Source organism: Clostridium sp. AF12-41 (assembly GCF_003461685.1).
GTDB classification, from domain to species: domain Bacteria; phylum Bacillota; class Clostridia; order Lachnospirales; family Lachnospiraceae; genus Otoolea; species Otoolea fessa.
In genome coordinates, this window is the sequence record NZ_QTXO01000002.1 from 460958 (window position 1) to 518628 (window position 57671).

Annotated in this window: 56 protein-coding genes and 1 pseudogene (2 of these 57 running past the window's edge); 7 read left to right on the forward strand and 50 right to left on the reverse strand. The window is 47.4% G+C overall.

Annotated elements, in window-relative coordinates; translation table 11 throughout:
- From tsaD to DWV73_RS05650, 9 genes are all read right to left on the reverse strand, one after another.
- Window positions 1–350: the start of a tRNA (adenosine(37)-N6)-threonylcarbamoyltransferase complex transferase subunit TsaD gene (gene tsaD, locus DWV73_RS05610; RefSeq protein ID WP_242995749.1), read on the reverse strand. The gene continues 820 nt to the left of window position 1, outside the view; 350 of the gene's 1170 nt are visible here — the first part of the coding sequence; it begins with the start codon at window positions 348–350; the stop codon falls past the left edge of the window.
- 5 nt (window positions 351–355) lie between these two features.
- Window positions 356–1267, reverse strand: coding sequence for a ribonuclease Z (locus DWV73_RS05615; protein WP_107001381.1), 912 nt, complete (start codon window positions 1265–1267; stop codon window positions 356–358).
- A gap of 221 nt (window positions 1268–1488) precedes the next feature.
- The gene (locus tag DWV73_RS05620) at window positions 1489–1731 is read right to left on the reverse strand and encodes a hypothetical protein (RefSeq protein ID WP_181357235.1); all 243 of its coding nucleotides are present in this window, start codon (window positions 1729–1731) and stop codon (window positions 1489–1491) included.
- Between the two features lie 116 nt (window positions 1732–1847).
- Complete coding sequence (locus DWV73_RS05625; protein WP_022360619.1) at window positions 1848–2252, reverse strand: ACT domain protein; 405 nt, start codon at window positions 2250–2252, stop codon at window positions 1848–1850.
- Between the two features lie 85 nt (window positions 2253–2337).
- Window positions 2338–2826 (reverse strand): ribosomal protein S18-alanine N-acetyltransferase, encoded by a 489-nt coding sequence (gene rimI / locus DWV73_RS05630; protein ID WP_117796083.1) that lies wholly within the window; start codon window positions 2824–2826, stop codon window positions 2338–2340.
- Entirely contained in the window at window positions 2826–3575 is a 750-nt protein-coding gene (gene tsaB / locus DWV73_RS05635; protein WP_117796084.1) for a tRNA (adenosine(37)-N6)-threonylcarbamoyltransferase complex dimerization subunit type 1 TsaB, read from the reverse strand. The genes rimI and tsaB overlap by 1 nt, the downstream gene beginning before the upstream one ends.
- 23 nt (window positions 3576–3598) lie before the next feature.
- Window positions 3599–4024 (reverse strand): tRNA (adenosine(37)-N6)-threonylcarbamoyltransferase complex ATPase subunit type 1 TsaE, encoded by a 426-nt coding sequence (gene tsaE / locus DWV73_RS05640; protein WP_022360622.1) that lies wholly within the window; start codon window positions 4022–4024, stop codon window positions 3599–3601.
- Window positions 4021–4518: a YcxB family protein gene (locus tag DWV73_RS05645; protein WP_117796085.1), complete on the reverse strand. Its 498-nt coding sequence runs from the start codon at window positions 4516–4518 to the stop codon at window positions 4021–4023. The genes tsaE and DWV73_RS05645 overlap by 4 nt, the downstream gene beginning before the upstream one ends.
- Window positions 4519–4611: 93 nt before the next feature.
- Window positions 4612–6765 carry a Tex family protein gene (locus tag DWV73_RS05650; RefSeq protein ID WP_117796086.1) on the reverse strand — a complete coding sequence of 718 codons (2154 nt, stop codon included), beginning with the start codon at window positions 6763–6765 and terminating at the stop codon, window positions 4612–4614.
- A gap of 232 nt (window positions 6766–6997) precedes the next feature.
- Between DWV73_RS05650 and DWV73_RS05655 the strand changes: the two genes are divergently transcribed.
- A complete protein-coding gene (locus tag DWV73_RS05655; protein WP_117796087.1) occupies window positions 6998–7378 on the forward strand; it encodes a hypothetical protein in 381 nt (126 codons plus the stop codon).
- 93 nt (window positions 7379–7471) lie between these two features.
- On the opposite strand, the gene DWV73_RS05660 is transcribed toward DWV73_RS05655, so the two are convergent.
- From DWV73_RS05660 to DWV73_RS05700, 9 genes are all read right to left on the reverse strand, one after another.
- The gene (locus DWV73_RS05660) at window positions 7472–8689 is read right to left on the reverse strand and encodes a homoserine dehydrogenase (RefSeq protein ID WP_117796088.1); all 1218 of its coding nucleotides are present in this window, start codon (window positions 8687–8689) and stop codon (window positions 7472–7474) included.
- 5 nt (window positions 8690–8694) lie between these two features.
- On the reverse strand, window positions 8695–9138 hold the full coding sequence (locus DWV73_RS05665; protein ID WP_107001373.1) for an ACT domain-containing protein: 444 nt from the start codon (window positions 9136–9138) through the stop codon (window positions 8695–8697).
- Window positions 9139–9342: 204 nt separating this feature from the next.
- Window positions 9343–10470: a peptide chain release factor 2 gene (gene prfB / locus DWV73_RS05670; protein ID WP_117796089.1), complete on the reverse strand. Its 1128-nt coding sequence runs from the start codon at window positions 10468–10470 to the stop codon at window positions 9343–9345.
- A 212-nt stretch (window positions 10471–10682) separates the two neighbouring features.
- The gene (secA, locus tag DWV73_RS05675; protein ID WP_117796090.1) at window positions 10683–13265 is read right to left on the reverse strand and encodes a preprotein translocase subunit SecA; all 2583 of its coding nucleotides are present in this window, start codon (window positions 13263–13265) and stop codon (window positions 10683–10685) included.
- Window positions 13266–13600: 335 nt separating this feature from the next.
- Complete coding sequence (locus tag DWV73_RS05680; RefSeq protein ID WP_207661054.1) at window positions 13601–14386, reverse strand: RraA family protein; 786 nt, start codon at window positions 14384–14386, stop codon at window positions 13601–13603.
- A 173-nt stretch (window positions 14387–14559) separates the two neighbouring features.
- Window positions 14560–16830 (reverse strand): hydratase, encoded by a 2271-nt coding sequence (locus DWV73_RS05685; protein ID WP_117796091.1) that lies wholly within the window; start codon window positions 16828–16830, stop codon window positions 14560–14562.
- 98 nt (window positions 16831–16928) lie between these two features.
- Window positions 16929–17978: a lactonase family protein gene (locus DWV73_RS05690; protein ID WP_117796092.1), complete on the reverse strand. Its 1050-nt coding sequence runs from the start codon at window positions 17976–17978 to the stop codon at window positions 16929–16931.
- A gap of 139 nt (window positions 17979–18117) precedes the next feature.
- Window positions 18118–19371, reverse strand: coding sequence for an SLC13 family permease (locus DWV73_RS05695; RefSeq protein WP_117796093.1), 1254 nt, complete (start codon window positions 19369–19371; stop codon window positions 18118–18120).
- A gap of 126 nt (window positions 19372–19497) precedes the next feature.
- Window positions 19498–20616: a PrpF domain-containing protein gene (locus DWV73_RS05700; RefSeq protein WP_207661056.1), complete on the reverse strand. Its 1119-nt coding sequence runs from the start codon at window positions 20614–20616 to the stop codon at window positions 19498–19500.
- Window positions 20617–20971: 355 nt separating this feature from the next.
- Here DWV73_RS05700 and DWV73_RS05710 point away from each other — a divergent pair, with 355 nt between their 5' ends.
- Together DWV73_RS05710 and raiA are read left to right on the forward strand one after the other, a co-directional pair.
- Window positions 20972–21814 carry a LysR family transcriptional regulator gene (locus DWV73_RS05710; protein ID WP_117796095.1) on the forward strand — a complete coding sequence of 281 codons (843 nt, stop codon included), beginning with the start codon at window positions 20972–20974 and terminating at the stop codon, window positions 21812–21814.
- A 674-nt stretch (window positions 21815–22488) separates the two neighbouring features.
- Complete coding sequence (gene raiA / locus DWV73_RS05715; RefSeq protein ID WP_022360630.1) at window positions 22489–23016, forward strand: ribosome-associated translation inhibitor RaiA; 528 nt, start codon at window positions 22489–22491, stop codon at window positions 23014–23016.
- Between the two features lie 112 nt (window positions 23017–23128).
- Here raiA and DWV73_RS05720 read toward each other — a convergent pair whose 3' ends face one another.
- The 4 genes from DWV73_RS05720 to trxB all read right to left on the reverse strand — a co-directional run bounded on the left by DWV73_RS05720 (window position 23129) and on the right by trxB (window position 28500).
- Window positions 23129–24796, reverse strand: a complete 1668-nt coding sequence (locus tag DWV73_RS05720; protein WP_117796096.1) for a formate--tetrahydrofolate ligase — start codon at window positions 24794–24796, stop codon at window positions 23129–23131.
- A gap of 127 nt (window positions 24797–24923) precedes the next feature.
- The gene (locus DWV73_RS05725; protein ID WP_117796097.1) at window positions 24924–25568 is read right to left on the reverse strand and encodes a cyclodeaminase/cyclohydrolase family protein; all 645 of its coding nucleotides are present in this window, start codon (window positions 25566–25568) and stop codon (window positions 24924–24926) included.
- 255 nt (window positions 25569–25823) lie between these two features.
- Window positions 25824–27371 carry an SH3 domain-containing C40 family peptidase gene (locus DWV73_RS05730; RefSeq protein WP_117796098.1) on the reverse strand — a complete coding sequence of 516 codons (1548 nt, stop codon included), beginning with the start codon at window positions 27369–27371 and terminating at the stop codon, window positions 25824–25826.
- Between the two features lie 211 nt (window positions 27372–27582).
- Window positions 27583–28500, reverse strand: coding sequence for a thioredoxin-disulfide reductase (trxB, locus tag DWV73_RS05735; protein ID WP_117796099.1), 918 nt, complete (start codon window positions 28498–28500; stop codon window positions 27583–27585).
- Between the two features lie 316 nt (window positions 28501–28816).
- Between trxB and DWV73_RS05740 the strand changes: the two genes are divergently transcribed.
- Window positions 28817–29548 (forward strand): SDR family oxidoreductase, encoded by a 732-nt coding sequence (locus DWV73_RS05740; RefSeq protein WP_107001365.1) that lies wholly within the window; start codon window positions 28817–28819, stop codon window positions 29546–29548.
- On the opposite strand, the gene DWV73_RS05745 is transcribed toward DWV73_RS05740, so the two are convergent.
- From DWV73_RS05745 to DWV73_RS05775, 7 genes are all read right to left on the reverse strand, one after another.
- Window positions 29545–30918, reverse strand: coding sequence for an MBOAT family protein (locus DWV73_RS05745; protein WP_347472208.1), 1374 nt, complete (start codon window positions 30916–30918; stop codon window positions 29545–29547). The two genes, DWV73_RS05740 and DWV73_RS05745, sit on opposite strands and share 4 nt — an antisense overlap.
- 554 nt (window positions 30919–31472) lie before the next feature.
- On the reverse strand, window positions 31473–32528 hold the full coding sequence (locus DWV73_RS05750; RefSeq protein WP_117796101.1) for an electron transfer flavoprotein subunit alpha/FixB family protein: 1056 nt from the start codon (window positions 32526–32528) through the stop codon (window positions 31473–31475).
- Between the two features lie 29 nt (window positions 32529–32557).
- Entirely contained in the window at window positions 32558–33349 is a 792-nt protein-coding gene (locus DWV73_RS05755; protein ID WP_107001363.1) for an electron transfer flavoprotein subunit beta/FixA family protein, read from the reverse strand.
- A 71-nt stretch (window positions 33350–33420) separates the two neighbouring features.
- Window positions 33421–34572, reverse strand: a complete 1152-nt coding sequence (locus DWV73_RS05760) for an acyl-CoA dehydrogenase (RefSeq protein WP_107001362.1) — start codon at window positions 34570–34572, stop codon at window positions 33421–33423.
- Between the two features lie 130 nt (window positions 34573–34702).
- Window positions 34703–35539 carry a 3-hydroxyacyl-CoA dehydrogenase NAD-binding domain-containing protein gene (locus DWV73_RS05765; RefSeq protein WP_117796102.1) on the reverse strand — a complete coding sequence of 279 codons (837 nt, stop codon included), beginning with the start codon at window positions 35537–35539 and terminating at the stop codon, window positions 34703–34705.
- Between the two features lie 40 nt (window positions 35540–35579).
- Entirely contained in the window at window positions 35580–36356 is a 777-nt protein-coding gene (locus DWV73_RS05770) for an enoyl-CoA hydratase-related protein (protein WP_117796103.1), read from the reverse strand.
- 101 nt (window positions 36357–36457) lie between these two features.
- Entirely contained in the window at window positions 36458–37639 is a 1182-nt protein-coding gene (locus DWV73_RS05775) for an acetyl-CoA C-acetyltransferase (RefSeq protein ID WP_107001360.1), read from the reverse strand.
- 505 nt (window positions 37640–38144) lie between these two features.
- On the opposite strand from DWV73_RS05775, the gene DWV73_RS05780 reads away from it, so the two are divergent.
- Window positions 38145–39488: a butyryl-CoA:acetate CoA-transferase gene (locus DWV73_RS05780; protein ID WP_107001359.1), complete on the forward strand. Its 1344-nt coding sequence runs from the start codon at window positions 38145–38147 to the stop codon at window positions 39486–39488.
- Between the two features lie 219 nt (window positions 39489–39707).
- Here the strand turns inward: DWV73_RS05780 and DWV73_RS05785 are convergent, their stop codons facing one another.
- From DWV73_RS05785 to DWV73_RS05810, 6 genes are all read right to left on the reverse strand, one after another.
- The gene (locus DWV73_RS05785; protein ID WP_117796104.1) at window positions 39708–41387 is read right to left on the reverse strand and encodes a DUF5722 domain-containing protein; all 1680 of its coding nucleotides are present in this window, start codon (window positions 41385–41387) and stop codon (window positions 39708–39710) included.
- Between the two features lie 286 nt (window positions 41388–41673).
- The gene (locus tag DWV73_RS05790) at window positions 41674–43677 is read right to left on the reverse strand and encodes a heavy metal translocating P-type ATPase (protein WP_117796105.1); all 2004 of its coding nucleotides are present in this window, start codon (window positions 43675–43677) and stop codon (window positions 41674–41676) included.
- 168 nt (window positions 43678–43845) lie between these two features.
- Window positions 43846–44064 (reverse strand): cation transporter, encoded by a 219-nt coding sequence (locus DWV73_RS05795; protein WP_117796106.1) that lies wholly within the window; start codon window positions 44062–44064, stop codon window positions 43846–43848.
- Between the two features lie 127 nt (window positions 44065–44191).
- On the reverse strand, window positions 44192–44551 hold the full coding sequence (locus DWV73_RS05800) for a metalloregulator ArsR/SmtB family transcription factor (protein WP_022358591.1): 360 nt from the start codon (window positions 44549–44551) through the stop codon (window positions 44192–44194).
- A 503-nt stretch (window positions 44552–45054) separates the two neighbouring features.
- On the reverse strand, window positions 45055–45252 hold the full coding sequence (locus DWV73_RS05805) for a tautomerase family protein (RefSeq protein WP_117796107.1): 198 nt from the start codon (window positions 45250–45252) through the stop codon (window positions 45055–45057).
- A gap of 17 nt (window positions 45253–45269) precedes the next feature.
- Window positions 45270–46439: an iron-containing alcohol dehydrogenase gene (locus tag DWV73_RS05810; RefSeq protein ID WP_107001505.1), complete on the reverse strand. Its 1170-nt coding sequence runs from the start codon at window positions 46437–46439 to the stop codon at window positions 45270–45272.
- A gap of 716 nt (window positions 46440–47155) precedes the next feature.
- Between DWV73_RS05810 and DWV73_RS05815 the strand changes: the two genes are divergently transcribed.
- Window positions 47156–47422, forward strand: coding sequence for a phosphopantetheine-binding protein (locus DWV73_RS05815; protein WP_107001355.1), 267 nt, complete (start codon window positions 47156–47158; stop codon window positions 47420–47422).
- Here the strand turns inward: DWV73_RS05815 and DWV73_RS05820 are convergent.
- The 15 genes and pseudogenes from DWV73_RS05820 to DWV73_RS05885 all read right to left on the reverse strand — a co-directional run.
- Window positions 47419–47643 (reverse strand): annotated as a pseudogene (locus tag DWV73_RS05820) (SAM-dependent methyltransferase); the annotation flags it as partial. The gene DWV73_RS05815 and the pseudogene DWV73_RS05820 overlap by 4 nt on opposite strands.
- A 45-nt stretch (window positions 47644–47688) precedes the next feature.
- On the reverse strand, window positions 47689–48153 hold the full coding sequence (locus DWV73_RS05825) for a low molecular weight protein-tyrosine-phosphatase (protein ID WP_117796108.1): 465 nt from the start codon (window positions 48151–48153) through the stop codon (window positions 47689–47691).
- Window positions 48154–48320: 167 nt separating this feature from the next.
- Entirely contained in the window at window positions 48321–48797 is a 477-nt protein-coding gene (locus tag DWV73_RS05830) for a hypothetical protein (protein ID WP_117796109.1), read from the reverse strand.
- 6 nt (window positions 48798–48803) lie between these two features.
- Window positions 48804–49358, reverse strand: a complete 555-nt coding sequence (locus DWV73_RS05835; RefSeq protein ID WP_117796110.1) for an SLATT domain-containing protein — start codon at window positions 49356–49358, stop codon at window positions 48804–48806.
- 21 nt (window positions 49359–49379) lie between these two features.
- A complete protein-coding gene (locus DWV73_RS05840; protein ID WP_117796111.1) occupies window positions 49380–50198 on the reverse strand; it encodes a nucleotidyltransferase domain-containing protein in 819 nt (272 codons plus the stop codon).
- A gap of 125 nt (window positions 50199–50323) precedes the next feature.
- Window positions 50324–51604: a site-specific integrase gene (locus DWV73_RS05845; protein ID WP_117796112.1), complete on the reverse strand. Its 1281-nt coding sequence runs from the start codon at window positions 51602–51604 to the stop codon at window positions 50324–50326.
- Window positions 51604–51813 carry an excisionase gene (locus DWV73_RS05850; RefSeq protein WP_117796113.1) on the reverse strand — a complete coding sequence of 70 codons (210 nt, stop codon included), beginning with the start codon at window positions 51811–51813 and terminating at the stop codon, window positions 51604–51606. The genes DWV73_RS05845 and DWV73_RS05850 overlap by 1 nt, the downstream gene beginning before the upstream one ends.
- 108 nt (window positions 51814–51921) lie before the next feature.
- A complete protein-coding gene (locus DWV73_RS05855; protein WP_117449272.1) occupies window positions 51922–52131 on the reverse strand; it encodes an excisionase in 210 nt (69 codons plus the stop codon).
- A 266-nt stretch (window positions 52132–52397) separates the two neighbouring features.
- Entirely contained in the window at window positions 52398–53336 is a 939-nt protein-coding gene (locus DWV73_RS05860) for a phage major capsid protein (RefSeq protein WP_117796114.1), read from the reverse strand.
- Between the two features lie 11 nt (window positions 53337–53347).
- Window positions 53348–53653, reverse strand: coding sequence for a hypothetical protein (locus DWV73_RS05865; protein ID WP_117796115.1), 306 nt, complete (start codon window positions 53651–53653; stop codon window positions 53348–53350).
- A gap of 19 nt (window positions 53654–53672) precedes the next feature.
- On the reverse strand, window positions 53673–53963 hold the full coding sequence (locus tag DWV73_RS05870; RefSeq protein ID WP_117796116.1) for a hypothetical protein: 291 nt from the start codon (window positions 53961–53963) through the stop codon (window positions 53673–53675).
- Window positions 53964–53966: 3 nt separating this feature from the next.
- Window positions 53967–54227 carry a hypothetical protein gene (locus DWV73_RS05875; RefSeq protein WP_147341929.1) on the reverse strand — a complete coding sequence of 87 codons (261 nt, stop codon included), beginning with the start codon at window positions 54225–54227 and terminating at the stop codon, window positions 53967–53969.
- 332 nt (window positions 54228–54559) lie between these two features.
- On the reverse strand, window positions 54560–56305 hold the full coding sequence (locus DWV73_RS05880; protein WP_207661058.1) for a phage/plasmid primase, P4 family: 1746 nt from the start codon (window positions 56303–56305) through the stop codon (window positions 54560–54562).
- A gap of 41 nt (window positions 56306–56346) precedes the next feature.
- Window positions 56347–56862 carry a hypothetical protein gene (locus DWV73_RS12865; protein WP_207661060.1) on the reverse strand — a complete coding sequence of 172 codons (516 nt, stop codon included), beginning with the start codon at window positions 56860–56862 and terminating at the stop codon, window positions 56347–56349.
- A 32-nt stretch (window positions 56863–56894) separates the two neighbouring features.
- A complete protein-coding gene (locus tag DWV73_RS05885; protein WP_072523206.1) occupies window positions 56895–57071 on the reverse strand; it encodes an excisionase family DNA-binding protein in 177 nt (58 codons plus the stop codon).
- 447 nt (window positions 57072–57518) lie between these two features.
- On the opposite strand from DWV73_RS05885, the gene DWV73_RS05890 reads away from it, so the two are divergent.
- Window positions 57519–57671: the 5' portion of a helix-turn-helix transcriptional regulator gene (locus DWV73_RS05890; protein WP_117796118.1), read on the forward strand. It continues 264 nt past the right edge of the window; 153 of the gene's 417 nt are visible here — the first part of the coding sequence; the start codon lies at window positions 57519–57521; its stop codon lies beyond the right edge, outside the window.

Genomic DNA, 57671 nt, shown 5'->3' on the forward strand with positions numbered 1-57671 from the left:
GTCAGCGCCTCTTCAATAACCTGGTTGATCTTCTCGATATGCTTTCTCGACGCAATCTCCGGCACAACGCCGCCAAACAGCGTGTGAAGATCGATCTGGGAAGATATGATATTGGAAAGAACGGTACGTCCGTTTTTCACGACTGAAGCTGCCGTCTCATCACAGGAACTCTCGATTGCAAGAATGTAAACATCTTCTGATGGGTGTCCGTTTTCTGTATCATGCACGGAAATCTCTGCCCCCGATACCGGAGCTTTCCCTGGTCCCTGTTCCAATGCTCCTGAAACTGGCATTTCCATCCGTTCTTCCTTCTTTTCTTCTATATTCTCTCTCTTTTCTTCCGTCTGCATCGCCCTTACTCCTCATCAAATCCCAGCTCTGCCGTCCAGCCATCGCGGGCGGCTTTCGCTCTCGGGAATATCTCACGCACTTTATCCATATAATCATCCGGACGGATGAGCGACGGGCTGTAATGAGTCAGCCACATTTCCTTCGGCTGGGCCTCCTTCGCCAGGTGCGCCGCCTCCTGGAATGTCATATGCTTGTATTCTCTCGCCTTGGCTTCTTTCCCGTCCTCGCCGTACATGCCTTCACAGATAAACAGATCCGCATCCTTCGCGTACTCCGCAATTACCGGAAGCGGTCTCGTATCGGTACAGTATGACACCTTGATTCCCTTCCGGTCACCTCCGAGCACCATATCCGGTGTCAGCGTTCTGCCTTCCTCCTCGATCGTCTCCCCCTTCTGCAGGCGGCTCCAGAACTTCTGCGGAATCTCCTGCGCCCGCGCGCGTTCCACATCGAACCGTCCCTTTCTCGGAATCGAAATCGAGTACCCATAACAGGTCACATTATGGTTGACCCGGTACGCATCGATCACATACGGTCCAATCTGAAGCTGCTGTCTCGGCTCCGTCAGCTCGATAAACTCAAGCTGAAACGGCAATTCCGGCGCGATCGTCCGCAGTGCCGTCACCACGCGTTCCAGTCCCTTCGGTCCAATCATCGTGATCGGCTCCGTCCGCTCCGCATTTCCCATCGTCAACAAAAGTCCCGGCAGACCGCTGATATGATCCGCGTGATAATGTGTAAAACAAATCACATCCACCGGCTTCGGACTCCAGCCCTTTTCTTTCAACGCAATCTGCGTGCCTTCCCCGCAGTCTATCAGCAAATTGCTGCCCGAGCAGCGGACCATCAAAGCCGTCAGCCACCGATACGGCAGCGGCATCATCCCGCCCGTTCCCAGCAAACATACATCTAACATGGAACATCCTCTTTTCTATTAAATAAATGATTCATAATAAATCTTTTTAATTAAAAGTCATGCAAAAAGCTGTCAAAACAGCTTTTCTCCTAACTCCCATATCATTTAATAATATCATAAAGAAATACTATGTTGCAAGCCAGAAATTCAGCAATCCAATTCACTGGCGAGACGCAGATGGCGCACCGCCTGTCCCGCGTTTCTCCGTTCCCCTCACGACTCTACAATAGTTCCGTCCTCTCCTCCTTATCTGCCTCAATCAGAAATTCCCGCGTCACTCCATCATAGCACTCCTCGCACAGATCAAAATGATGCACCTCCCCATCTTTCTCCGAAAAATAGTCCCATGCCACATCAAAATGCGCCGCTCCTTCGCGCAGAATGCCTTCTTTCACCGCCAGCTTCTTCCCGCACCGGTTGCAGACAACCGACAGAAGAATGCCGCTCTCTCCATATTTTCTCATGCTCTCCTCGCCTTTCTCTTCTATATACGCAAAATGGAGAAGCCATGTCCTCCACAGCTTCTCCATCATTATACTGTTTTTTATACCGGTTTTTAAGCGGAAAGTGCTGGAAATACTTACAGTACCTTATATCCCTTCGATGTCAGGCAGATGCTGACCTCCCTCACATCGTCCGTGTGAAGCACCATAACCGGCTTGCCAGAATCACGATTGAAGGAGAGATACAGGTAATCTACATTGATATTGCTCTCTTCGAGGGAAATTAACAGACGGTTGAGTGCTCCGACCTCGTCATCCAGTTCGACGCCAAGCACCTCTGTCAGACGACAGAGATAACCAGCTTCCGCCAGCACTTTCTCCGCGTGCTCTGGATTAGAAACAACCATACGGATAATACCGTACTCCGCACTGTCATTCGTGATCGAACCCCAGATGTTAATATTCTCCTTCTGAAGAAGGGATGTAATATTCTGTAAACGTCCTTTCTTATTCTCTGCAAAAATAGATACCTGACTCAGCATATGAACCTCCTACCGTTCTTTTCTTTTAATTTAACACTGTAAAGTGTTACGCTTTTATCTGTTAAACAGTATACTCATTTCCATTTCATCTGTCAATGCTTTTTCCGCTTCTTTTCCAATAAATCAGCGCATCTTCCGTCGGCCCGCTGTAATAATTCTTCCGAATCGCCTCTTTCTGAAAGCCATACGCCTCATACAGCGCAATCGCCGGGGCATTGGATGCACGCACCTCCAAGGTGATATCCTCGACGTTTTCTTCCTCTGCTTCCCTTAACAGCCGTTCCATCAGAAGCCGCCCATAGCCGCGCCCCCGGCACGCGTCGTGAACCGCGATCCGCATCAGCTCGCCTTCCCCGGCAATGACGCGGAAATTGCAGTAGCCACGGACGGTTTCATCCTCTTTCAGCACCCAGTTTTTATCCCAGCTGCTCGTCAGCAGATCCTGTAAAAGCTTCTCCGACCATGCATCCGAAAAGCATTCCAGTTCCAGTGCCCGGACCGCAGGAAGATCCCCCGGCTGAAAATCCACTATCTGAACACGAAGCTTTTTTTGCGTTCCCGTTCCTGCCGCCATTATTTCTTCTCCACAACCACAATACCGGCTGCCAGCTTATCCATCTCGCCCTGGCGCTCTGCGACCTCGCGCTCGCGCTCCGCCTGCGATTTCCGCAGATAATCCGGCTTGTGTTCGGCTGCCGTCTCAGTCTTTCCCTCTGCCAGATACACTGCACCAAGCGCTGCCACCGCCGAAGCTCGCTGACGGCTCGCCTGTGCCGGTGCAAACGAATACGGCACCTTCATCTCCTCCTCGATCACCGCCCGGTTGACCGGCACACCGTCCCCCAGGAAAATCACGCGCTCGCCGCGCTCATTTAACTCGGCAATCAACGCATGGATATCCGTAATGCACTGTTCTTTCACAATCTCGAACTTCTCTTCATAGCGATAGAGTCCCGTGTACACCTGCTGCCGTCTCGCATCCAGCATCGGGCAGATGAGCGCCGAAGCCCCGTACAGACAATATCCCATCGCATCCATCGTCGGCACATGGATCAGCGGCTTCCCAAGCGCCAGTCCCAGTCCTTTCGCTGTCGCAGAGCCAATCCGAAGCCCCGTAAAAGAGCCCGGACCGCCGGATACTGCGATTGCATCGATGCTTTCCAACGGCACCTCCAGCATTTTCACAATCTCATCAATCATCGGAAGAAGTGTCTGCGAATGCGTTTTTTTCAGATTCACCGTATATTCCGCCGTGATCACATCATCCGTAACAATAGCAACCGATGCCACCAGGGATGCGCTTTCGATTCCCAAAATTCTCATTTTCTCTTTCCTCCTGTCGCCGGCTACTGCTCGTTTACTGAAATTTTCCGGTAATCAAAGCCCTTTTCCAGATCCTTTTCAATCGTGATCTGGATCGGATGTTCCGGCAGGATCTCGCGGATGCGCTCCGACCATTCGATCAGGCAGATGCCCTCGCCGTAGAAATAGTCCTCATAGCCAATCTCATCCATCTCGTCCACATCGCCGAGACGATATACATCAAAATGGTAGAGCGGCAGGCGCCCATCGTCGTACTCCTGCACGATCGTGAAAGTCGGGCTGTTGACCGGTTCCTGAATTCCAAGTCCCGCGGCAAACCCCTGCGTAAAAACCGTCTTTCCTACGCCCAGATCACCATTCAAACAATACACCTGCCCTGCCTGCGCTTCCATTCCAAGCTTTTTTCCAAACGCATACGTCTCTTCCGGGCTGTTTGTTTCTATCATCATGCTCGAATTCCTCTTCTCTTTTCCTGCGGCAGATTTCTTGTAAGCATACTGAGAAAAATCTGCTCCTCCGAACCTCTGAACACGCGCTTCGGCATCAGGTACGCCTTGTCCCGCCCCAGGTAAAGCACATATATTCCCGCGATCTTTTTCACTTTTACCAGCTTATCCCAGCTGATCTCGCCCTTGCTGTTCGCCTGGCGGGCACGGATGCCCTCGTCTCCAATGTGAAATACAATCTCAGCTCCCGTTTTCGCATCCCCGGCGGTGCGCTCTGCCTGTTTCCAGATTGCAAAAATCTGAAAGCCTGTCAAGGCAATCACTCCCAGAATCACCAGATTCGTCACCTGCGTTCCCAGACGTTCCTCGCTGGCTGCCGCTGCAATAATAACGAGCACCGTCAGTATGATGCATCCGATTCCACGCAGTCCCGCCCAGAAATTGTACATCGAATAAATAAAAATCTCTTTTGGCTGTATTTTTACACGTAAGTCCATTTTATCTTCTCCCTAATTTTCTATGCCTTATCCGCCGCCCCATTCCAGTCAGCGCTCCTGCATCCTATAACCAACGGCTGAATCTGCCGTGGTTTACTTCGTCTCCCGGATTTTCATCGTCAGCGAAATGCGCTTCTTCGCCACATCAACCGCCAGCACCTTGACCTCCACGATATCCCCGACGCTGACCGCCTCCAGCGGATGCTTGATATAGCGGTCTGTCATCTGGGACACGTGAACCAGACCATCCTGATGCACGCCGATATCCACAAACGCACCGAAATCAATGACATTCCGCACGGTTCCTTTTAAAATCATGCCCGGCTTCAAATCCTTCATTTCCAGCACATCCGTGCGGAGAATCGGCTTCGGCATCTCCTCACGCGGGTCGCGCGCCGGTTTTTCCAACTCGCTCACGATATCGAGTAAGGTCGGCTCGCCGATCGAAAGCTCTTTTGCCAGCTTTGCCGTATCCGCGATCTCCTTGCGGATATTGCGGATGCCGCCCGCCGCGATCTCCTTCGGATCATGTCCAAGCTGCTTTAAAAGTGCCTCCGCTGCTTTATAGCTCTCCGGGTGCACACTCGTCGCATCGAGCGGATTCCTGCCGCCCTGGATCCGCATAAATCCGGCGCACTGTTCATACGCCTTCGGTCCCAGCTTCGCCACCTTCAAAAGCTCACGGCGCGTTGAAAATGCGCCATTCTCCTCCCGATATGCCACGATATTTTTCGCAATCGTCTTGTTAATGCCGGAAATATAGGCGAGCAGCGGCGCCGATGCCGTATTCAGATCCACGCCGACCTTATTTACGCACGTTTCCACCACGCCCTGCAGCGCCTCGCTTAAATTTTTCTGGTTCATATCATGCTGGTACTGACCGACTCCAATGGATTTCGGATCAATTTTTACCAGCTCCGCCAGCGGATCCTGCAGGCGTCTCGCGATCGATGCCGCACTTCTCTGTCCGACGTCAAACTGCGGAAATTCCTCCGTCGCCAGCTTACTCGCCGAATAAACCGACGCGCCCGCCTCATTGACGATGACATACTGAACCTTCTCCGGAATTTCTTTTAAGAGTTCCACGATGATCTGCTCAGATTCTCGGCTTGCCGTACCATTCCCCACTGAGATCAGGGAAATGCCGTACTTGCGGATCAGCTTTTTCACGATCTCCTTCGACTCTTCCACGCGGTTCTGCGGCGCAGTCGGGTAAATGACCGTCGTATCGAGCACTTTTCCCGTCTCATCCACAACTGCCAGCTTGCAGCCCGTCCGGAATGCCGGATCCCAGCCGAGCACCACGCATCCTGCGATCGGCGGCTGCATCAGGAGCTGTTCCAGGTTCTTGCCAAATACCTGAATCGCGCCGTTCTCTGCCGTTTCTGTCAGCCCCGCGCGGATCTCGCGCTCGATCGCCGGTCCGATCAGGCGGCGGTAGCTGTCCAGAATCACTTCTTCCATCACGCGCGCCGCATCCCCATCCGGGCGGATAATCAGCTGTTTCTCCATATACCGGACAATCTGCTCCTCCGGCGCTATAAGCTTCACGCTCAGAATCTTCTCTTTCTCACCGCGGTTGATCGCCAGCACACGGTGTCCCGCCAGCTTTTTGACTGGTTCGGAGAAATGATAGTACATCTCGTACACCGACTGTATCTTCTCATCCTTTGCGGATGCCTCCAAAAGACCGTCCTGCATCGTCTTTTTACGTGCGTAGTTGCGGTATTTTGCCATCTCGCTGATCTGCTCAGCCAGAATATCACGCGCGCCGTCTATTGCCTCTGAAACATCTGCAACACCCTTTTCTTCCGACACGTACTTCGCCGCCTCCGCCTCCAGGCTGCCGCCCGCTTCCTGCTTGTAAATCCAGACTGCTAACGGTTCCAGCCCTTTCTCACGGGCAATTCCGGCACGGGTGCGCCGTTTCGGGCGGTACGGAAGATAAAGATCTTCCACCGCAACCAGCGTCGCCGCATCGCGGATCTGTTTCTCCAGCGCCGGAGTCAGCTTCTCCTGGGCGCGGATCGCACCGATCACCTGCTCCTTTTTATCCTCCAGATTCCGAAGATAGCGCAGTCGCTCATCTAGCTGGCGCAGCACCTCATCATTCAGGGAACCGGTCGCCTCCTTGCGGTAGCGCGCGATGAACGGAATCGTGTTTCCCTCATCGATCAGCTTTACCGCCGCTTCGACCTGATTTCTCCCTATCTGAAGCTCTTCTTTCAATGCCTGTATAATATCCATGCAAAAACTCTCCTTCAATATCAATACGCTGTTTAATCATACCATTCCAGCGCATATTTCGCAAGTCAATGCCTAACTGGACAAGCGGCTTTATTCATGATACACTTTTATCGGATTCAATCTGCCGGATTGGCATAGATTTTGTTTTGCCCTATTCAGCGGCTGTCTCTAATTTTCAGAAAAGGATGTAGCTGTTTTCTTTTTTCACAGTTATGAAAGGATTAAATATACGATGAGTTATTACGATGAAACACCTTCTCCGAAGGAACATTCAGATACAAATGAAACCCGGCGCAATCGTTCGCGCCGCTATGCTACGATGTCAATGATGTGCGGCATCTTCGCATTTTTCTCCCTGTTTTTGAGTTTTTCCGCCGCGATTCTGCTCGGAATGTCGGCGAATGTACTGTTTGTCCTATCCAAGGAGGAAGGACAGCCGCGGCGCGGCAGCGCAGTGGTCGGGCTGATACTGGGAGTTATGTCTACCATCTTTGGAGTAGTTGAGTTTTTCTGCCTGATCCAGGTGCACCATATGATTACGGATCCGCAATATGCGCCGTTTTTTGATCAGGCAATGGAGTTGTATGAGAGTTTGATTGGTCCGTTACAATAAAATGATTGGCAAGAGGACCTTTTTCTGTGTATTTCTTGCGTTAAAAAGCACACCGCGTCATGAATGACTTTGGCGTGCTTTTTACTTTATATCCTATTTTGTATAGCGAATCGTCTGGCGGATATCTTCCTCGAATGCCGCTGCCAGTTTCCGGAAGCGTGCTTCGGTCATTTCTCCGGTTATGACCGCAAATTCGTCCATCTCCGGGAGTTCGATGGTTTCTGCTTCACCGAAGGCTGCACGCACATCGGCAAGTTTGTCGGCTGATTTGCCTGCCAGTCGGAGGAAGTAGCTGAAGGTTACTTCGCCCATCGGTGCAACTGGCTGTTTTTCGTCGGTCCAGCCGGTCGGGATGTTGTCTTCCATGTGTCCGGCGATCTCTACGATGTCGCTGACGACTGCGCTGGCGGTCGGGAGTTTTCCGGCGCCGCTGCCGTAGAACATGACGGTTCCAAGTGTATTGCCGCGAACCATGACTGCATTGTATACGTCATTGACTGCAAAGAGCGGATGATCCGGTCCGATCATCATCGGGCATACATAGACGCTGGCTTTATTGCCTTCCATGCGGCTGGTTCCAAACAGTTTAATCGAAGTTCCCAGCTTTGCCGCATATTTGAAATCAGTATCGGTAATCTTTGTGATGCCCTCGGTCGGCACATCTTCGTAATTTACTTCTTTTCCAGTTGCCAGTGAGGTAAGAATCGTGATCTTGCGGCAGGTATCGTAGCCTTCTACGTCTGCCTCCGGGTTGCGCTCTGCATATCCGAGTTCCTGCGCTTTCTTCAGGGCTTCCTCAAAGGTCTGACCTTCTCTTGCCATCTTGGTAAGGATGTAGTTGGTTGTACCGTTTAAGATACCGCTGATTTCCTCGATCTTCTCGCCTGCAAGAGACTGGGTCAGCGGACGCAGAAGCGGGATGCCGCCGCCTACGCTGGCTTCGAAGAGGAAGTTTAAGTTCTTCTCGCGTGCAATCGCCAGAAGCTCGGTGCCGTGTGCCGCTACAAGTGCCTTGTTGGAGGTCACAACGTGCTTACCGGCTAACAGGCACGCTTTTGCAAACTTGTATGCCGGATTGACGCCGCCCATCGCCTCTACAACGATCTCTACGTCTTCGTCTTTTTCAATGATCTCAAAATCATGAACAATCTGCGCTTCGTGCGGATCACCCGGAAATTCACGCAAATCCAGAATATATTTTACTGCAATCTCTTTGCCGGTTTTTTCTGTGATTTTGTCTTTGTTGGTTTCTAATACTTCTACGACTCCGGAACCAATTGTTCCATAGCCCATCACTGCTACCTGAATCATAATCTTTACTCCCTGGCTATAATTTTTACGTTGTGTACTCCCGAATTTTCTTCCATCTCTTCGACCATATGCGATATATTTCCGGTATCCGAACGGACTTCCACGCTGAGTGTCAGCGTCGCCACATTGTTGACCGGAATACTCTGATGAATCGTCAGAATATTTGCCTTGTAAATCGCTACGATATGAAGAAGATCCGATAAAAGTCCCTGTTCATCATCCATCTGCAGCACCATGGTAATCGTTTTGCCCTTGGCGTTGTCGTAAAATGGAAAAATATCGTCCTTATACTTATAAAAGGAACTCCGGCTGATCCCAAGCTGGTCGGTCGCCTCCTGAATCGTCATCGCCTTTTCCGACGCAATGAGCTTCTTCGCTTCCGCCACCTTCAAAAGGACTTCCGGCACTGCTTTCTGCTTTAACAGATAATACTTTGTTTTTTCTTCCATTCCATCTCCGCTTGTGTACGCACCAGAAATACATTTGTGTTTACCAGAAAGATATTATCACATTTATTGACACTCTGCAATCTATTTCTTTCATTATAGTCGAATTGTATCTGTAAAAAAACAGCCCAAACTGACGGCACTCGACAGAGCGCTTTCTTCTCCGTCAAACTTTTGTGCCGCCAATCCAGGCTGTTTTATCTTCTTTTATGCTTCTTCTGTCTTCTGGTTTTTCAGGCTGATCCACTTTAAATACGCACTGATAAACAGATCAATATCACCGTCCATCACCGCGTTCACATTGCCGTTTTCCGCGTTTGTCCGGTGATCCTTGACGAGCGTGTACGGCTGCATAACGTAGGAACGAATCTGATTTCCGAAGTTGATGTCCTTGACATCGCCGCGGATGTCGGACAACTTCTCGGCATTTTCCTGTTGTTTGAGCAGGTACAGCTTTGCCTTTAACATCTGCATCGCCTTGTCCTTGTTCTGGAACTGGGAACGCTCATTCTGGCACTGTACGACGATACCGGTCGGCAGATGCGTGATACGGATCGCGGAGGACGTCTTGTTGATATGCTGTCCACCGGCACCACTCGAGCGATAGGTATCGATCCGCAGATCGTCCGGATTAATCTCCACATCCAGATCTTCTTCAATATCCGGCATGACATCACAGGAAACGAACGAGGTCTGACGCTTGCCAGCCGCGTTGAACGGGGAAATACGGACCAGACGATGGACACCTTTCTCCGATTTCAGGTAGCCGTAGGCATTTTCGCCGTTGACCTGCAGTGTGATGGACTTAAGTCCCGCCTCGTCGCCATCCAGGAAATCAAGCACCTCGGTCGTAAAGCCCTTTTTGTCCGCCCAGCGCTGGTACATACGATACAGCATACTGCACCAGTCCATCGCCTCGGTACCACCCGCGCCCGCGTTCAGCTTGAGGATCGCGTTGCAGCCGTCGTACTCGCCGGACAGGAGTGTCTTTGTGCGGAGTTCTTCCAGCTCTTTGACGAACTCATCTAACATCTCCTGAATCTCCGGAATCATCGCCGGGTCATTTTCCTCATAGCCCATCTCAATCATGACCTGGATATCCTCATACTGCTGTTCAAGGTGCTTGTAGCCATCCACGGTATCTTTGAGATTTTTCGCCTCACGGACCGTCTTGGTCGAGCGCTCCGGATCATCCCAGAAGCCCGGTTCTTCCATTGATTTGTCAAGCTCCGTGATGCGGCGCTCCTTATTTTCCAGATCCAGGGAATCCTTGACCTCTTTCAGCGTCTCATCGTAGGTTGATAATGTATACTTAAACTGATCTAATTCAACCATGCTCTCACCTTCTCCATTCTCATCTATCTGCTGCCATTTTCCTCAACGGTTCAGCATTCTTTCAGTTATATTTTGTTACGGATCACACACATATAGACCGTAACTCTTTTTTATATTTGGAAAAATTCCCGGAACCAGGTATTTCGCCATAGTTTCGGGAATTTTCTGCACAGACTGCTGTAAAATCACGGCAGCCTGCCTTCTTTCATCTATTAATTCTTCGCGTACAGCTTCCGTCCACAACACTGTTTGTACTTCTTGCCGGAACCGCATGGGCACGGATCGTTCGGGTAAATCTTCTTCTCCTCACGCTTCTTCGGTGCCTGCACGGTGCTGTCGTCACGGTTGGTTCCCGTTACCTTGGCAGCCGGTTCACGCTCGACCTTCTGCTCTGCACGGATGTGGAACAGAATACGGACGGTATCCTCACGGATCGCTGCCGTCATGCTGTCGAACATCTCATAGCCGCTCATCTTATACTCAACCAGCGGGTCTCTCTGACCATATGCCTGCAGACCGATGCCTTCGCGCAGCTGATCCATATCGTCGATATGAGCCATCCACTTTGCATCAACCACTTTCAGAAGGATCACGCGCTCCATCTCGCGTACCTGTTCCGCGCTTGTAAACTCTGCCTCGCGTGTCTCATAAAGCTTCGTTGCCGCCTCTTTGAGCATATGTTTCAGCTCATTTTTCTTCATATGCTGCTGATCTTCCGTCAGCTGAATCGGCTCTAACGGGATAACCGGAAGCAGCAGGGAATTTAACTCGGACAGATCCCACTCAGCCGGTTCCTGCTCATCAGAGATGGACATATCTACGGCGTTTTCTACGATATCCGTGATCATCTTCATGATAACGGAACGCATATTCTCGCCATCCAGTACACGGCGGCGCTCTGCGTAGATTGCCTCACGCTGCTCGTTCATAACCTCGTCGTATTTTAACAGGTTCTCGCGGATACCGTAGTTGTTGGTCTCAATCTTCATCTGTGCCTTCTCAATCGCCTTGGAAAGCATCTTGTGCTCGATCTGCTCATTCTCCGGTACGCCCATGGCGTTGAACATATTCATCAGACGCTCTGAACCGAAGAGACGCATCAGATCATCCTCCAGGGACAGGTAGAAACGTGATTCACCCGGATCGCCCTGACGTCCGGCACGACCGCGCAGCTGGTTATCAATACGTCTGGACTCATGACGCTCTGTACCGATAATCTTTAAGCCGCCCAGTTCTCTGGAAATCTCATCCAGCTTGATATCCGTACCACGGCCTGCCATATTAGTCGCGATCGTAACGGCACCGTGGATACCTGCATCTGCTACGATCTCAGCCTCCAGCTCATGGAACTTCGCATTTAATACCTTATGCGGAATGCCGCGTCTTGTCAGCATCTTGCTCAGAAGCTCGGAAGTCTCGATCGTAATGGTACCAACCAGAACCGGCTGTCCCTTTTCATGGGCTGCTGCCACTTCCTCGACAACCGCATGGAATTTCTCTTTTTTCGTCTTATAAACCGCATCCTCGTAATCAATACGCTGTACCGGGCGGTTCGTCGGGATGGAGATAACGTCCATCTGGTAAATGTTACGGAACTCCTTCTCCTCAGTCTGTGCCGTACCGGTCATACCAGCCTTCTTGTTGAACTTGTTGAAGAAGTTCTGGAAGGTAATGGTTGCCAGTGTGCGGCTCTCACGACGCACATGTACGTGTTCTTTTGCCTCAATCGCCTGATGGAGACCATCGGAATAACGGCGTCCCGGCATGATACGTCCGGTAAACTCATCGACAATCAGAACCTCGTCATCTTTTACCACGTAGTCTTTATCGCGGAACATCAGGTAGTTGGCACGCAGTGCCAGAATGATGTTGTGCTGGATCTCCAGGTTCTCCGGATCCGCCAGGTTTTCGATGTGGAAGAAATCTTCGACCTTCTTCACACCAGCCTCGGTCAGGTTGACTACTTTATCTTTCTCATTGACTACAAAATCGCCTGTCTCCTCGATCTCCTCGCCCATGATGGCTGCCATCTTGGAAAATTCCGCTGATTCCTCGCCCTTTTCCAGCTGACGTGCCAGAATATCGCACACCTCATAGAGCTTCGTGGACTTGCCGCTCTGTCCGGAAATGATAAGCGGAGTTCTCGCCTCATCGATCAGGACGGAATCGACCTCATCGATAATCGCATAGTCCAGATTCCGCATAACCATCTGCTCTTTGTAGATCGCCATGTTGTCACGCAGATAATCGAAACCAAGCTCATTGTTGGTAACGTAGGTAATATCACAGTTGTAAGCTTCCCGGCGCTCGTCGGAATTCATCGAGTTTAAAACCACGCCGACCGTCAGACCGAGGAATCTGTGAACCTCGCCCATCCACTCTGCATCTCGTTTTGCCAGATAGTCGTTGACGGTAACGATGAATACACCCTTTCCAGCCAGCGCATTTAAGTACGCCGGTGCGGTGGAAACCAGGGTTTTACCCTCACCAGTACGCATCTCTGCGATACGTCCCTGATGCAGGACGATACCACCGATCAGCTGAACCGGGTAATGCTCCATATTTAATACTCGTCTCGCCGCCTCACGCACGGTTGCAAATGCCTCCGGCAGAAGGTCGTCCAGCGTCTCGCCGTTCGCAAGGCGCTCTTTGAACTTGCGCGTATTGTCGCGCAGTTCATCATCCGATAAGGCAGTCATCTGCTCGCGCATACCTAGAATCTTATCCACGATCGGGCGGATCAGCTTCAGCTCGCGTTCGCTGTGGGTACCAAACACTTTCTCTATCAGATTCATGCTTTTCTCTCCTATTTCTTACATTCTAAATCTAGTTATTTTATTTCATTCCATCATAAATGATATGTTTTAATACATAAAGATCATATAGGCATAGTTATACAATCTTATTTATTCTAACACTAACGGGGATTTTATTCAATGATTTCATTATTTTTTTACATTTACGCTGCGCTCGCGCCCGGCTGAGATAACCCGAACCTGCCGTATCCGGAAAATCCCAGCCATAAAATAAGCCCCTCCATACACGAACAAAAGGACCTGCTTACCTCGCTTCCAGCATGGTAAACAAATCCCTGTTTCTATGAAATATATCCCCCGAAAATACCTATTTATTATTTTGCTTTTTTCAGTTCCTCAATCCCGCCGCCTGCTTCCAGAATCCGGGAAAATTCTTCTTCTTTTGCCGCGGACTTCTCCGCTTTTTCAAGCACTTCCTCGACAAGCTCATTCGGAACAATGCAGACACCCGAACCGTCTGCCACGATCAGGTCGCCCGGCATGACAAGGCAGCCGCAGAGGCTGACCGGTCCGTTCACTTCTGCACACTCCATGCGGTATTTTCCGGTCATCGGCGTCACGCCGCAGGAAAAGACCGGGAAATCCATCCGGCTGATCTCCTCCGTATCGCGGCAGCTTCCATAGGCGATGCAGCCAGCAAATCCCCGCACTTTTGCCAGATGGCAGCTCTGTCCGCCGATGTTGGAATATTCCAGATTTCCGCCGAAATCCGACACCAGCACATCGCCCGCCTCGCCCAGGTAGAAAATATCCTTCGTGGACATCAAAATCTTATCTTTGTCTCGCTGTCCCTGCGTCGCCGTCTTGCGGGACGGGATGCTGCGGACCGTGACAGCTGTTCCCACCAGGCGTGAGCCTGCCTTGACTGGCTTTAAGCAGGTGTTTGGAACAGCACCGTGAATGCCGTAAGTATCCAGAATGTCCGATACAGCCGTACTCATATCTTCCAGCGCATAGTAGCGGTCAATCACCTCTTTGCTGGTACGTGGAATCTGAATCTGCACAATCTTTTCGCGCGGAACTGTGCCCCAGATGCGCCCTTCTGCCTTATATTTTTCATAATCAGCGTCTCTCTGCGCCTGCATTTCTTCTATATTCATAGACTCTCTTTCCCTTTCTTTTAAACTATTTCTCACGTTTTGGCTGTTTCAATCTTTCGCGACTGATTATACGCCCGCAGTCCCCGCCCCATCGGGCATCCGGGATTCCGGGCGTACAGACAGGATTCAGCGTCTACTCACAATACTCACAAGCAACCGCCCGATTCCCATTTTTATTTTGTGTTTTTGTAAAAGTTAATCAAGCTTCCCGCCAGCAGAACTTCCTTCTCCGCCTCGGTCACATCCTTGAGAGCCAGCATAAGCTTCCGGCTGCTGCCGTCTGTTCCGATAACGGTTGCTTCAAATTCCTTTGCACCCTTTTCAACTGCTTCACGGATACCCGGCAGATATACATACTCGCCAGCTTCCAGATTAATTTCCGCCTCATCACAGGTAAATGGAAGGATACCCCAGTTGACGCAGTTGCTGCGGTAACGCTTGGTTGCGTACTCGATACAGATGTCAGCCAGACCGCCAAGCACCTTCTGACAGCTTGCTGCATACTCACGGGCAGAACCATCACCCGGACGTTTTGCATACAGTACGGAACCAATACCGGTTGTCTGCATCAGCTCCTCAAGCGATGTTGTAACGCCAGCTGCCTGCAGTACCTGATAAAATTCACCAGCCTTAGCGCTGTCACCAGCCAGACGAGCCTTCTCATACTCCTGTGCCGCTTTCGCACGGCCAACATACTTCGGATCCTTACGAATCAGGGTAAATTCTGAAATCTTGTACGGATTAGAACGATAGGAGGCTGTCTCACCGGACGGAATCAGTTCGTCTGTGGTTGTCACTTCGTCACGGATTACGCTGGCTACCTGTAATAACAGATTTTCTTTTAACGGCTCCATCTCCGGCCAGTCCTTGATGGACGGTCCATAAACGATCTCTGTCTCCGGTTTTGCTTTTCCAAATCCATTGTATACAATGTTCTCGTAAATGTGCTCATTGAATTCATAGGATGGTGTTTCAAATACAACCGGGCAGTTCTCTGCAGAGGTTAAATAGCCGCCATTAAATGCAGTTGCCGCGATTGACTTGGAATCCATCAGTGCAACCGATGCGATCTGACCGGTTGCCGGGTTGCTTCCCTCACGGTTCGGGAAGTTACGAGTGCTATGACGGATACAGAAATCATTGTTTCCAGGTGCATCCGATGCGCCGAAGCACGGTCCGCAGAATGCTGTCTTCACACGCACCCCATATCCCATCAGGTCATTTAAGACACCGATTTTGTTTAACTCATACATAATCGGCTGAGATGCCGGATAAATATTGAATGGGAAGGTTCCCAGTCCTTTGTCCATCTTCTTCGCGATCTGGTCAACCGCATAGATATTTTCGAAGGAACCGGCTGCACAGCCTGCGATCGCCGCCTGATCAACCTTGATCTTGCCGTCATGAATCTTGGAGCAGAGATCCAGATGAATATCCTTGTTATTCTCGAAAACACGCTCTGCCTCTTTTTCTACCATCTTTAAATATTTCTCCGGTTCAGCGATGACATCTGCCAGCGGATATGCATTGCTTGGATGGAACGGAAGCGCAATCATCGGAACGATCGTATCCAGATTTACCTCTACTACGCCGTCATAGAGTGCTACATTGCCCGGAACCATCTCCTTGAAGCCCTGCGGACGCTTGTGAATCTCAAAATACTCTTTTACCTTATCATCCGTCGCCCACACAGAAGACAGACAGGCAGACTCGGTTGTCATCGTATCAATACCGTTTCTGAAATCCATTGAGAGGCTGTGTACGCCCGGTCCAATGAACTCAAGGACTTTATTCTTCACAAAATTATTCTTAAATACCTTGCCGATGATGCTCAAAGCCACATCCATCGGACCAACCCACGGCTTCGGGGTACCGGTTAAAAGAACGGCAATCACACCCGGATAGTCGATCTCATAGTATTTTCCCAGCATTGCCTTTGCAAGCTCCGGACCGCCTTCGCCGATGGAGACAGAACCCTGTGTACCATAACGGGTGTGGGAATCGGATACAATCGACATATCGCCGGAGTTAACGATCATCTCACGCATATACTGATGGATGACTGCCTCATGAGGCGGAACGAAGATACCACCGGATTTACGGCAGGCAGATTCTGCATATTTGTGGACATCGGTGTTAATAGTACCGCCGACTGCACACAGACAGTTATGGCAGTTTGTAAATACACACGGCATCGGGAACTCTTTCAGACCGCTTGCGTAAGCTGTCTGGAGAATGCCGACGTAGGTATTGTCATACACACCCATAGAATCAAACTGGATTTCCAGATGTTCCATATTGTCTGAGTGATTGTGTTTTGAAAGCACCTGCCAGGTCAGTGTTTCTTTCTTTGCTGCTTCTTCAGAAAGCTTTGCAGCTTCCTCTGCACTTGCAATGTGATCGTTATTTATAATGAATTGTTTTCCCTCATGTAAGGTTACCATATATGTACTCCTTTCGTTACGATTCGTACCAATCGAATCATTCTCATTTTTCTGCCAGAAATCGGCTTTTCAATTCAAAAATATCTCGGCTTTTTTCTCTACCGGGTCTTAAATACTATGCAGACTGGGCTCTCCGTTTCTACTACCACCGGATTTTCCTGTAAACTTCCATTCTCATTTCTCTTGAAGCATACAATGGTGTCTGTTACCTCATTGGCTGCAACAACCCACTCTCCATCCGGACTGACGGTCAGAAATCTTGGCTGTTCACCGCCGGTCTTAATGTTCTGCATCCAGCTCATCCGGCCTGTCTCAGCGTCCAGATGGTACACGCTCACGCTGTCATGCTTGCGGTTCGATACGTACAGAGTCGTTCCCTCTGCATCCATATCGATAGCGCTCGCCCAGCCGTCTCCGGCATAGTCCTCCGGCAGACTCGTCAAAATCTGCATCGGCTCCAGAGTTCCCTCGTTCTCATCAAACCGGTACGCCGCTACCGTGCTGTCTTTCTCATTCACGCAATAGCAGAAACGGTTGCTAGGTGCAAATACGCAGTGTCTCGGCTCTGCCCCTGTGCGTCCCTTGATGGCAAAATGCTCTCTCAGTGTTCCTTCTGTTCCGTTTGTTTCAAATAATGTAATTTTTCCGACACCCTGAAGCCGTCCCTGGGATGGAACTGCCAGCCAGCGTCCGCTCCGGTCAAGCATCGTCTGATGCGGATGAGAAATATAACCCGGACCGCCGTTACCGGAAATGAAATACAATTCCTTGATTTTTCCAAGACTTCCATCCTTCAGCACCGGAATCAGTGAAACTGCACCGGTCTGTAAATTTGCCACATACAACCATTTTCCGCTTCTGTCAAGCACCAGATGCACCGGATTCGTTCCATGTGTGCCCACTGTATTGCAGTAGACAAGTTTTCCATCCGGCTGGATTCGATAAGCGCTTACTTCGCTGTAATCACCATGAATGGTATACAGCATGTCCTGTGCTTCATTCAGACAAAAATAGGACGGATTCACCGGACCTTCTAAAAGTCCAACCGGTTTCCAGGTTCCATTTTCTATTTCGAAAATACGGATGCCTTTGCCGCGGGCGTTGCGCTCCTTGGTGGTGCGGCATCCTACATATGCGAACTGTTTCATGGTAGATTCTCCCTATCCTTTCCTTAAACTTTCACTTAACGTTTGTTCAAAAACCTGCCTGTTCCATTTTCAACACCAAATCCATTCAAAATGGCATTCAAGTTTCTGAACTTCGGCTTTCTCCTCTTGACTCTGTCAATTATCCAACAAAACTTGTCACTCCAACGAAGGTCAGTACACACACAATCACAACGACCGTCGCAGACAGCGCAAACAGAGTACCGAACATCTTCTGCTGCTCTTTATCTCCGCAGTCCGTCTCCTGTGCATAGCTTGCCAGAATCAGGCTGCCGCCGGTTGAAAGCGGGCTGATACCTGCAACGGTTGCGCTGCACACGATTGCAGTGATAATCTGCATGACGGATGCACCGCCCACCTGGGATGCGATATCCGGAACCGTCGGAATCAGAGTCGGGAATACAACGCCGTTTGCACTGGAGAACCAGGACATTAAGCCTGCCGTAAAGCCCATGATCGGACCAGCCGTCCGCTTCGTCATAAAGGATGCCAGGATGGAGGAAAGCAGGTCGATGCCGCCCATTGTCTGGGTAATATTCATCAGAACATTGACACCTGCAATCAGAATCAGAACACTCCACGGAATCGCCTTGATCGCTTTTTTCTCATCTGCTGTTCCAAGTAAAATCAGAATCATTGCCAGTGTGAAGCAGAGAAGTCCTACATCATAGGAGAAGCCGACAACCAGCACAACCATGATTACCAGAGCAATCAGGCTGAGCCACTGATCCCGCGTAAATTTCTCTACCTTTTTCTCGCCGCTCTCTGCATTTCCGCTCAGCTTGTAGCCGCCTAAAAGGATATACATCGCAACTGCACAGACAAAGTTGCTGACGCTGACACCGATGAAAATATTGTTGATGGAACCTTCAATTCCCATCTCTGTCATCATATCACCTACGATAATACCTGTCAGGGCAATCGGGGAAGCCGTTCCGCCGACCGCACCGAGAATCGCCATGACGCCCATCAAAATCGGACTTACCTTCATCTGTACTGCCAATGCAACTGCAAAAAGGACGGTAACCGACTGCACGCTGATCGCGCCCGGTCCGGCTGCAGATAAACCAAAACTAACTACATAAATAATAATCGGTACTAAAAATAAATGTTTCCCGCAAAGTCCTATCAGACGATCCGATATTTTTTCCAGAGTTCCATTCTGCTGTAAGAGGCTGAAAAACAGCATCGTTCCGAGCAGGGTTGCAAACAGCTTAAATGGAAATCCTTTATAGATATCTGACGCACCTATGCCGCCAATTTTTCCCAGTATCAAAGCCAGACCGAAGCAGACCAGACCTACATTTGTTTTCTTCACAAATCCAAGTACAATCGCCCCAATCAGGCATCCAAGTGCTACTACCTGAAGTCCCATAATCATTCTCCCTCTTCTATCTTGTGTTTGTTGCCAGGTTACCTTTATTCTTTTACGACGTCCATTGCAATGTGGCAAAGCTTGCTTTTTTACTTTTCCAGCTATCTTCCATTTTCATTTCTTGCATTAGTCTCTCACATACACCCAGCCGTCCATGATACGTCTCGCCGTCCGTGTCACGCCGCCCTTGATGACTTTTTCGCCGTCCATCTTAACATCCACTTCGGTCACGCCACTCGCATGTCCCAGACGGATAATATCCTGATCCGGCGCCGGGTTGACAATCTCATTGACGATTGTGCCTGAAATCCGTGCTGCTGCGCCTGTTCCGACTGCTACAGTCATCGGGTACGCCTTGTGAAGTGCGCCGACCGAGATCGCCCGGCAGCAGAGATCCATCGTATCCGCTTTTACTTCATTTCCATCCATATTGATGTAGTCTTGCGGAGCAGAGACGATGGAAACCTTCGGAGCCGACGTCGATTTCGTCCGCGCGTCCTCCCAGTTCTCCACGAAACCGCATTTCACTGCCGCCATGCCGCGGATACGCTCGATGTGTTCCATCACATCTTTATTCTGATTCAGTTCCGTAAGCTCGGATCCCTTAATTCCCAGATCCGATGCTTTGATAAATACCATCGGGTTCGAACAATCAAGTACAGTCACTTCCGCCGGACCATATCCCGGTACATCGAATACCTCTTTTTTCTGCCCGGTCGGGAACAGCTTTCCGGTCTTGGAACCAGCCGGATCCTCAAAATACATATCGATGCGGGAACCTGTTCCCGGAACCCCCTGAATCACCTCGTCGCCGTGTACCATCGCATGGCCATCCTCAACGCGGACATGTTCCTCAATGATCTTATTGGTGTTCGTATTTAACACACGCACCACCGTGATCGGCTCAACCGCCGGAACCAGACCTTCATCAATCGCAAACGGACCAACCGCCGATGAGATGTTTCCGCAGTTTGCACTTCCGTCCACTCTCGGAATCACGATATCCACCTGACGGAATGTGTATTCCACATCCACGCCCGGCTTGTCGGACGGTGCAATGATCGCAATCTTGCTGGTCGAAGAAACCGTTCCTCCCATGCCGTCAATCTGCTTCACATCCGGGGTACCCATGACTTTCAGGAAAATATCATCCCAAAGACTCTTATCCTCCGGCAGATCCTTCTCGTGGAAAAATACCGCTTTGCTGGTACCTCCTCTCATGTAGACACATGGATATTTTTTCATGTACATAATTCTCCTCCTTCTCCTATAAATGTACTCTCGGAATCTTTCTGTGTTTGATTTTGCGAGATGATTTTTTGTCAGTTGTGCCCAAATTTCTGAGGCGTTGGCGTTGCGTCCGCCTCTGAATTTCGGGTGCGGCTGGCGGAAAATCAGCCACAAAATTTTAAACGAAGTTTTCCTTCGCCCCTGCCCTGTATCGTACGGAATTTTCAGTTCAAAAAAATCCCCACCTGTGAACAGTTACAACCTACTATTAATTTTTCCTTATACATACTATAACTCATTGCCCCATCCGCTGTAAAATGGTATGATCTTATCAAGATTCATAACAATTTGGAATGATAAGGAGTTCGATATGGATAAACGTGATTATGAACTGCTGCTGGCGCTCGACCAGCACAAAAATATAACAAAGGCGGCGCAGTCTCTCTATATGACACAGCCTGCCATCACCAAGCGGATTCAGAAGATGGAAGAAGAACTGCACTGTCCGCTGCTCATCCGTTCCAAGCGCGGCGTGCTCCTCACCCCGGCAGCCGAAAGCCTGCTGCCATGCGCCCGCACGATCCTAAAAAATATGGAGCAGATGGAAGAACTCGCTGCCGCCAGCCAGGACTATATCTGCGGCACGCTGCGACTCGGCTGTTCTCTGAACTATGCCCACTACCGCCTCCCGGCAATCCTCAAGGACTACACAGACCGCTATCCCAAAGTAGAGGTGCATATCACGACCGAGCAGAGCCGCCAGCTCTACAAGATGCTTTGCAAAGAAGAAATCTCCCTCGCCATCCTGCGCGGCGAATATAACTGGGACGGCAAAAAGATTCTTCTCGCCTCCGAACCCATGTGCCTGATCTGCAGCCGCGAGGACGCCGGGCGTCCTCTGACCGACTATCCGTACATCAGCCACAACACCGACTCCGGCTTAAATTCCCAGCTTTTCTCCTGGTTCGAAGCGCGTGGACTGACCGGCATCCGACGGAATTTCCAGATCGACAGCATCGATACCTGCAAGGAAATGGTGCGGTATGGGCTTGGCTGGAGTATCCTGCCGTCCATCTGCCTGAATAATTTTGACGGCTACACCGAGGCACTTTTCTGGCAGGATGGCACGCCCTTCGTCCGCAATACGTATCTGCTCTGCCAGCCCACCAGTGATCGGCTTCCGCAGGTCAAGAAGTTTCTGGAACTTCTCTAAATGCCACCCTGCTTCGCTCCCGTTCAGGGTGCCTGCTGTAAAACGCCGCCTCCCTGCCTACCCAGGTAAAACGTTTTTTCTTCTGCCATCCCGCCAACTTTATGGTAAACCAGACAAGTTGCACAAAATATATGTTCGACTTTCTTGTTGTCCACATTATCCACATTTTGTCCCCAGTTTTGTGGATAAGTTTTGCACACCCATTTTCTCCCTTTTTTAGGGAAAATGGAGTTTTACACCGACTTATCCACATTATCCACAATTTCCATCTGTTCACGAAGCCCCCGTTTTCCCCGGCGCATTTTGATTTCTTTTTTGTTCAGATCTCATAAACTTGCATATTTCTTCCAAAAATACAAGCAGATCTATTGACAAATGAAGAACCCTCGCATTGCCTCCAAACCCCCGTTTTTCCTAGCTTTTTCGACCTTTTTCTGTTGCAAAAACACACCCATTCCGCCCTATCCTGCAAGACTCTTTTTTAATATTTCATTGTCCGCCGCACAAACCGCGCGCAACTCCCTTATAAAACAACAGTAATTCGTGAAAAATCAAACGACACAGTATTTCGACCTGTTTTCCAATTAATTGTGTTGACAATTTTGCGAAAAAGGTTGAATTTAACATCCAAAAGTGGTATACTATAGCCATCCCAATAAAAAGGAGCGATGATTATGCGTTATAAGATTACTGGAAGAAATATCAATGTTACCCCGGGGTTAAAAGCAGCTGTAGAGGAGAAGATCGGAAAGTTAGAGCGATACTTTAATCAGGACACCGAAGTGAATATCACACTTACGGTTGAGAAAGATCGTCAGAAGATCGAGGTTACCATCCCTGTCAAAGGCACCATCATCCGTGCCGAGCAGGAAAGCAACGATATGTATGTATCGATTGATTTGGTAGAAGAAATCATCGAGCGTCAGCTCAAAAAATATAAGAATAAAATCGTAGACAAGAAACAGGCAGCCGTTGCATTCTCTGACCTCTTCATAAATGAAGAGTATGATTCCAACGACGAAGTAGATATCGTCAAAGTAAAGAAATTCGCTATGAAGCCGATGGATCCGGAAGAGGCTTGTGTACAAATGGAACTTTTAGGACATAGCTTCTATGTATTCCTGAATTCCGAAACCGAGCAGGTCAATGTTGTTTACAAACGTAAAGGCAACACCTACGGATTGATCGAACCAGAATTTTAATTCATCGCTTCGTACTATAAGTAGACAAGTTTCCTGGCAAAAAGGGGAGCTGCCATGTGGCAGTTCCCCTTTTTGCGTTGTGTTAAATTCCATTCATATCCTATTTCTTTTCTTAGAACAGACCCGTGATCCGTCCATTCTCATCGACATCGATCTTCTCTGCCGCCGGCACCTTCGGAAGTCCTGGCATTGTCATGATGTCGCCGGTCAGCGCAACGATGAAGCCTGCGCCCGCGGATACTTTCAGGTTGCGGACAGTTACTGTAAAGTTCTTCGGTGCGCCGAGCAGCTTCGCATTGTCCGAAAAGCTGTACTGCGTCTTCGCCATACAGATCGGATAGTTACCAAATCCAAGCTCAGTCAGGCGTTTTGCCTGTTTCTTTGCTGCATCCGTGAGTACAACGCCGTCGCCGTGGTAGATCTTCTTCACGATCGCATCCAGCTTCTCCTCGATGGTTGTATCGGTCTCGTAGCAGTAGTGGAAATTGCTCTCAGTCTCGCACAGGCGGATGACTTCTTTTGCCAGCTCCTCGCCGCCTTCGCCGCCTTTCGCCCATACTTCGGACAGAGCCACATTGACACCGACCTCATGGCACTTGTCCTCGATCAGCTTTAATTCTGCCTCGGTATCCATTGGGAAGCGGTTGATCGCTACGACACACGGAAGTCCATATACCTTGGTAATATTTTCTACATGCTGCATCAGGTTCGGAAGTCCCTTCTCCAGCGCTTCCAGATTCTCTGCGTTTAAGTCAGCCTTCGCCACGCCGCCGTGATGCTTCAGGGCACGTACCGTCGCTACTACAACGACCGCCGACGGTTTCAGCTCTGCCATCCGGCACTTGATATCCAGAAATTTCTCCGCACCCAGGTCGGCGCCGAAGCCAGCCTCTGTGATCGTGTAATCACCCAGCTTTAATGCCATCTTTGTCGCAATGACGGAGTTACATCCATGCGCGATGTTCGCGAACGGACCGCCGTGGATAAATGCCGGTGTATGCTCTAAGGTCTGTACCAGATTTGGTTTCAGGGCATCCTTTAAAAGAGCCGTCATCGCGCCCGCTGCTTTCAGATCACCGGCAGTGACCGGTTCCTCGTCATAGGTATAACCTACGATAATCTTGGAAAGGCGTTCTTTCAGATCCGTAATATTGCGTGCCAGGCACAGAACTGCCATGATCTCGCTGGCAACCGTGATGTCATATCCGTCCTCACGGGTCACGCCATCCACGCGGCGTCCCAGACCATCTACGATGTTGCGGAGCTGACGGTCATTCATATCGACAACACGCTTCCAGGTAATACGCTTCGGATCGATGCGGAGTGCATTGCCCTGATAGATATGATTGTCCAGCATCGCTGCCAGCAGGTTGTTTGCTGCGCCGATCGCGTGGAAATCACCGGTAAAATGGAGGTTGATATCCTCCATTGGAATGACCTGTGCATATCCGCCGCCAGCTGCACCACCTTTGACACCAAAGACCGGTCCCAACGACGGCTCACGAAGCGCTACGGTTACCTTTTTGCCAAGACGTTTCAATCCGTCTGCCAGACCGACCGTGGTCGTGGTCTTTCCTTCTCCGGCTGGAGTCGGGTTGATCGCGGTCACCAGAATCAGTTTTCCATCCTTGCCCTCGGTCTCCTTCAGAAGACTGTAGTCTACCTTTGCCTTATAATTTCCATACTGCTCCAGATACTTCTCGTCTACGCCTGCTGCCTGTGCAATCTCACCGATTTTCAGTGGATTCGCTGCCTGTGCAATCTCAATATCTGTCATCATTACTCCTGTACCTCCCTGTTTTTGCGGTTTTGCCTGTTCCGGTCAGTTTCCACACAGTGAATGTTATCTGCTTTATCTGCTGTAAAGATGATCCCCCCCTGTGAATTTCCCAGAAAGGCTGTGAATGTTATCTATTATATACTGTGTCTGACAATTTGGAAAGACACAAAATTGATTTTTCACAAAAAATTGCATCCGATTCCAGTTTTTCTACTCTTTTCTCAAGTTCTGATACATAACTTTCGTCCTTGATCGATGCCAGATTGATCTTCACATTAAAGAGGGCACCCACAACCGCTGTCCGGGCTAACATCGCCGCAATCAGACCGTCAGAAACGGCACCTTTATTGCCTCTCTTTACGACCGCTTCCGCCATCGGAAAAATCTTTGCCGCTGACTCCGCAATCGCAAGCGGCGCTTCGGTTGCCTCTTTTAACCCCTGCTGCAGGGCGGCAGTGCAGATTTTTTTCTCCTCTTCCGTCTCCTTCGGAAGCTTCAGCGCTCTCATATATCCATTGAACGATTCGCTGTCCTTTTTGATCCCCGCCAGCAGCTCCTCATGCAGCGCAGCGCCCTCAGCTGCCAGCGCCTGCATTTCCTCCTGCACCCCGGCATATTTTTCCTTTCCGATCGTCAGATTTGCCACCATTTCCATCAATGCCGCACCCAGCGCCCCCACCAGCGCCGACACGCTTCCGCCGCCCGGTACGGACGCCTTCGAAGCAGTTTCTTCTACGAACTGGTTTACGGAAAGTTCTCTTAATTCTGCCATGATTTTTCTCCTTTTTTATGAAAAAGAATGTGCCTTGGCACATTCTCGCGCCTCGCGCGGTCGCCTGCGACATAATTCTTCTTCGCGCGAGTGCACACATTTTCCTATGAAAATGAAAAAATACCGCAAAATTGCTTGTCTCACCGATCAGAAATCTTCTGCCCCGCTGGCAACGTAATTTTGCGGTATTCCCACCGCGCCCTACGGATATGAAATCGTTCCGTAAGAACCGATATACTCCTTTATCTGCGTTTACTAATTTAAGAATGAAACTGCCTTACACGGTGTTCGGTAGTTGGACGGCGAAATCTTGATGCCGCTCTTTGCCGTACTTGCGTGGATAACCTGTCCATTGCCTATGTAAAGTGCTACGTGATTGATATAATTGCCGCTCGCATAAAAAAGCAGATCGCCCGGCTGTACTGCGCTGACCGCAACCTCCTTGCCCTTTGCCGCCTGATCTCTCGAGCTTCGTCCGGTTGAAATACCGAAATGTGCAAATACACTCATTGTAAATCCGGAACAGTCCGCGCCGTTTGTCAGACTGGTTCCGCCGTATACATACGGATTTCCAAGGAACTGCTTTGCATATGCCACAACCGCAGAACGGGTAGCATTTGTTACTTCATTTCCAGAAGAGGACGTACCGCCTGTGCCTGGTCCGCCGCCCGGTCCAACGCCGCTTGCAGTGGTCGCTTTCGTCGCTGCCGCGGTAGTCGGCGCTTTCGTCTCAGCTGCCTTTGTCGTCTCCTTGGCTGCCGCTGTCGTCCCAGCTGCCTTGCTTTCGCTCGGATTCGCCTCTATTGTTCCGCTGTAGGAAGTCTCCGGTGCTTTGGTCGTCTCTTTGGCCGCTGCCGTGGTTTCCTTCGCCGCTGCCGTGGTTTCCGCTGCCCTCGACTCTTCCTCGGCTTTCTTCTTTACCTGTTCCAGGTTCTCGATCGCCGCATTCGCTTCCTGTTTCAGTTTTTCTTCTTCAGCTTTCTGCTGCTGTTCCTCAGCTACGGAAACTGCCTGCTTAAAGTCTACCTGTGTCGTAATATAATCTTTATACACATATCCGACCAGATCATTATCGACGGAAATCTTGGCAAAATCGCCCTCTTCTCCGATCACCTCATACTCTGCATCGGCAGAAAGAAGATCCAGCGTCTTGCCCTCTAAGCTCGGCGTCTCTCTCAGGCGAAGCGTAGAGGTATTTGTAACCTTCGCGTAGGTTGTGCCGACTTCCTTGGCAATCTTGGACGCCTCCTCACCGGTCACAAAATACTGTGCTTTAATATAACCGGTCACGGAACCCGACTGGATATGGTACCATTTGCCGCCCTCGCCGTCCACCGTGTCCAGAATTGTCGCCGCACAGTTATTGTAAATCTTTCCAACTACCTCGCTGCCTGTGCTCGCCTGTGCGCGAACATTGACATAATTGGTCACACGGGAAATCGCGATATTATCGTAGATCGACTTGGACATCGCGCGGACAACCGCCTCAGTCTCGCCAGTTGTCTCCTTTGGCTGGGCTTTCGTCTCTGCTGCCACCTGTGCCGGTTTGGCTGTCTGCGCGCCGCCTGTCACGCCCGTCTGACCGGCTCCCGCCACTGCCAGAACTTCTTTAGAAGCAAATGCCTCCGCCAGCTCTTTTTCCGGGTTCAAGCTGCTCGCATAGTAATTATTGATCGCCACTGACGCACCAGCGACCGGGGCATCCGTCTCCAGATTCATCGCCGCCTGGGCGCTCATCTGTCCCGTCCCTGCCATCACAAGGCACGCCCCTGATGCTATCAGAAATTTCAGCGTTTTTCTCATAAGGACCTCCTACTCTTCTGTCCGTTCTGTTCCGTCGTTTTATCTCAAACTGTAACTGTTCAGTACCTTCACAGTCACGCGCAAAAATCCATTAAAAATTGCCTACGGCAATGGGATTTTTGCCTGCTGACCCATGTTTTCGTACGGTCAGCGCAGTAAATGCGCAGACCTACTAAACAGTTACTCTGTTTTCTTCTATGTTAAAAATGAGTTATGCCTGAAGATATCGCTCTGCAGATGCCACGCAGTTTGCACCGTCCGATGCCGCTGTCAGAATCTGGCGTAGCGCCTTGGTCCGGACATCTCCGGCTGCAAATACGCCCGGAACGCTCGTCTGACCGCTCTCATCCGCCCGGATATAGCCCTGCTCATCAAGCTCTAACTGACCCGCATACAGTTCACTCTCCGGTGCGATTCCGACCGCAATAAAGACGCCATCCACGTCCAGCCGCTTCTCTTCTCCAGTTTTGGTCTGTCTCAGCCGCAACGCCTCCACCTGACCATTTCCTTCAATCGCAGCCGTCTCACTGTTCCAGACAAATTCGACGTTTTCAAGCGCCTGTAAGCGCTCCTGCAGCCGTTTTGCCCCGCGAAGCTTGTCTCTGCGGTGGACGATATATACTTTTTCACACATCCGTGCAAGAAAAATTGCATCTTCCAGCGCCGCGTCGCCGCCGCCCACAACGGCAACCGTCCTTCCCCGGAAAAATGCCCCGTCGCAGGTCGCGCAGTATGAAACGCCTGCCCCGCGAAGTTCCTCTTCTCCCGGCACCTCCAACGTCCTGTGATGTGCTCCGGATGCCAGAATCACACAGCGTGCCTCATACGTCTCTTCCTCGCAGACTACTTTCTTCACATTTCCTGAAAGCTCGACCTGCACGACCTCATCCTGTACAACTCTTGCTCCCAGCTTGTTTGCATGCTCCCGGAACTGTCTGGAAAGCTCAAAGCCGGTCACACCCGGAAATCCCGGATAATTGTCCACCTCCCAGGTATTCAGCACCTGTCCGCCGCTGATTCCATTCTTCTCTATCACAATCGTATCCAGACATGCCCGCTGTGCATAAATCGCCGCACTCAAGCCAGCTGGTCCGGAACCAATGATTATTATATCATACATGGTATACAGTTCCTTTCTTCCGAATCTGTTCGGTAATTGATCCGCTCTATCACTGTGTCAGATCCATTTGGTTTTAGTATAACACATTTTGGCACTTTCATACAATGCTGTAAAACACTCAGAAGAGCAAAAAATGGATGAAAATTTCTTACGATTTTATGACAGGCGGAAAAATGAAACTATTTCATGAATTTTAAATACATGCTATAATTCAATCAAATATGATGTTGGGGTCAAAAGCTTTTGACCCCTCTGATACCGAATTGCTCTGCACTGCGTGCTCCCGCAATTCTCAAAAACATTCGCATATAAGGAGTTTACTGCCATGAATCATAAAACTATCCTCGTAACCGGCGCTTCCCGCGGAATCGGGAAAGCGATTGCATTAACCTACGCTAAGAACGGCTGGGATGTCGTGATTACCTGCCTGAGGCGGGAAGAAGAATTAAAAAAGACCCAGCGCGAAATTGAAGCGCTGGGCGTTTCCTGCCTTGCCTGGATGGGCGATGCGGGCGATTTTGAGAGCTGTTCCCGCCTGTTTGACGCGATCCGGGAGCGCTTCGGTTCCCTGGATGTCCTCGTCAACAATGCAGGGATTTCCTACATCGGTCTGTTCCAGGATATGACGCCGGACGAATGGAACCACATTCTCAATACCAACCTGACCTCCGTCTTCAACTGCTGCCGCCTCGCCGTTCCGATGATGGTGTCACGCAAATCGGGACGCATTCTCAATATTTCCTCCGTCTGGGGCGTCTGCGGCGCTTCCTGCGAAGTCGCCTATTCTGCCACCAAAGGCGGCATCAACGCCATGACGCGCGCCCTCGCGAAGGAACTTGCGCCGAGCAGCATCCAGGTCAACGCGATCGCCTGCGGCGCTATTGACACCGAAATGAACCAGTTTCTCGATGAAGAAGAACGGAATGCCCTGCTGGAAGAAATTCCAGCAGGACGTATGGGGCGTGCCGAGGAAGTCGGAAAACTGGCATACCAGCTGGGGAGCGAGGACTCCTATTTAACGGGACAGATAATTCAACTGGACGGCGGCTGGATCTAAAACCTGAAATAAATAAACGGATTATACGTGCTGCTGACGAGATACATGGTACACAAAAACAGCAGCACAGCCATAATCACAATATCCACTGTCTTTGTCACTTCTTTCTCATACAAATGCTCCCGCAGCTTCGGGCATATACTCTGCGCGATGCCCGAAAGCAGCACGCCCAGCACCGCAAGAAAAATCACCTTCGGATTCACGAACAGCGATGCCGGATAGATGCCGTTCTCCCAGGTAAACATCTGATGCAGGATCACTTTCGCATCCGCCAGCGTATCGGCGCGGAAGAACACCCAGCCAACCACTACAACCAACGCCGTATAGATGTGATTCAGTCCCCGGAAGCAGTTCTTCTCCAATAGCTTCCCAAGTCCCATGCGTTCCACCACCAGAAACAGCCCATGGTACAATCCCCAGATGATAAAGGTTGCCCCAGCGCCATGCCAGAGCCCGGTCGCAAAAAAGACAATCAGCAGATTAACATACGTCCGCACCTGCCCTTTCCGGTTGCCGCCCAGCGGGATATAAAGATATTCCCTAAACCAGGTCGAGAGTGAAATATGCCAGCGTCTCCAGAACTCGCGGATCGAGGTAGAGATATACGGATAATTGAAGTTCTCCATAAAATCAAATCCAAACATTTTTCCCAATCCGATCGCCATATCCGAATATCCCGAAAAATCAAAATAAATCTGAAGTGTGTACAAAACCGCCAACATCCACGCATTGACCGTTCCCAGCTGTGCCAGCGGTTTCTCCATCATCCAGTCCACCGTCGCCGCAAAGGTATTAGCAAACAACATTTTTTTCGCCAGTCCGTAGGAAAAGCGCTTGATTCCATACGCCATCCCCTCCGCCGTACACTGCCGGTTCCCAATCTGTTCGCAGACATCGTGATATTTGACGATCGGTCCCGCGATGAGCTGCGGAAAGAAGGAAATATAGAGCGCCAGATGAAAGATATTTTTCTGCGCCTGAATCGTCCCCCGGTACACATCCACCACGTAGGAAAGCGCCTGAAACGTGTAGAAGGATATTCCGACCGGAAGAGCAATCTCGCGGAAAGAAAGGGTATGTGCGCCGCCCGCAAAGCGGCTTAACAGAGAATTTGCAATCTCGACTGCGAAGTTAAAATATTTGAAATAGCCCAGAAGAAGGAGGTTTAAAAACACGCAGGTTGTAACAGCAAGGCGCATTCTGTGTTTACTCTGCATCCTCCCAATCCACAATCCAAAGAAATAATTCAGCCCGATCGAAACAAGCATCAGAATCACATACTTCGGCTCGCCCCACGCATAAAAAAAGAGGCTGGCCGCCAGAAGGACGCCATTGCGGATATGCAGATTTTTCGTTATAAAATAAAGCAAAAATACCGCTGGCAAAAAATACCATAGGAACACAAGGGAACTAAATAACATAAATCATACCATCCTGTATTTGTTACTGTTCACACATACGTGCCCAGTAACGGAATTTGCCGTGGCTTCTCTTTTAAATCCGGCAAATTCCTGCCGCCACCACGTTTTCTTACGGCACTTTCGGTTCCAAAAGTGCCTACCCGTGAACAGTAACCTGTATTTTCTTATATAGCAGATAAATCATATCTATATTCCAGACACTCTATTATACGGGTAATCCCCCTTAATCTGTCAAGTGTTTTTGACCAGAATAAAGAATGTGCCTTGGCGCATCCTCGCGGAGCGTTTTTTGTTTCATAGGACGCAATTTCCTATGAAACAAAAAAACCCTGCCTCCCAGGTTCATCACCTCGGAAACAGGGTTCTCTTTACTCGCTGGCACGGGACTGCGGAGTACTGGGCGGAATAAATCCGTCCAGCCGGCGCTGTCTCATATATTTATCAGAGAAAAACATACAAAACTCTACTGCTATATGCTAAGAAGATTTTTCTTCCTATTTTAATTAGTTGTTCTTAGCTGCTGCTTTTGCTTCTTTGATCTTCTCAGTCAGCATCGGAACGATCTTGTTTAAGTCACCTACTACGCCGTAGTCAGCAACATCGAAGATCGGAGCAGACTCATCTTTGTTGATAGCAACGATGATGTCAGACTCTTCCATACCTGCCAGATGCTGGATAGCACCGGAGATACCGATTGCAAAGTATACGTTCGGACGAACAGTCTTACCTGTCTGACCTACCTGAAGATCCTTCGGTTTCCAGCCAGCATCTACAACTGCACGAGAGCAGCTTACGGTACCGCCGATAGCCTCTGCCAGATCATCCAGAATCTTGAAGTTCTCCGGGCTTCCTACGCCACGACCGCCGGATACAAGGATCTTAGCATCCATGATATCAACGGTGTTGGATACAGCCTTAACAACTTCCAGGATATCAACATATTTGTTGTTCTTTGTGAATCCCGGATTGAACTCAGTAACAACAGCTTTTTTGCCAGCTTCCTTCGGAGCCTTCTGCATAACACCCGGACGAACGGTTGCCATCTGCGGACGGAAATCCGGGCAAGCGATGGTAGCGATGGTGTTGCCGCCGAATGCCGGACGAGTCATAAGCAGCTGATTGTGCTTTGTCTCTCTACCCGGAACCGGATTCATCGGGAAATCACCGATATCAAGTTTTGTACAGTCTGCAGTCAGACCTGTATGGATTCTAGCGCAAACACGCGGACCAAGGTCACGACCGATTGCAGTAGCACCGATCAGGAAGATTTCCGGTTTGAACTCTTCAATAACAGATGCGATTGCATGTGTGTACGGCTCTGTACGGTACTCTTTTAACTCCGGATCGTCTACAACGATAACCTTGTCTGCACCGTACTCTGCTAACTGATCTGCAAGACCCTTAACGTCAGAACCAACTAAAACAGCGGTTACCTCTACTCCTAAATCTTTTGCTAATTCTTTACCTTTGCCAATCAGCTCAAAAGCGATATTGCTGATAACATTATCCACCTGCTGTGCAAAGACAAATACGCCCTTATATGCTTCTAAGTTGTTCATCTTATTCACCACTCTTTTCTATAAAATAATTAGATAATGTGTTTCTCTGCCAGTTTGCCAACGATATAATCTGCGGAAGCTGCCGGATCCAGTTCTACTTTCTCGCCAGCACCCTTTCTTACCTTATCGGAAGCTTTTGCGATCTGTGTCGGTGATCCCTTCAGACCAAGGTTGGAATCCTCAACCTCTTTCAGATCTTTTCTGCCCCAAACGGTGATCTCTTTTGCATATGCATCAAAGATTCCGCCCGGAGTCATATAACGCGGCTCGTTTAACTCTGCAAGAGCGGTTAAAAGACACGGAAGCTGTGCTTTTACTACATGATATCTATCATCATACTGACGCTCAACTACGATGTATTTCTCAGCTTCGTTTACTTCACGAATCTTCTGAGCGTAGCTGATTACCGGAAGGCCAAGGTGCTCGGAGATCTGCGGACCTACCTGAGCGGTATCGCCATCGATAGCCTGACGGCCAGTAATGATTAAGTCATAATCCAAGTTGCGAAGTGCGCCTGCGATTGTCTGGGAAGTAGCCCAGGTATCTGCACCACCAAGTACACGGTCAGTTACAAGAACACCATTGTCTGCGCCCATAGCCATAGCCTCGCGAAGAACCTCTTCAGCCTTCGGAAGACCCATAGTAACTACGGTAACTTCTGCACCATACTGATCTTTTAAGCGAAGCGCTGCCTCCAGACCTGCTTTATCATCTGGGTTCATGATTGCCAGCATTGCGCTTCTGTCAAGAGTACCATCCGGGTTAAATTTAACTCCGCCTTTGGTATCCGGAACCTGTTTTACACAAACTACAATTTTCACGGTATTTTCACTCCTTATTTTTTTCTTTTTTCTCTAGGACTGAGATTGTTCTGATTTCTCTGCAGACTGAATTATTTTAACAGATCAGCGGAGATAACCATTCTCTGAACCTCAGATGTACCCTCGTAGATCTCAGTGATCTTAGCATCACGCATCATACGCTCTACGTCGTACTCTCTCGTGTAGCCGTAACCACCGTGAAGCTGTACAGCCTTGGTTGTAACTTCCATAGCAACCTCTGCTGCATACAGTTTAGCCATAGCTGCTTCTACAGAATAGGTTTTCTGTGTCTTCTTAGCAACGGCTGCTCTGTAAACAAGGAGCTGAGCTGCTTTAACTTTGGTAGCCATATCTGCCAGCTGGAACTGAGTGTTCTGGAACTGACCGATAGCACGACCAAACTGTTTTCTCTCTTTTACATAATCAACAGTTCTCTCAAGAGCGCCCTCTGCAAGACCAAGTGCCTGGGAAGCGATACCGATACGTCCGCCATCCAGGGTATGCATAGCGATGTGGAAACCTTTGCCCTTCTGGCCAAGCAGGTTCTCTTTCGGGATACGGCAATCTGTGAAGATCAGCTCGTATGTAGCAGATCCACGGATACCCATCTTCTTCTCTTTGGTACCGAAGGTGAAGCCCGGAGTTCCTTTCTCTACGATAAATGCAGAGATCTCTTTTTTCTTTCTGCCCTTTACTTCAACAACGCCTGTTACAGCGATGATAACGTAAATGTCAGCCTCTTTACCATTAGTAATGAAAACTTTGGAGCCGTTTAATACCCACTCGTCGCCGTCTAATACAGCCTTGGTCTGCTGACCCTGAGCATCTGTACCAGCACCCGGCTCAGTAAGACCGAAAGCACCAAGCTTCTCGCCCTTAGCAAGCGGAACCAGGTATTTCTGTTTCTGCTCTTCAGTACCGAAGGTCTGGATCGGATCGCAGCACAGAGATGTGTGTGCAGATACGATAACGCCGGTAGTACCACAAACTTTGGAAAGCTCCTCAACGCACATAGCGTATGTTAACGGATCACAGCCCTGTCCACCATACTCCTTCGGAACCGGGATGCCCATGAAGCCAAGCTTCTGCATCTTTTTAACAGTTTCCTCCGGGAAGTGCTCTGTCTCGTCAACTTCCTGTGCCAAAGGTTTTACTTCGTTCTCGGCGAAGTCATGGAATAACTTTCTCGCCATTTCATGCTCTTTACTTAATGTAAAATCCATGTGTCTATTCCTCCATCATTTTCTTATATACGCTTAAGAGGCGGCTTTAAGCGCCGCCCCGTTGCGGTTCTTAAAAATCTGGTACTCTATTATGTTTTCATCTGGTCAAGCAGCCAGACTTATGTACATATTAGTTGTACTTGTAGAAGCCTTCGCCAGACTTACGGCCAAGCTTGCCGCCGCGAACCATCTTTCTAAGAAGCGGCTGCGGACGGTACTTCGGGTCACCAGTCTCAGACTGAAGTACTTCCATGATAGCCAGAACAACGTCCAGACCTACCAGGTCGCCCAGTTCAAGCGGTCCCATCGGATGGTTAGCACCCAGCTTCATAGCGGTATCAATACCCTCTACAGAAGCCTCGCCCTCAGCGTAGATACCGATAGCTTCGTTGATCATCGGGATGAGGATACGGTTTACTACGAAACCAGCGCCCTCTTCTACCTGTACCGGGATCTTGCCGATCTCTTCAGAGATCTTCTTAACTTTGTCAACAATCTCTACCGGAGTGTTTAAGCCTGCGATAACCTCAACCAGCTTCATAACCGGAGCCGGGTTGAAGAAGTGCATACCGATAACCGGGCGGTCAAGACCTGCACCGATCTCAGTAATGGACAGAGAAGAGGTGTTGGTAGCGAATATGCAGTCTGCCTTGCAGATAGCGCCCAGCTCTTTGAAGGTCTGTTTTTTGATCTCCATGTTCTCGATTGCTGCCTCAACTACGAGATCGCAGTCGCTGCAGATAGTCTTAACGCCGGTATGGATTCTGGCAAGGATCTTGTCTGCATCCTCTTTTGCCATCTTTCCTTTTGCTACTCTCTTCTCAAAGTTCTTGGAAATTTTCAGTTTGCCGTTGGAAGCAAACTCTTCGTTAATATCACACAGGCATACTTCATATCCATCTACCTGGGCAAATGCCTGAGCGATTCCGGAACCCATGGTTCCTGCACCAATAATACCAACTTTCATGACAAATCCTCCTGAAATTATACAACTATAATTTAACTAACTATCTATTGTTAAACTGCTCCACTTTCCGTTTCTCAAGGAATGCCTGCATACCGTTCTTCTGATCTTCTGTCTCGAAGCATCCGCCAAACAGTTTTTCCTCGATCACGATAGCCTGATCCATATCAGTCTGAAGTCCGTCGTTCATCGCCTTCTTGCTGTTTCTGACAGCGATCGGAGCCATCTTTGCGATAGTGCCTGCCAGCTTCTTCGCAGCCGGCATCAGCTCTTCCTGTGTATAAACAGCATTTACAAGTCCGACACGGTATGCCTCGTCCGCTTTGATGTTGCGGGACGCAAATACCATCTCTTTTGCCTTGCCCGGTCCGATGAGACGTGCGAGTCTCTGTGTACCGCCGAAGCCTGGTGTGATACCAAGACCTACTTCAGGCTGTCCGAATAATGCATTGTCCGAGCAGATACGGATATCACAGCTCATGGCAAGCTCGTTGCCGCCGCCGAGTGCGAAACCGTTTACTGCCGCGATAACCGGAACCGGGAAGGTTTCGATCTTGCGGAAAATATCGTTGCCGAATTTACCGAAGTGCTCGCCCTGCTCCTTGGTCATCACGCTCATGGCAGCAATGTCAGCACCAGCTACGAAAGATTTCTCTCCTGCGCCGGTCAGGATAATTGCACGAATTTCGGAAAGGTCTACTGCATCAAATGCAGCTTCAATATCCTTCAGCACATCCTCGTTTAACGCGTTCAGTGCCTTCGGACGATTAATAGTTATGACTGCGACGTGTCCGTCTACCTCATAGTCTACAAATCCCACTTCCAGTTCCTCCTAAAAAGCTCTTGAATTGAAATACGTAAAACCAGAAACAGCCGGAGCGCCGGGGATAAGCCCCGACGACTCCGGTTCTGCGTCAGAAATTAGTCTCTCTCAACGATCGTTGCGCAGCCCATGCCGCCACCGATACACAGAGTAGCCAGACCCTTCTTAGCGTCACGTTTCTGCATCTCGTATAACAGAGTTGTCAGGATACGGCAGCCAGATGCTCCTACCGGATGTCCGATAGCGATTGCACCGCCGTTTACGTTCAGGATGTCTTTGTTGAAGCCAAGGTCACGAGCTACAGCGATAGACTGAGCTGCGAATGCCTCGTTTGCCTCGATCAGATCGAAGTCTTCTACCTTCCAGCCTGTCTTCTTCAGCACCTTCTTGGTAGCTGCAACCGGTCCAATACCCATGATGCTCGGATCTACACCGCCCAGAGCGCCTGCTACCCATGTAGCCATCGGTTTGATACCCAGTTCTTTTGCTTTCTCTTCGCTCATAACAACTACAGCTGCTGCACCATCGTTGATGGAGGAAGCGTTACCAGCTGTTACACGTCCGTCTTTCTTGAATGCCGGACGAAGCTTGCCAAGAACCTCTACAGTGGAACCCGGACGCGGACCCTCATCGGTATCTACGATAACAGTCTCTTTTTTCTTCTTAACTTCGATCGGAACGATCTCGTCTTTGAAACGTCCAGCCTCGATAGCTGCGCAAGCCTTCTGCTGGCTAGCTGCTGCAAACTCATCGAGTTCTTCTCTTGTGATACCCCACTGATCGCAGATGTTCTCAGCGGTGATACCCATGTGGTAATCGTTGAATGCATCCCACAGAGCGTCATTTACCATGGTGTCGATCATGGTCGCATTGTTCATACGGTATCCGTAACGAGCCTTCATCAGAGCATACGGAGCTGCGGACATGTTCTCTGCACCACCAGCTACTACGATGTCAGCATCGCCTGCAAGGATCATATCTGCTGCTGCGTTTACAGCATTCAGACCAGAACCGCAAACCACGTTCAGGGTAACTGCCGGAACTTCTACCGGAAGACCAGCTTTCAGAGACATCTGACGTGCTACGTTCTGACCAAGGCCAGCCTGGATAACACATCCCATGTATACGTGATCAACCTGCTCCGGAGCAACGCCTGCTCTCTTCAGAGCCTCCTTGATAACTACGGCACCCATCTCAGCTGCTGGAACAGTACTGAGCTGGCCACCCATGGAACCTACTGCGGTACGGCATGCACTTGCAATTACGACTTTCTTAGACATTGAAAAAATCCTCCTTGAAAATGATCCACCACGTAAATAACACAACTGCAGTAAATAGTAAAATAGTGATAAATATGATAGTGTATTTGTATCTTAACACCCCGCGCGGCTCCTGTCAAATAATTATCAATGGATTTATAAAGATTTAAGATTCTCATTTTTCCGCGTACAATCCACTTATTTCTACATCGTTTTGATCTCCTTTAGGCGGAATGCACAATTTTTTTCTTCCGTTTTCTCAATAAAAGCGGTCTTCTCTGGCATTATAACCAACGTGGTATTTTGTTTGTGAATTAATAGACAAAGTCATTTCTTTTCCATTTACATACACTTATATCTGTAATTCATAAATATGAATATGTCGTCATTTTCCCCTATTTTGTCCTCCGCCTCTTTCGTTGACAAGGGGTAGTGGAGATGATACACTGATAAACAACGGGGGATGTCCGAATCACGCATTTGTACGGACTTCTTCATATTATTAAAAAGGACAAGGTGAATAAGTATGGATTACAAGAAACTGTATGCAGAAAAGCTGGTTTCCGCTGAAAAAGCTGCTTCCGTCGTTAAATCTGGCGACTGGGTTGACTATGGCTGGACCACCGGCACTCCGGTAGCAGTCGATGCTGCTATCGCAAAACGTCTTCCGGAACTGGAGAATGTAAACTTCCGCGGCGGTATCCTGATGTGGGTACCGGAGATCTTCAAGATCGAAAACCCGGCAGCTCATATGACCTGGAACTCCTGGCACATGAGCGGTATCGAGAGAAAGGCAATCGCACAGGGATTCAGCTTCTATGCTCCGATCCGTTATTCCGAGCTTCCGAGATACTATCGTGAGTCCGCAACCAAACCGGATGTAGCTGTATTCCAGGTCGCTCCGATGGACGAGCACGGTTATTTCAACTTCGGACCAAATGCTTCCCATATGGCAGCCTGCTGCGAGACTTCCAAGGTTGTCATCGTAGAGGTCAATGAAAATATGCCGGTCTGCCTCGGCGGATTTGAGAACGGCGTTCATATCTCCAACGTAGACATGATCGTAGAGGGCAGCAACCCGACCATCGCAGAGATGGGAGGCGCCGCAGCAGCGACTGATGTCGATGAAGCAGTTGCAAAACTGATCGTAGACGAGATCCCGGATGGTGCCTGCTTACAGTTAGGTATCGGCGGTATGCCGAACGCAGTTGGTTCCCTGATTGCGAAATCCGACTTAAAGGATCTGGGTGTTCACACCGAGATGTACGTTGACGCATTCGTTGATATTGCCGCAGCCGGCAAGATCACAGGCGCTCACAAAGCACTGGACAAAGGCCGTCAGGTATACGCATTCGGCGCTGGTACCAAGAAACTGTATGACTACTTAAACAACAACCCGGCCTGCATGAGTGCTCCGGTTGATTACACCAACGACGTCCGCACCATCGCAGCCCTGGACAACTTCATGTCCATCAACAACGCGGTTGACCTCGACCTCTTCGGTCAGGTAAATGCAGAGTCCGCAGGAATCAAGCACATCAGCGGTGCAGGCGGACAGCTTGACTTCGTTCTGGGCGCTTACCTGTCCAAGGGCGGAAAGAGCTTCATCTGCTGCTCCTCCACCTTCAAGAACAAGGCTGGCGAGCTGCAGTCCCGTATTCTCCCGACCTTAAATCAGGGTTCCATCGTAACCGATACACGTGCAAACCTGCACTACCTGGTAACTGAGTACGGTAAAGTAAACTTAAAGGGTCTTGCAACCTGGCAGAAATGCGAAGCTATCATCTCCGTTGCACATCCGCAGTTCCGCGATCAGCTGATTAAGGAAGCTGAGAAGATGCATATCTGGAGACAGAGCAATAAGATCTGATAAGAACTCAAGATCTGATAAAATCGGCAGGATTCGGAGACAAAATCCAGCAAACCATCCATGGTATCTGAGACTCCCGGTTCTCCGATACATCAGATACGTTTATTTTCTAAAAAAAGTGCTTTTCCTCTCAAGAAATTTTCTTCGAGAAGAAAGGCACTTTTTTATTTATACTTTTTTCTTATAGTTTTTGTTCTACAAATCTCTGTCTACCATCCGCTACTGTTCCAGAGACTTCCACCGGAAGTTCGGAATCACATCCGACCACTTATTAATTCCGATGATTGATTTTGCAAAATTCGAAGTTTCCAGCGTGTATCTCTTCTGATCAATGTCGTGGAAAACTCTCCAGAGCTTTCGATCCTTTACCGCTACAATCTCATTGCCCTGATTCATATCACAGGACCACAGACCGAAGCTTAAGCCTGCCCTTACCTCTGACGGCGCATCGACCTGACGACTCAGAATGTACGCGTCGATATACGGGTTGCTGTCTACGATATAGTAAGAATATGCAAATGCCGCCGCCTGGATATCCGACACATCGCCACGCGTCAGACTCTGTGCAGTAAATCCTTCCTCCGTCAGAATGACATGGCGCACCTCGCCAGATGCTGTCTTCATCGAATCCTGATTCAGATAATCGGTCAGTACATGCAGGTTTGCAAAGTTGACAATCGGTGAATCTGCACTCTCGGTTACCAGCCCCGTTGCCGGATCATCCCAGAATTCCGGTTCCGTCATCGGGTACGGATACGGATGGTAGGCAATGCCCCAGTCCATCTGGCCTTCCGTTACTGCCAAGGCGTTAAACGTATCAACAATGCCTTTGCCCGTATAATGCACCTGATCGTTCAGGTTCTCATACGGAGCTCCCCACCAGAAATCAAGTGAAAAATAAACCCGGTCATTCGCACTTGTGCTCTTGATCGCCGTGTAGAACGTGCGGAATGCCTGCTGATACGTGGATACATATGCATTCAAATCTGCCGGTCCCATGTAGTTCCAAATCTGGTTGTTGATCTCATTGCCCAGAATCCAGTTGGAAATCTTCGCATAATTTGAATTATGATTCTTGCCGCTGTAACGATCCGCCAAAAACGCGAAGATCGCACGCGTTGTCTCAAATCCTTCCTGTGTCTTCGTGTTAAACATATAATAATTGGCGCTCGAAGATTTCGCAGTTCCCGCATGAACCAGTTCCGGGTGCGCGTCATTCCAGTCATTTAAAACGATCGCCGTCACGGATATATCTTTTCCGATATATGCACTGATCACCTTGTCATAATTTTCAACCACCGACTTATTAAAATGATACGTTTTTCCATCGTACTCATAATCAATGCCACTTCCTAAAAACTGGGAAAATGCGATATTGACCGCCACATGTTTGACGCCCAGTGTAAATGCATCGTTGAGCATATTTAACTGGATATTCAAGCCCTTTTTCGTCAGCGGCGTCTTAAACGCATCCTGATTGGATGCAACCACCTCCGGATTTGTGATATAATGTGCCGCGCCAACTGCCGTAAATGCAGTTCCGTCAAACACTGCCGGAACAAACCGGCTGTAAAGGCGGTCCTGGGCAGTTCCCTTGTTTAAAGGAATCGAGACGGTCCTCGTTTCCCCTGCGCCTACGCTGCTGACATAATCAGTCCGGCTTCCAATCTCCGACTCATACGGCCGCAATTCAAACAGATAAATCTTTCCGTCCGTCCCCGTTGTATCACCGTTGCTTGAAAGTGAAATATCCACTGTATTCTGCCCCGAACCAATCAGACAGGAGCCGATCGAAGCGGTTATCTGAAACGTCTGCGCCGCCAGTGCTGTGAACGCAGCCGCCACACTCAGGCAGACCGCTGCAGCCAGGACAAGCGCCGTTTTCATCCATTTTTTCATCCTGTTCCTTCCTTTCCGTCTAATATCCTATGGTATTTGATCATACTTCATTCTTCCGTCAGATTCAATTACTATTTTATTAAGGATTATTACAACTATTTTGGAAATCCTGTATGATTCCCAGCATTTTATCTTTTCCAAGCCTTGATTTCTTTCTTATTCCTATTCTTTTACCACTTGCAAATATTGGTTTTATATATAAATCCCTTAGAGCCGCAAATTTAAAAAGCTACAGTTTCCGGAACCATCAAGTATTCCTTCCGCCATAGCTTTTTGATATTAGCGATTATTTAGTTCTTAATGCCCTCATCGCATTTAAAATTGCAATGACGGAAACACCGACGTCCGCAAACACGGCTTCCCACATATTCGCCACTCCAGCCGCGCCCATCAGAAGCACAACCGCCTTAACCGCCAGGGCAAACACGATATTCTGGTGCGCGATTGCCATTGTCTTGCGTCCGATTTTAACCACACCTGCAATCTTCGCCGGGTTATCATCCATCAGGACAATGTCCGCCGCCTCGATCGCCGCGTCACTTCCCATGCTTCCCATTGCAATACCGACATCTGCGCGGGAGAGAACCGGTGCATCGTTGATGCCGTCGCCGACAAATGCCAGCTTCCGCTTTCCGGTCATCTCCGCCAGCATCTCCTCGACCTTCTGCACCTTATCCGCCGGAAGCAGCTCCGTGTACGCCTGATCGATACCGACCTTCGCAGCCACCGCCTCGCCGACCGCTTTCCGGTCGCCCGTCAGCATAACAGTACGGCGGATTCCAGCCGCCTTCAGTCCACGGATCGCATCCTCCGTCTCCGGCTTGATCGTATCGGCAATCAGGATACTTCCGGCAAATTTTCCGTCCTTTGCCAGATAAATCACAGTGCCGATGCCGTCGCATTCCTGATACGGTATATTTTTACTCTTCATCAGGCGTCCATTACCCGCCAGAACTTTGTGACCGTCGATCGTTGTCTCGATACCATGACCGGAAATCTCGTTGGTTTCACCGATGCGGGTTAAGTCGATCAGGGGTTTGCGTACTACTCCCTGCACACCCTCTTTGGACTGCACCTCTTTTATTGTGTCATTGTCAGCATCCAGAACGATTTCTGCTGTTCCCGCATTCGCCTTTTGAGTTTCTGCTTCTGCCAAACTGCCTTTTCTCTCACGATACGCCTCCCGTATCGATTCCGCGATCGGATGCGTCGAATAATTCTCGGCATACGCCGCCAGCTCCAGAAGCTCATCCTCACTGATTCCCGCCGGATACAGCTCCGTCACTTTAAACTCGCCCTTCGTCAGGGTGCCTGTCTTATCAAATACAACCGTATCCAGCTCCGAAACTGCCTCCAGATAATTGCTTCCCTTGACTAACACACCGATGCGGGATGCAGCACCAATGCCGCCAAAGAAGCTAAGCGGAACCGAAATCACCAACGCACACGGGCAGGAAATTACCAGGAAAATACAAGCTCTCTGAATCCACTCGCCAAATTCTCCGCCCAGCACAATCGGCGGCACAAATGCCAAAGCAACCGCCGCGATCACGACCACCGGCGTATAATATCTGGCAAACCGGGTGATAAAGTTCTCCACCTTCGCCTTCTTGCTGCTGGCATTCTCCACCAGCTCCAGAATCCGCGCCACCGTCGAATCATCAAATTCTTTCGTCACGCGCACCCGCAGAAGCCCGCTGCCATTGACACATCCGCTGATGATTTCATCCCCGGCTGCCGCACGGCGCGGTACCGATTCACCAGTCAGCGCCGAGGTATCGATCATCGATTCACCCTCTACCACCACGCCATCCAGCGGAATCCGCTCTCCCGGCTGTACCACGATGATGTCATCTACTTCCACATCATCCGGATCGACCTGCTCTATCTGTCCATCTTTTTCAATATTGGCATATTCCGGGCAGATATTCATGAGATCGCTGATCGACTGGCGCGAACGGTTGACCGCATAACTCTGAAACAGCTCGCCAACCTGATAGAACAGCATAACCGCAACCGCCTCAGAAAACTCGCCCACACCGAACGCTCCGAACGTCGCTACTGTCATGAGGAAATTCTCATCAAACACCTGACCATTTTTAATCCCCCGGAACGCCTTGTATACAATATCCCATCCAATAATCAGATACGGAATTAAAAATACGACTAACTCTGTCCACGGCTGCGGCATTCCGGCAAATACATTCATTTTTTTCGCTGCTGCCGCCGCGATATATACGATTGCCGCCGCGACGATCCGCTTCAGCATCGTTTTCTGCTTCTGATTCATAAAGCCTCCCTTCATTCTGGAAACACATTCCTAGAAAAAAAGATATAGGAAAATGTGCCGGCACAGCTCATTTGCCTATATCTTTTTACTTTGCCCTTCTGTGCATTACACAATCTGATTTTATTCTTTTAAAAAGCAGCTTTTGATCCGATTATGCCTTTTCCAATTTTACATATTAATAACGCAGTCCGGTTCCACCTTCTTGCACACTTCTACAACCTCTTTCATGATCTCGTCGAAACGTGCGTCATCCGCATCGATCGTCATTTTCTGCATCATAAAGCTGACACTCGCATCATTGACTCCATCCAGCTTCTTGATCGCATCCTCCATCTTTGCTGCACAGTTTGCACAATCCAGATCAGTTAATTTAAATTTCTTCTTCATGATAATCCTCCTCTTTTTATTGAGTTATAAATTTTTAATGTTTGCTTTTCGAGACCTGCAATTTTTTCTTTACAGATAGCACCGCTTTCACATTCATTCAATCCATTATCATCATTCAAGGAACTTGCTATTCTTTAATATGCTCAAAGCCCTGGTTGATAATCCGGTAAACATGGTCGTCTGCCAGCGAATAGAACACCGACTTTCCGTCCCGTCGGCTCTTGACAAGCTGCGACTGCTTGAGAATCCGAAGCTGATGCGAAATCGCCGACTGCGTCATATTAAGCAGCTGTGCAATGTCGCAAACACACATCTCCGACTCAAACAGCACAAACAAAATCCGGATCCGCGTCGAATCACCAAATACTTTAAACAGCTCCGCCAGATCATACAAATCATCGTCATCCGGCAGCATTCCCCGGACCGACTGCACAACCTCATCGTGAACAGCACACTCCTCACAGCACTCTACATCATGAATTGCCATCCGATTTCTCCCTTCATGCTACGCGTTTCTGCCCTGCTTCACTGCTTCTTTCGTGAAAGCAGTGAAGCAGGATTTTATCAAGATTTCTTTGAAATATTTTTATTTATATGAATCATTGTTCATATGTTCATTATATGAATGTAACTGGGAAATGTCAAGAAATATTTGTGGGAATTTAAAAGGAGTAAATGAAATGTTTTCTCAATTATAAAATGCTGCAAAAAAGACTGTTCATACAGACAAAATCCACTAAGTAATGCGCGTAAATGTGCTTCTTTCTGCCCGGTTTACAGATGATACTCTGTAAGCCGGCACAGTTCAAATATCTATTTTCTACATCCTATGCTTTTTTGTCTATTTATGAACAGTCCGTTCTTTTTTATTCATTATTATATATCTTTTGCAGTTTATTTTTCCGACACTGCTTGAGCTATATTATCCATTGGTATATTATCCATCGTCTGATGATCTTTTGCCTCTTTCTGCAACCCCGACTTAGACTTCTAATAGAATCTCTCCTCGCCCGGAATCGCATCCAAATGTTCCTGCCATTTCTCAGCCGGTACATCATGAACCGATACCGTCACAACCTTCGGATCCTTCTTTAATTCTTCTGATACCAGCGTTCTGACCTTCTCGGCCAGCGCTGCCTTCTCTTCCCGGCTCCGTCCCGGGTACATAGATATTGCAATGTGTGGCATGATTTTCCTCCTTTGTACTAATAGCACTCTTCCAAAATATCCAAGATTTCCGCGTGCGTCAGCTGCCGATACCCGCCGTCATTGCGGATACATGAATCAGCAATCGTTTTCAGCAGGCTCTGATCTGTGATCCCCAGTTCCCGCAGCGTCCCCGGCAAACCAATCTCATGAATAAACGCCTGCAATGCGTCAATTCCGCCAAATGCCAGTTCTTCCTCATCGCCGCCATCTGGTGACATTCCCCAGACATTTACGGCAAATTTCACAAATTTCTTGATGCCGTCCCGGCAAATTCGACGATAATACGCCGGATGGATCACGCCAAGTCCCATGCCGTGGTTGCAGTCCGTGTAAGCCCCCATCTGATGTTCAATCATATGCGCCTCAAAATCACACTGTTTTCCTAATTTGATAATGCCAATCTCCGCCATCGTGGATGCCCACATCAGGTTGCTGCGCGCCTCATAATTTTCCGGTTCCCGGATCGCCACCGGCAGGTTCGCAATAATACTCCGCATCAACGCCTCCGAGATCGCATCCGAAAGATTATCCTCATCCGGTGCACTGAAATATGTCTCCATCACATGGCTGAGCATATCAAAACCGCCCGCTGCCGTCTGGAGTGGAGAAACCGTGTAGGTATATTTCGGATCCATCATCGCAAACACCGGATTGCAGCGCGGATAATTCCGGCTCGTCTTAATTTTCTGTTCCTCATGGGTGATTACACCCTCGCCGTTGACCTCGCTTCCAGTGCCGACCACGGTCACAATCACGCCCACCGGAACCGGCTCAAAATCAATCTCGCCCTTTTTGATCCAGTATTCCTCCCAGACGTCCTTGTCCGTCGCAGCCGCCATTGAGATCGCCTTGCTGCAGTCCATGACCGAACCGCCGCCCACTGCCAGAATCAGATCTACCTGATTTTCCTGTACGACTTTTTTCCCTTCCATCACCTTGCTGTAGGTCGGATTCGGCATGATGCCTGAAAATTCTATCACCTGTTTTCCAGCCAGCTTTAAGACATCCATCACTTCCTGATAAATGCCATTCGTCTTGATCGAGCCGCCGCCATATGCCAGCATCACCGTTTCCCCATACGGCTTCACCGCCTCCAGCAGGTGCTCTTTCACACAGCCTCCGCCAAAATAAATCTTTGTCGCATTTTCAAATGTAAACGCCCGCATCGTTCCCTGTCCTTTCTGAACCCGTTCCGGCAAATGTTTTTGCATCCGCCTGATGTTCTGCCTTCTTCTTTGTAGATATGTTTTTTTGAATCTTTATTTTGATTATTTTTCTCCTTTATTTCAGATTCATCAAATGTTCAGCTATAATTCACACTAGATTTGACAAGTTCTCTGTAAGTGTTCATATTATATCACGATTCGCATCTTCGATGCTTACCGCTGCTGACGCAGCTATCGTGATCGCCATTCGCCGTTCGCCATAAATCTGCAAGCAGCTCTCTGGCTCACTTGCGCTCATTATATCATATTACCTTTTTACATTCTATCTTTTTCAGAAATTTCACGCATATATTTTCATTTTTATGAATAAAATTGCACAAACTTATATCTGCGTGTCATTTTTATTCCCCCATCCACTTCCAAAATATTTTCCGAAATTTATGATTTCTTCACATTCCGAACATACTTTTATCACATTTTTTCGATATAGTAATACGCGTAAAGGCAAAAGACCTTTCATAATATACTTTTTCATACCTACGCCGACAGGAGTCCGTTCCTGTCGGCTCCTCCTATTTTAAGGGATATATCTACTCAAGCGGGCAGTTTCATGATAAAATAAACACACAGATAGAATCATCTCACAAACACAGATTCTATATTAAATTTACAATAAAAATAGCTGCATGAATCACATATATTAGGAGGAACTTCTCATGAAACACGAACTGACGCAGGAAGAAATCCTGGTTGAAATAAAAGACATTCTATCAGAATACGTAGAAATCACCCGCCCGCTGACATCAGCTGACCGCCTGATCGACGATCTGGGGCTGGATTCATTTTTGATCGTATACTTTATCACAGAAATCGAAGACTGCTTCGAGATCGATATTCCGGAAACGGATTTTATCGAGCTTGTCACGGTCAAGGATCTCTGCGAACGGATTCAGCTGGAAATAAAAAAGCACTCCACTTATTAATACCAGCGTGTCATCGGCAAGTCATTATCAATTCCTTTTGTAAATAAAATCTGGTGCAGACGTAGATTTTCTACATCCAGGATATAAAATCCATCTGCTGAACCACAAGAAATCATTTCCCAGAGACTTAGAACCATTACGCCCGGGAAAATATATTTTTTAATCCACGAATCGCCCGGATGTTCCTCCAGCACACTGATAAATTGCAACAGAAACAGTCCGTTCCTTCTATCTTAACCTAAAATGAATACTCATCAAACTTTGGGTTATATCTGTCCCTGTTCTTTCAGATATGCCAGAAAACCCACACAGCCCTCCAGAACATCTTCATACGTCGCGTCAAAATCACCCGTATACCACGGATCCGCGATGTCACGGTCTGAACCTGCAAATGTGAGGAATTTATATATTTTCCCCTCTGGATCGCCTTTCAGCATCCGGTTTAAATTTCGGATATTGGCACTGTCCATACCTATGATATAATCAAATTTCTCATAATCCGCCCACGTCACCTGCCGCGCCCGGTGCGGCACCAGAGGAATTCCAACCTTCCTCAGCTTATTCACCGTCCCCCGGTGCGGTGGATTGCCGATTTCTTCGGTGCTTGTGGCGGCGCTGTCGATAAGGAAGTGGGCGGAAAGCCCTTGGGATGCGACTTTGTGGGTGAAGACACTTTGGGCTAGGGTGGAACGGCAGATGTTGCCGTGACAAACAAATAGTATTTTTATCATTGTTTTGTTTCTCCTTGTTTTGCCCCGGAATGCCCTGTTTTGCAAGGGTTTCTGGGATTTACGTAGTTTGCTCTGAAATTACAGATTGTGGCAAATCAGAGCAAGATTGAGCAAGTTGTTACTACCTGTTAGTAGTAAAATTGGTAGTAAAAGGGAAAGGTTTACTACTAAGGATTTTGAATAAATTCTTTTGTTTCTTTTTCTACATCCTGCCATATATTAGAAGGCATCTCAGCAAAGTTATAATAAGTTCCAAAAGAACCATATGACGAATCTGCATTTTCTGGTTTTACAATTCCTCCCAAGCATCTTGAATCATTAAAATCTACTGCAAGTCTGTACATCGTCCTAATTGCTAACATATATTCATCAACATTTTTCAAAGAATTATCAGCAAAAAATGCTTTTGCACTACGCTTTGCCCTTTCAATATCTTTAAATTGAAAATATCCTTGGACATCACAAGTACCAGGCACCCTATACTTCGGTGCATTCAACGAAATATCAGCAAATTTTTCACACACATTATAAAAATCCATGTATTTTTCTTTTAATACATTGAAAATCTCCATATCCTTTAGTCTTTCATTTTCAATCAATGAATAATAAAATTGTTCTTTTGAATTGCTTATTCTTCTTCCCATTATGCGTCAACTCCTTTTCTTCCTGCTTGCTACAGGCAAAAAATTTTCTGCTTCTCCCTCATTAAAAGTCTGTTCCTCTTCATCTTTCAATGACTTTTGAGCCTCTTTGTATCCTTTTTTATCTGTTCCCGGATATTTTTTATTTATCTCTGACCATATGCACTGAATTTCATCTCTTCTTGACCTTATATCACTCAAAGGCAAATCACAAAAATCTGTTATCAACGACGAATATGCTTCTCGAACATCCCACAATTCATCTGCTGCATCCTTATGTTTTTTTATTCGATCATCCAAGTTACTATCTTTCATATATAAATTAAATCCTAATGACAATGCTGATGTAATCCCACCTATCCACGCCAACAGATACTGATTTGTTATAACAGTCGCCAAAAATCCTACCGTTGAAACTGCCGTAAGTATTATCTGACTAATCTTAACTCCTTTATTTATACGCTCTAATCTATTCTGTATTTTATGGTGAGTTGTGTATGTATAAACAACCTTCCCATGCAAATCTATTATCTGATTCAATAATAATTCCTGATTTTCCTCCATAGCACTTTCTACCTTTCTGCACTATACCATATATCTAAGCACTTTTCCCAATACATCCCAGCCTTTTGATGCATCCACCTTCATATTGCTTCCGGGTGCTTGCATCTGCGGTGTAATATATCCATTCAAAGAAATTTCATTATAATATTTCAACATTGCTTCCTCGAAAGTTTCTCTACATCCAGACGGTTGCTCTCCATCACGTAAAAAATGCCATCCCTTAATAGCATTGTGCATAAAAGAATCAATCAATATTCCTGACAAATGATAACTTTGGAAATTGTTGTCTCTAATATAACGAATATGTTTACACGCATCATACAGAAGTCCATTCGATTGTTCATTTTTTTCTTTTATCGCATCCTGCTCTGCTTTGGGATTGGTTGACATCCAATTTCCTCCCATATGGCTATCCGGATATTTATATGTTCCATCCCATCCCCAAATAGTATTATTTTTAAAAGCTGGTAATATTTCAAATTTCATACCATCCGAAAACTTTATAACAACAACTTGTCCATCTCCCCTAATATCTGTTCTAGGATATGTGTCCAATATTGCATTTTTAACAGACTGTAAAAGTCTTGATGGTCCATTTCCATATATATTCGAAAAGTGATTATATTCGGCATCTGGTAATTCAATTAACACATCCAAATCACTTGTATTGATTGCTGTTCCTCTTCCATATGACCCGACATAAAAACTATGTGCCGTATCACTTATACTATTCCAAAATGTCTGATTCACCGCTTTTGTAATTCTTTTATATCGCACTGATATCAATGATCGTGTATCTAAATCAATCACATGCTCATTTTTAGTAACTCTATAGCTCATATAATTTCACCCTTTCTGAATATAATTTCAATATTGTCTGTTTCAATTATTATATCGTCTTTTTCACTTCTTTTCCATAGAAAAAAACGCCCTAGCCTAAGCCAGAGCGTCATCCCATTTCCATATTATACAACTTTAAACATTTTCTGTGACATCGGTTTCTCCTTCTTCTGCTCAACCTCCGCCTGTGCTTTCCTAAACTCTTCCATCCGTTTCAATTCTTCCTCAGCATCATCGAATCCGATATGTGTGTACACATTCATTGTGACCGATATATCTGAATGCCCCATAAGGTACTGCAATGTCTTTGGATTCATTCCCGATTTTGCCATATTGGAGCAATAGGTATGTCGGCATACATGAGGCGTGATATTTGGCAACTGCACCCGGTAGATGTCATTGTATCTGCCGACCATATGATTGAAGCGGTGCTGCCAATGCATTGCAACAAGTGGCATTCCATTATCATCGTAAAACAGGAATCCGCTATATCCGTCTATGGATTTCTCCACTTTCGGTGCATTTCTGTCCTCGATGATTGCCTGAAACATCTGTGCCACATCCTCTGTGATTGGCAATACTCTTGTTCCGGCATCTGTCTTTGTGGTTTCTATAATGTATCGCATATCCGATGTCCTCTGTAACTGGTGGTCGATATTCACGGTTCTATTCTCAAAATCAATGTCTTTCAGCGTCAGTCCACAAAATTCCGATATTCGCATTCCCGTATGAAAGAGTATGTACACAACTTCATAGTATTTACAGTACACCACATCGTCATGCACAAACTTTAAGAACTTTCTCATCTGATCTTTTGTGATTGCCTCTCTTGTAACTGCATCATTTACCAATACTCCGGCAAGTTGAAATCCGAATGGATTCTTTACCAGAATGTCATCATCCACCGCCATCTGAAAGGCTGGTCGCAACACTCCACGGATGGTATGAATGGAACTGTAGCTTTTGCCATCTTCCTGCTGCAATTTGATAAGAAACAGCTTTGCATCGGAAGTTTTCACACTTCGTATCGTCTTTTTACCGAATGCTTCCTTTGCAAGTAATCTCTGTACTGTAACATATCCCTGTTTCGTGCTTTGCCTTACTCCAGTCTTTGTTTTCAAATATCGGTCTACCAGTTCACAGACTGTCATCTGTCCGTCTACGATATTCACAAGCAAATCTAAATCTGTGTTTACTTGTTTTTCCAACTCTCGAAGGGAAAGGCATGGTTTCTTGCCATTTAGAAGTTTGTCCGTAGGCTCCAATTTCCAACTGTATACAAAATGTGGTTTTCCATCAATATGATATTTATATTGATATTTTCCGTCTGCCCTTACGCTTTCTCCCGGTCTTAATACTCTGCGTTTGGAATCCCGCCTTGTCTGACCTCTTCCTGCCTTTGCCATTATACCTGCCTCCTTAGTTCTGGATGGTTACGCAGATACCTTTCAAAGGCTACACGAAGAATCAGCTTGCGTTCTCCGTAGTATGCCAGAAAATCTTCTCCATCCGTATTACTCAATAAATCATAAAATTTTCTCCGGCTCAAAACAAAATATTCGATTGCCTCAGAAGGATTCAAAATATCCTTTTCTCCTAAATCTGGTCTTGCCATAAAGCACTTCCTTTCTGCCAAAAGTGGCTGTTTTCAAGGGTTTTCGGGGTCATCCTATGTTCGCTCTTATGCCCTGTAATAGCAACTACTTTCGGCAGATAAAAGGAACTATATTTCTGAAGAATTAAGGATGAATTCTTCGAACTTCGGACGGATAATAAGGAATCTGTTTCCACAGTACACCGCCACCGTTCCAAGATTGTCCTCTGCAATTCTTCTCAGTTTCTTTATACCAATATTAAAATAAGCTGCTGCCTCCTTGATGGTGAGCATATACTTCTCACTAACAGGAAGCGTTTCATTGCTTTCTGCATTCATAGTATCTCTCCTTCCGACAAGGTGGTCACACAGCTGACTCCTTTGTACTATTTTTCCTTTTTTGTCATTTTCACTCTGATTCTGTGATACTTGCCCCCAGGGGCGGTCTAAATCTCTGTCACCTTTTATGCTGGGCAACGGTGCCGCCCTTTCACGCACACAAACTGCATATTTGAACGGGGTATTACCCTCTAATATGACTAAATGCCATATAAAGGGTTGATACTCCGTTTCTTATAGTAGAACTAAAATCAAACTATTTATGTTTACTCCTTTGTCTCTGCCATCTTGATAACCTTAATTGCTTCTTTTCTTACCAGTTTTCCGTCAAGAAATTCAAACGCAAGGTAGCCAATCTGATCATAAAGCACATATTTTTCCAACAGTGTTCTTACCGACACTGGCTTTCTTCCCACAATCCAATAATAGGAGAAATCTCCAAATGCTATCGGCTTTGCTCCAGACTCAATATCCGGCATAAACTCCGAGAGTATTACCTGCTTTCCAAGAATCGTGTCACTTGCCGGATTCCACAGGTAATTTCCGTCTGCATCCTTCAACTTTCTTAATGTGAGAGCAGTCTTATCATTCATAAGCCAGATGCCATTTTTTCTATACTCCTTATCTACACTGAAGTATAAATCTATCACGGCATCATAGTTCAGTGTTTCCGCAGTCAATGCCGTATCTGCACCATTTTCATCATTCAGAATTCCGGTTGGTTCTTCCTTTCCCGTACCATTGATAAAAGCTTCATCTTCTGCCCTTCCGAAAGACTTCCCAAGCTTTTCTGTCAGATACTTTTCAATGTTAAATCCTGCATCACTGACAAAATCCTCATCCAGTTTCACGATAGAAGCCAGTTTATGACTTTCTATCGTATTTTCATTAAAATCCCCTGCACTTTCATATACAGGAATTGCTGCTCCCTCTGCTACAAACTCCGCCTTATCTTTACAGTCCTTTGCAAAAATTTTATATCCATTCTTATAAGCACGAATGACGGTTGCAATCTTTCTGAAATCAGATTCCTTTTCAATTGCAGCCATAACCTTTCTGGCTGCAGCATTCGGCATACTGTAAGTACCCGTACTAACATCCCTGCCCTTATCCAATACATCTTCTCTTGTCTTCTTGCTTCTCATCGCATTCCAGAACTGAATATCATATTCCGGCTGTGCTGTAATCTGTGTATTAATCTCCATAATGTTTTCTCCTACTTTCTGTCACATACAGGACATCTATAAAGCCCCAATGTATTCCATGTCAACTGTCTTCCAATCTGTCTTAAATAATTGCCACATTTCGGGCAATGAATCTGATAAGCAAATGCTTCTTCCTCGCTATGCTCATTATGCGCATGCAGCCTGTAGGTTGTTTTAATCCTTCCGGTTTCATCCCGGTTCAGTTCATCCGTCAGATATAAGCTGCACATTCGTTGTGCATATTCTTCCGTATAATACGCATAAGAGGGATTCAACAAAGTCCCTTCTTTATTCATTTTTGTTAATGGAAATACCATGATAAACTCCTCCTTTTTTCTATCTCCTGCACTTGTCACAGGTGTATAATCCAAGTTTATTAGTATCGTGATTCTGAGCCATCTGTCGTAATACTGCACCACATAACGGGCAGTGAACTTCCATATGATCTGTAACACTCTGGCTCATCGGTTCTTTAGAATAAAGCCTGTAATAATGTGGAATAATCTCAGACAGATACATTTTGCTGTTCTGCCTGACTGTTTTCTCATCTGTTGATAAAAACATCGGTACTTTCTCCAATCCTTCCGTGTCTCCATCAATCAACGGATGATATCTTATCATCTGCATTTGCTACACCGCCTTTCCATCTAAGCAAGTAAATCTGTCTCTGCAAAAATCCATTGCATCTTCATAGGTTGGAAATACCAGACAGGAAAATCCGTACTGTACTTTCCATACAGGGAAATCTTTGTCCTGTTTCTGTGATACCGCCACAGGCATCCCGTTTCTTTCCTGTAATAATGCCTTACATTCATATCCATCTCTCGAAAACATCTTCTTATCAGAATCAGTCAGCTTGAAATCCGTGCCATAAAATATTCTGTGTGTCATATCCTTCTCTCCTTCCATCATCTGTGGGTAGCAGTTCTCCCATCCGGGTAGCAATACAGGTAGCAGCAAAATTTGTAACTGCTACTCCATTTACGCCTTATAAGTCAATAGTTTTCGTCTGTTTGGTAGCAACAGGTAGCAGTTTCTACAGATTTATAATCACAATCATCCTTTTTATGTGCCATTTTATTTCTGCATTAAACTTTCTTTTTTCAGTTAAGAAGTTGAAAGTTCTGCTACCCATTGCTACCATTCCGTCAAAATCCTTGTGTTTACTGACTTTCTATAGGTAGCAGTTGTTGAAATCACTGCTACCCGTACTGCTACCTCTGCTACCCAGCCAAGAACTCAGATTCCTCATATCCGTATTCCTTAGCATATAATTCTTTGGTTTCTTCCGTTATCGTAAAATCCTTATAATAGGTATTTCCCTTCTGCCTCGTTGTAACATCTGCAAATGTACCACCAAGATAGCCTGCAAGCTGTTCTCTGAACTCCTTTGCAGTTCTGGCATATCCATGATTATTTTCTCTGCACCAAGCCTGATATACTTTATATATCCGCCCGGTTGTACAGTGTCTGACAATCTTCCCATTCTCCCACGGACACATACATTTCTCATAAAAGGAAATCACAGTACTGTTAGAACTCTGATAATCTTTTCTTGCCTTTGCAATACTATCTGGCTCTGTAAAACGATAGCCATTTGCTATCACTGTCTGCAAAGCCATAACTGCTTTCTGCACAATGCCATTACGCTCTGCATACATTTTTTCTAACAGCTGCTTGTCCTGCATTTCCTTCGGAATCACATTGTGGCATTCAACTACCATAATGCGGTCATATACCCATTTGCCATCATCCCCGCCGAACTTTGGCAGTCGGTTCATGCAAAACCACAGCAATCCGTTAAATGTAAACTCAAATGCCTGCTGACCTTTAAATTCTGCAAAAAGGCTGTCCCCGCCTGTCATTTTCTTAAAGGTTTTCAGTTCATCTACGGACAAAAAACTCATATCAGAACTTCCGGCAAGTCTTGTTCCATATATGGCACCTGTTCCAAAACGGGATTCAATCTCTTTCAGGTCAATGCCTATAAAATTGCCTCTGCCGAGCAGACGCTCTACAAGACTTTTTAATTGGGATTTTCCTGTATCTCCCTGCCCTACAAGGAACAGTGCCTTTTTCATACGCCAGCCCTTTACATTGGAAATGCAAACGCCAATAAACTCCATCAGCAACTGCTTTACTGCATCATCACCATTGGTAAGCGTGTCCATATATGCATCAAATACAGGTGTATCAACAGTCTCCTCCGACCATTCGCATGGAAGCTGTATGGTTGAAAATATATCCGGTGAATGTGGCATCAATTCAGTATCCGCTGCCGTAACCTTCAAAAGTCCGTTCTGAAAATTTATGATATTTTCATCTGAATCCAGCATATCCTGACTCACATATGTAAGGTCTGTGGAAATATGCTGAAGCACCTCATTGACCTTACTCATTTTCACAAGTTCCTCGTCATAATCAGCGATGTATTTTTTGATAATTCCAAGGAACATATTGTCAGCATAAAGCCTGTAACAGCCACCTTCATATACATATTTCAAAAGTGCCTGTTTGCCATTATCGCGGACTAAAATATACTGCAGGTGTTCTCTTACATACTTTGCAAGCAGTGGTACACTGACATATGGTTCTCCTGTCTGTTCACTAAACTTAATGAAATCAGGATGTTCCATCTTCGACCTGTGAAATACACCATTACATGCTGAAATTCCTGCATTAATTGTGTTTTCTCTGTAATCGTCCCTCTCCCACTTGCTGCGATATAAGGCTGAACTACGGAATACCTCATCAATTGCCTCCGGGTCTGCTCCAGTCCGAAATGCTATCAATGCACAAAGTGCTGCATCTGCCTCTGACTGAGAACCATACTCACTGAAATCTCCTTTATCATAAAGCCGGATAAATTTCTCGCCATTCTTCTGTTTACGAAGATCACACACAATATCAAATACCGCTCTGTCACCATCACGCTTTGCACTATATTTTGCTTTCGGTTTCTTACGCATTTCTTTATCCAATGTCGTAAGGACTGCCTGTGTGCAGTCAGCTATTGGCAGACTGTTAATCGTATTTCCTGTAAAAGTTCCATATCGGTTTGTAATATCCCCGATATAAAGCTCCAATCCAATATCAGAGCGTTTCTGATAAATTCGCTATCGAGTACATATTTCTGCCTTCTGTCATCAAAGTGCACCGGAAGTTTTGTAATATCACACTGTCCAATAATATGAATCCCTTTGCCACTCGGAGATACCTCTGCATAGGAAGAAAATCGAGATAACATTAGCTGCACAAATGAATCCGAAATATCCTTATTATCTATATCTAATAAGAAACAGCCCTTCGGAATCTTCATACCGATACCGGATGCCTGAAACTTGTTTTTTGCCATATCTGCCTCGTCAAAAGATACCCATGTATCCTTATGAGCATCATCTGTCCCTGTTTCTCCACCATTTGCAGAAAATGGAATCTTTGTCACTTTTCCATTCTTGGCTGGCTTTGCAGACCATAAAAACCACAGCTTTTTATTTTTCAGCTCATCCACTGTCATATCTCCCATCTTGCTCACCTCCTCCATTTCCGTAACACTGTTTAATGATTGATAGATGTTCTTACAAGCCATTCCTTATAGGCTTCAATCGGAATCAGAATTCTTGCTCCGATTCGTATTGTCGGGAACCCCGGTGTCTTTACCAGTTCGTATGCCTTTGGCAGACTGATCCCCATCTGTGCAGATAACTCCTGCACACTCATAGTTGTCTTTTCCATAGAATATTGCCCCTTTCTTTTTGTAATAAAATACCACCAGTTTCCCGGTGGTCTACTTCCATGCTATTGATGCTTTTCCATTGGTTGCTATTTATTTTACGGCATTATATGCAGTCAAATCCTTAACCCCTAAACTATTTTTTCTGTCAAGGAGTTCTTCCTTATTCTTCAACCTGCGATTTGCCCTTTGGTGTTCTCTGTTCTTAATCTCAATCACCCTCTTTCTGTATAAAATCCAGTTGTCCCATGATTTGCGGGAAACATATTGTATGACATCCGCCGTTTTGTTCTCACATTATGTGAGATTTTATGTTTTATTTATATCACAGTTTGTTGGTTGCGTCAATATATAATCTCACATTTTATAATATAAATATTTATAAATGTGTAAAATCTCTTGTATTTTCTAACACTATGTGATATTATTCTCACATAGGAGGTGTATTTATGTTTGATGAACGTTTGAAATTGCTTCGAAAAAAACATGGTTATACACAGGTTTCTTTAGCAGAAACCCTTGGAGTATCAAAAGGAACTGTTGCAATGTGGGAGACCGGGAAACGTACCCCTGATTTTGAAACACTTATTAAGCTTTCAGAT

Excerpts from the sequence above, each read along its gene's own strand:
- DWV73_RS05760 (WP_107001362.1), bottom strand. The coding sequence starts at position 34,572 with ATGGATTTTACATTAAGTAAAGAGCATGAAATGGCGAGAAAGTTATTC.
- DWV73_RS12865 (WP_207661060.1), bottom strand. The coding sequence starts at position 56,862 with ATGGGAGATATGACAGTGGATGAGCTGAAAAATAAAAAGCTGTGGTTT.
- DWV73_RS05660 (WP_117796088.1), bottom strand. The coding sequence starts at position 8,689 with ATGATTCAGGTAGCAGTGATGGGCTATGGAACAATTGGTTCCGGAGTC.
- DWV73_RS05680 (WP_207661054.1), bottom strand. The coding sequence starts at position 14,386 with ATGAATATAGAAGAAATGCAGGCGCAGAGAGACGCTGATTATGAAAAA.
- DWV73_RS05725 (WP_117796097.1), bottom strand. The coding sequence starts at position 25,568 with ATGGCAGAATTAAGAGAACTTTCCGTAAACCAGTTCGTAGAAGAAACT.
- DWV73_RS05825 (WP_117796108.1), bottom strand. The coding sequence starts at position 48,153 with ATGATAAAAATACTATTTGTTTGTCACGGCAACATCTGCCGTTCCACC.
- DWV73_RS05845 (WP_117796112.1), bottom strand. The coding sequence starts at position 51,604 with ATGGCAAAGGCAGGAAGAGGTCAGACAAGGCGGGATTCCAAACGCAGA.
- DWV73_RS05695 (WP_117796093.1), bottom strand. The coding sequence starts at position 19,371 with ATGGGACTTCAGGTAGTAGCACTTGGATGCCTGATTGGGGCGATTGTA.
- DWV73_RS05740 (WP_107001365.1), top strand. The coding sequence starts at position 28,817 with ATGAATCATAAAACTATCCTCGTAACCGGCGCTTCCCGCGGAATCGGG.
- rimI (WP_117796083.1), bottom strand. The coding sequence starts at position 2,826 with ATGGCGGCAGGAACGGGAACGCAAAAAAAGCTTCGTGTTCAGATAGTG.
- DWV73_RS05750 (WP_117796101.1), bottom strand. The coding sequence starts at position 32,528 with ATGAACAACTTAGAAGCATATAAGGGCGTATTTGTCTTTGCACAGCAG.
- DWV73_RS05810 (WP_107001505.1), bottom strand. The coding sequence starts at position 46,439 with ATGCGGGCGTTTACATTTGAAAATGCGACAAAGATTTATTTTGGCGGA.
- DWV73_RS05885 (WP_072523206.1), bottom strand. The coding sequence starts at position 57,071 with ATGGAAAAGACAACTATGAGTGTGCAGGAGTTATCTGCACAGATGGGG.
- DWV73_RS05685 (WP_117796091.1), bottom strand. The coding sequence starts at position 16,830 with ATGGTAACCTTACATGAGGGAAAACAATTCATTATAAATAACGATCAC.
- DWV73_RS05800 (WP_022358591.1), bottom strand. The coding sequence starts at position 44,551 with ATGGCAATTCATGATGTAGAGTGCTGTGAGGAGTGTGCTGTTCACGAT.
- DWV73_RS05700 (WP_207661056.1), bottom strand. The coding sequence starts at position 20,616 with ATGAAAAAATATCCATGTGTCTACATGAGAGGAGGTACCAGCAAAGCG.
- DWV73_RS05785 (WP_117796104.1), bottom strand. The coding sequence starts at position 41,387 with ATGAAAAAATGGATGAAAACGGCGCTTGTCCTGGCTGCAGCGGTCTGC.
- DWV73_RS05720 (WP_117796096.1), bottom strand. The coding sequence starts at position 24,796 with ATGATGACAGATATTGAGATTGCACAGGCAGCGAATCCACTGAAAATC.
- DWV73_RS05880 (WP_207661058.1), bottom strand. The coding sequence starts at position 56,305 with ATGCGTAAGAAACCGAAAGCAAAATATAGTGCAAAGCGTGATGGTGAC.
- DWV73_RS05870 (WP_117796116.1), bottom strand. The coding sequence starts at position 53,963 with ATGCAGATGATAAGATATCATCCGTTGATTGATGGAGACACGGAAGGA.
- DWV73_RS05795 (WP_117796106.1), bottom strand. The coding sequence starts at position 44,064 with ATGAAGAAGAAATTTAAATTAACTGATCTGGATTGTGCAAACTGTGCA.
- DWV73_RS05805 (WP_117796107.1), bottom strand. The coding sequence starts at position 45,252 with ATGCCACACATTGCAATATCTATGTACCCGGGACGGAGCCGGGAAGAG.
- DWV73_RS05865 (WP_117796115.1), bottom strand. The coding sequence starts at position 53,653 with ATGGTATTTCCATTAACAAAAATGAATAAAGAAGGGACTTTGTTGAAT.
- DWV73_RS05665 (WP_107001373.1), bottom strand. The coding sequence starts at position 9,138 with ATGGAAGAAAAAACAAAGTATTATCTGTTAAAGCAGAAAGCAGTGCCG.
- tsaB (WP_117796084.1), bottom strand. The coding sequence starts at position 3,575 with ATGAGAATTTTGGGAATCGAAAGCGCATCCCTGGTGGCATCGGTTGCT.
- DWV73_RS05860 (WP_117796114.1), bottom strand. The coding sequence starts at position 53,336 with ATGGAGATTAATACACAGATTACAGCACAGCCGGAATATGATATTCAG.
- DWV73_RS05710 (WP_117796095.1), top strand. The coding sequence starts at position 20,972 with ATGGATAAACGTGATTATGAACTGCTGCTGGCGCTCGACCAGCACAAA.
- DWV73_RS05830 (WP_117796109.1), bottom strand. The coding sequence starts at position 48,797 with ATGGGAAGAAGAATAAGCAATTCAAAAGAACAATTTTATTATTCATTG.
- DWV73_RS05615 (WP_107001381.1), bottom strand. The coding sequence starts at position 1,267 with ATGTTAGATGTATGTTTGCTGGGAACGGGCGGGATGATGCCGCTGCCG.
- DWV73_RS05835 (WP_117796110.1), bottom strand. The coding sequence starts at position 49,358 with ATGGAGGAAAATCAGGAATTATTATTGAATCAGATAATAGATTTGCAT.
- DWV73_RS05780 (WP_107001359.1), top strand. The coding sequence starts at position 38,145 with ATGGATTACAAGAAACTGTATGCAGAAAAGCTGGTTTCCGCTGAAAAA.
- DWV73_RS05650 (WP_117796086.1), bottom strand. The coding sequence starts at position 6,765 with ATGGATATTATACAGGCATTGAAAGAAGAGCTTCAGATAGGGAGAAAT.
- DWV73_RS05690 (WP_117796092.1), bottom strand. The coding sequence starts at position 17,978 with ATGAAACAGTTCGCATATGTAGGATGCCGCACCACCAAGGAGCGCAAC.
- DWV73_RS05840 (WP_117796111.1), bottom strand. The coding sequence starts at position 50,198 with ATGAGCTATAGAGTTACTAAAAATGAGCATGTGATTGATTTAGATACA.
- DWV73_RS05790 (WP_117796105.1), bottom strand. The coding sequence starts at position 43,677 with ATGAATCAGAAGCAGAAAACGATGCTGAAGCGGATCGTCGCGGCGGCA.
- raiA (WP_022360630.1), top strand. The coding sequence starts at position 22,489 with ATGCGTTATAAGATTACTGGAAGAAATATCAATGTTACCCCGGGGTTA.
- tsaE (WP_022360622.1), bottom strand. The coding sequence starts at position 4,024 with ATGATGATAGAAACAAACAGCCCGGAAGAGACGTATGCGTTTGGAAAA.
- DWV73_RS05645 (WP_117796085.1), bottom strand. The coding sequence starts at position 4,518 with ATGGACTTACGTGTAAAAATACAGCCAAAAGAGATTTTTATTTATTCG.
- DWV73_RS05655 (WP_117796087.1), top strand. The coding sequence starts at position 6,998 with ATGAGTTATTACGATGAAACACCTTCTCCGAAGGAACATTCAGATACA.
- DWV73_RS05850 (WP_117796113.1), bottom strand. The coding sequence starts at position 51,813 with ATGGCAAGACCAGATTTAGGAGAAAAGGATATTTTGAATCCTTCTGAG.
- DWV73_RS05775 (WP_107001360.1), bottom strand. The coding sequence starts at position 37,639 with ATGTCTAAGAAAGTCGTAATTGCAAGTGCATGCCGTACCGCAGTAGGT.
- secA (WP_117796090.1), bottom strand. The coding sequence starts at position 13,265 with ATGAATCTGATAGAGAAAGTGTTTGGTACCCACAGCGAACGCGAGCTG.
- DWV73_RS05875 (WP_147341929.1), bottom strand. The coding sequence starts at position 54,227 with ATGACACACAGAATATTTTATGGCACGGATTTCAAGCTGACTGATTCT.
- prfB (WP_117796089.1), bottom strand. The coding sequence starts at position 10,470 with ATGGTTGAATTAGATCAGTTTAAGTATACATTATCAACCTACGATGAG.
- DWV73_RS05625 (WP_022360619.1), bottom strand. The coding sequence starts at position 2,252 with ATGCTGAGTCAGGTATCTATTTTTGCAGAGAATAAGAAAGGACGTTTA.
- DWV73_RS05620 (WP_181357235.1), bottom strand. The coding sequence starts at position 1,731 with ATGAGAAAATATGGAGAGAGCGGCATTCTTCTGTCGGTTGTCTGCAAC.
- DWV73_RS05765 (WP_117796102.1), bottom strand. The coding sequence starts at position 35,539 with ATGAAAGTTGGTATTATTGGTGCAGGAACCATGGGTTCCGGAATCGCT.
- DWV73_RS05815 (WP_107001355.1), top strand. The coding sequence starts at position 47,156 with ATGAAACACGAACTGACGCAGGAAGAAATCCTGGTTGAAATAAAAGAC.
- DWV73_RS05730 (WP_117796098.1), bottom strand. The coding sequence starts at position 27,371 with ATGAGAAAAACGCTGAAATTTCTGATAGCATCAGGGGCGTGCCTTGTG.
- DWV73_RS05855 (WP_117449272.1), bottom strand. The coding sequence starts at position 52,131 with ATGAATGCAGAAAGCAATGAAACGCTTCCTGTTAGTGAGAAGTATATG.